We start from the raw sequence: 45283 nt of genomic DNA, 5'->3' as shown, positions 1-45283 counted from the left end.
CTCGAATTTATCAAGCCGGGTAAACCAACACAGAATGCTTTTATCGAACGGTTCAACCGGACATACCGGACAGAAATCCTGGATTTTTATCTGTTCAGGACACTAAATGAAGCACGGGAAATTACTGAGCGCTGGCTGATGGAATATAACAGCGAGCGACCACATGAGTCCCTGAATAACCTGACACCGGAAGAGTACCGGCTGATGGCTGAAAAACCGGAAATCTCAAAAAGTGCGTGGAACTAAAACAGGTGTGCTTACAATATCACTCCAGTACCACCCCATCCTTCATCCAGTGGTCAGAGACAATTGTGGATGTAACCGAAACCCGCCTTGTGCGGGTTTCTTGTTTTTTAGGGCGTTAATAACAGCTTATGCGATAGAAGAATTTTACTGCTGCGACACTTTTGCGACACGTGGTGGATAGGTAACAAAAAAGCCACTCGCGAGAGTGGCCTAACTGCATGTATCTACTGATAAAGTTTGGTGGCCCCTGCTGGACTTGAACCAGCGACCAAGCGATTATGAGTCGCCTGCTCTAACCACTGAGCTAAGGGGCCGTGGCGGTGAATTATAAAGTAACTCCCCGCAGCAATCCAGCCATTCACACCCGCTTGCTGTTTTTATAAACAATGCATAATCAATCCTTTATACTTCTCCGACGATGTATCGATCGGGAGTAAACATGATCAACGATATTCTTGTCCCTGGGCTGCGGGTGGTGTTCTGTGGCATCAACCCTGGCAAGTCCTCGGCGCATACCGGTTTTCACTTCGCCCATCCGGGAAACCGCTTCTGGAAGGTTATCCATCAGGCGGGGTTTACCGACAGGTTACTGAAGCCGGAAGAGGAACAGCATCTGCTGGATACGCGCTGCGGGATCACCATGCTGGTCGAGCGGCCAACGGTGCAGGCGAGTGAGGTGAACCTGCATGAGTTGCGCAGCGGTGGGCGGGAGCTGATTAAGAAAATGGAAGATTACCAGCCAGCAGCGCTGGCGATTCTGGGGAAGCAGGCGTACGAACAAGCATTTGGTCAGCGCGGGACGAAGTGGGGCAAACAGAGTACCTCCATTGGCGTGACGCAGGTATGGGTGCTGCCGAACCCGAGCGGGCTGAACAGGGCAACGCTGGATAATCTGGTCGAGGCGTATCGCGAACTGGATGAGACGCTGGCGGTGCGGGGGCTTTAGGGTCCTCTGTGGCCTGATGCCCTCACCCTCTCCCACAGGGAGAGGGAATAAACAAAAAAAAGCTCCCGATTGGGAGCTTTTTCAGTACCGGAGCGATTAATCGTCCAGGAAGCTACGCAGCACTTCAGAGCGGCTTGGATGGCGCAGTTTACGCAGCGCCTTCGCTTCGATCTGACGGATACGTTCGCGGGTAACGTCGAACTGTTTACCCACTTCTTCCAGCGTGTGGTCGGTGTTCATGTCGATACCGAAACGCATACGCAGAACTTTTGCTTCACGAGCGGTCAGGCCAGCCAGAACGTCGTGCGTTGCAGCACGCAGGCTCTCGGTGGTCGCAGAGTCCAGCGGCAGCTCGAGGGTGGTATCCTCGATGAAATCACCCAGATGCGAATCTTCATCATCACCGATTGGTGTTTCCATGGAGATTGGCTCTTTGGCGATCTTCAGCACTTTACGGATCTTGTCTTCCGGCATCAGCATGCGTTCAGCCAGCTCTTCCGGCGTCGGCTCGCGACCCATCTCTTGCAGCATCTGGCGGGAGATACGGTTGAGCTTGTTAATGGTCTCAATCATATGCACCGGAATACGGATGGTGCGCGCCTGGTCTGCGATAGAACGGGTGATCGCCTGACGGATCCACCAGGTTGCGTAGGTGGAGAACTTGTAACCACGACGGTATTCAAACTTATCTACCGCTTTCATCAGACCGATGTTGCCTTCCTGAATCAGATCCAGGAACTGCAGACCACGGTTGGTGTATTTTTTGGCGATAGAGATAACCAGACGCAAGTTCGCTTCAACCATCTCTTTCTTCGCACGGCGGGCTTTCGCTTCACCGATGGACATACGACGGTTGATGTCTTTTACCTGCTCGATGGTCAGGCCCGTTTCTTCTTCAATTTGCTGCAGTTTCTGCAGGCCGCGCTGAACATCTTCTGTCACGTCGTGCAGTTTTTCAGACCACGGCTTGTTCATCGCGATAGCTGCGTTGAACCAGGTTTCGCTGGTTTCGTTGCCGGTGAAGAGGGTGATGAAGTTCTTCTTCGGCATTTTGCACTGTTCAACGCACAGCTTCATGATGATGCGTTCCTGGGTACGTACGCGATCCATCATGACGCGCATGCTGTTCACCAGGTAATCGAACTGTTTTGGCACCAGGCGGAACTGTTTGAACACTTCAGACAGTTTCAGGATCTCTTCCTGAGCGGCTGCGTGGCTGCGGCCTTTCGCTTTGATGGTGTCACGGGTCACTTCGTACTGGGTACGCAGCTCACCAAACTTCTCACGTGCCAGTTCAGGGTCGATGCTGTTGTCGTCGTCGCTGCTGTCGTCGTCGCCGTCTTCTTCATCTTCGTCTTCGTCGTCATCCATCTCTTCCTGAGACAGTTCAGAGCCGACGTGAGTGGCGGTCGGAGCCATATCTTCTTCAGCATTCGGGTCGACAAAACCGGTGATCAGATCGGACAGACGCGCTTCTTCAGCTTCAACGCGATCGTACTGCTCCAGCAGATAGGTGATCGCTTCCGGGTATTCGGCAACAGAGCACTGAACCTGGTTGATCCCGTCTTCAATGCGTTTTGCAATGTCGATTTCGCCTTCGCGGGTCAACAGTTCAACGGTACCCATTTCGCGCATGTACATGCGAACCGGGTCAGTAGTACGCCCGATTTCAGATTCCACGCTGGACAGTACCTGTGCAGCAGCTTCTTCTGCATCTTCATCAGTGTTGTTGGAGGTTTCAGCCAGCAACAGATCATCGGCATCCGGTGCTTCTTCCATCACCTGAATGCCCATGTCATTGATCATTTGGATGATGTCTTCGATCTGATCTGAGTCGACGATATCTTCCGGCAGATGGTCATTGACCTCGGCATAGGTCAGATAGCCTTGCTCCTTACCGCGTTGGACAAGAAGTTTCAGCTGTGACTGCGGGTTTTGCTCCATAAGACGGTATCCACACTTAATTCGTTTGATTGGTGTCAGCGATGGTTTGCCAACCTTTAAAGCGAGGGCGTACTTATATTTGTGCCGCTGCCTCTCAGTGCGGCTGCCGGGGGCTTCCCGATCGATATTCGGCACTTAAGCCGTTGAATACTTTTGTCTTTAACTTATTTCTTCGCCAGTTCCTGGTTTAACATCCAGAGCTCCCGGCGTTCTTCGCTGCTTAAACCGTGTGTGCGCTCGCGAGCAATCAACTCTTCCTGGCGCAGTTCAAGCATCGAATCAAACATATGATTGAGTGAGTCGGTGAACGTTTTTTCCGCAATATCTTTATCTGCTATATCGTCCCACATCGACAATTTTTCAAGGGTTGCGGCCTCTTTTGTGCCGCGATAATGCTCTAAAAGTTGTCCGGTGGTCAGACCTGGCTGTGACAGACAAGTGTTGACCAATTCTGAAAATAAACCAAGTCCAGGCAACTTTTCGTGGTTCAAACCCGCCAGCGATGGCACTTGCGGAGCAAGTTCGGGGTTTTGTACCAGTAACCCTATCAGTATACGCATGGTTGTGCGTTTTAGCTGAGGTACGGGGCGAACCGCGCCGTTTTCAGCCTGTTTTGGCATTAAACGTTCAAGCTGGCTGTCATCGAGGATACCGAGCTTGTTGCCTAACTCCTGACGCAGATAGATGCGCAGCGTTTCACCGGGCACCTGACTGATTAACGGCAGTGCCAGCGTACTCAGCTGCGCGCGCCCGTCAGGGGTACTCAAATCCACCTGCGGCATCAGGCTGTTAAACAAAAACGTGGAGAGCGGCTGTGCCTGCTCCATCCGCGCTTCAAATGCCGCCTTGCCCTCTTTACGCACCAGCGTATCCGGGTCTTCACCGTCGGGCAGGAACATAAAGCGTAACTGACGCCCGTCGGTCATATAAGGGAGTGCCGTCTCCAGCGCACGCCAGGCGGCATCACGTCCTGCACGGTCACCGTCGTAACAGCAGATGACGTTGTTGGTCACCCTGAACAGCAACTGAATATGATCGGCGGTAGTGGACGTGCCTAAAGACGCAACGGCATAGTTAATGTCGTACTGCGCCAGGGCGACGACGTCCATATAGCCTTCGACGACCAGAAGACGCGGAGGTTCCGCATTATCTTGCTGCGCCTCATAAAGACCGTAAAGCTGGCGGCCTTTATGGAAAATATCGGTTTCCGGGGAGTTCAGGTACTTCGGCAGGGCATCACCCAGCACGCGACCACCAAAACCTATTACCCGGCCACGCTTGTCGCGGATCGGGAACATGACCCGTTCACGGAAGCGGTCGTAGCTTCGTCCCTGGTCGTTGGTGACCAGCATGCCTGCGTCGATCAGCGATTTACGATCTTCGCTATTGCCGCCAAAACGCTTTAACACGTTGTCCCAGCCGGGCGGGGCGTAACCAATAGCGAAACGCGCAATGACATCGTCGCTCAGTCCGCGCTTGTTCAGATACTGACGCGCAGGCTCAGCAGCAGCGTGCTTTAGAGACTGTTGGTAAAACGAATTCAGGCCATCCAGCAGTTGATAAAGCGTTTGCCGTTGATGGCGCTCTATCTGGCTTGGCCCACTGCCTGCTTCATACGGCACTTCAAGGTTGTGCATCGCCGCCAGTTCTTCGACGGTTTCAACAAACTCGAGCTTGTCGTAGTTCATTAAAAAATCGACGGCATTACCGTGTGCGCCACAGCCGAAGCAATGGTAGAACTGCTTCTCACCGTTTACGGTGAAAGAGGGGGTTTTTTCATTATGGAACGGACAGCACGCATGGTAGTTCTTGCCCTGCTTTTTTAGCTTTACCCGCGCGTCGATGAGATCGACGATGTCGGTTCTGGCAAGCAGATCATTGATAAATACGCGTGGGATTCTTCCGGCCATATGCCCCAAAAATTACACTTCATCCTTCAAACTGTCTCTGCGTTGGCTACGTTCGCTCATCCCTGTCACTTACCTAAGTAAGCTCCGGGGATTCACTCACTTGCCGCCTTGATACAGTGTGAATGATTTTGTATAAATGCTGATTTATAAACGAAAACAAGCCGCGCATTCCTTCCGGAAGCACGGCCTTACGACTATTACTCTGTCTGCTCACTGAGGGCTCTGGCCCTCAATGGATTAGTACAGACGAGTACGGCGTGCGTTTTCGCGAGCCAGTTTCTTCGCGTGACGTTTCACTGCAGAAGCTTTAGCGCGCTTACGTTCGGTCGTTGGTTTTTCATAGAACTCACGACGACGAACTTCAGCCAGAACACCTGCTTTCTCGCATGAACGTTTGAAGCGACGCAGTGCTACGTCGAACGGCTCGTTTTCACGTACTTTAATTACCGGCATGTAACTCTCACCTTTAATAAATTCGGTTTGCCGCTGGCATCAGCGCCAGCTTATTTCAAAATGGTGCGGAATTTTACTGCAAATGCTGCTGCTTTGTAAAGCACCGATGCGATTTTGAAATGGGACTTTTATAAGGAGGAGGAGTATACACGAGCCGATGTCCTGGGGCGAACAAAGTTTTACATCAACCCGCATTGGCCCTACACTGCGCGGTATTGAAACGAGGTAAAACAAGTCATGCGTGTACTGGGTATTGAAACGTCCTGCGATGAAACCGGCATCGCCATTTACGACGACGAAAAAGGGCTTATTGCCAACCAGCTGTATAGTCAGGTGAAATTGCATGCTGACTACGGTGGCGTTGTGCCTGAACTGGCTTCCCGTGACCATGTGCGTAAAACGGTTCCCCTGATTCAGGCGGCGCTGAAAGAAGCCGGGTTGTGTTCAGATGATATTGATGCGGTGGCGTATACCGCGGGCCCGGGCCTGGTCGGTGCGCTGCTGGTTGGTGCAACGGTTGGTCGTTCGCTGGCGTTTGCGTGGGATGTTCCGGCTATTCCGGTTCACCATATGGAAGGGCATCTTCTGGCACCGATGCTGGAAGAGAATCCGCCTGAGTTCCCGTTTGTGGCGCTGCTGGTTTCCGGCGGTCATACCCAGCTGATTAGCGTGACGGGCATTGGTAAATATGAACTGCTGGGTGAGTCAATCGACGACGCAGCCGGTGAAGCGTTCGACAAAACTGCCAAGCTGCTGGGGCTGGACTACCCAGGTGGCCCGATGCTGTCAAAAATGGCCGCGCAGGGCACGGAAGGGCGCTTTGTTTTCCCGCGCCCGATGACCGACCGCCCAGGGCTGGATTTTAGCTTCTCTGGCCTGAAAACCTTCGCGGCGAATACGATCCGCAATAACGACGATAGCGAGCAGACGCGTGCTGATATCGCCCGTGCGTTTGAAGATGCGGTGGTGGATACGCTGATGATCAAGTGCAAGCGTGCGCTGGATCAGACGGGCTTTAAGCGTCTGGTGATGGCCGGTGGCGTGAGTGCTAACCGCACGCTGCGTGCGAAACTGGCGGAGATGATGCAGAAGCGTCGCGGAGAAGTGTTCTATGCCCGCCCGGAATTTTGTACCGATAACGGGGCGATGATCGCCTACGCCGGGATGGTGCGCCTGAACGCCGGTGCAACCTCCGATCTGAGTGTGTCCGTGCGTCCGCGCTGGCCACTGGCGGAGCTGCCGGAGGCGTAACCCCCTCACTCTAACCCTCTCCCCACAGGGGAGAGGGACATTTACGACTACACCCGCAGCATTCCTCTTTCTTCCAGAAACGCAATAATCGTCGCCAGACCATCGCCCGCCTTCAGGTTGGTAAATGTCCACGGACGCTCACCGCGCATGCGGTTGGTGTCGCGTTCCATCACCTCCAGCGAAGCACCGACGTACGGCGCGAGGTCGGTTTTGTTGATCACCAGAAAATCCGATTTGGTGATCCCCGGCCCGCCTTTACGTGGGATTTTTTCTCCCTCAGCCACGTCAATCACGTAAATGGTCAGATCCGCCAGCTCCGGGCTGAAAGTCGCACTCAGGTTGTCGCCGCCGCTTTCAACGAAGATCAGATCCAGATTGCCAAACTTCTCGCTGAGCGCTTCGACTGCCGCGAGGTTCATCGATGCATCTTCACGGATGGCGGTATGCGGACAACCACCGGTCTCCACACCCACGATGCGCTCTGGTTCCAGCGCGCCCGCTTCGGTCAGGATCCGCTGATCCTCTTTGGTGTAGATATCATTGGTTACTACTGCGAGATGGTACGTGTCGCGCATTGCCTTGCAGAGTGCTTCCAGCAGGGCGGTTTTGCCCGACCCCACCGGGCCACCCACGCCAACGCGCAGGGGATGTTTGTCATCAGCCATGTTGACTCCTCAGGAACGGAATAATCGTGAATATTGTGTTTCGTGTCGCGCAGAGGCGATGGCCGAAAGTGGCGTGGCTGCGCCCAGCTCGTCATCGCTGCGTGACAGCGCCGCATCAAGCCCTTCAGCGAAATGGTCGCTCAGGGTAATAATCAGCTGTTGTGCGGCCTGTTGTCCGAACGGCACCAGCTTGACGCCTGCCATCACTGCGCTTTCAATCCAGCTATAGCCCAGGCTCAGTGCCAGCTCGCGAGCGCCAATGCCCCAGCGTACGCCGAGCCACGCCATGCCGCAGAGCTGGCTTTGCATAAACAACGGCTGCCACGCTGCCGGATAGTCCGGCTCCCAGCTTTTGACCAGGCGGGTAAATGCAGCACCGCGATTACGTTCTTCTTCGCGCAGTTCACGCGTTTCCCGGCAGGCGAGAAGGTATGCCGCCCAGCGTTTTGCTGCCGTCAGATCCTGCTGCTCGCAGGCCCGGTACAGACGCATAAACAGCGGCAGATCGACGCAGAAAAAGCTCTGCTCCATCTGCTGAATTTGCCAGTGTCTGAATGCCTCGACACTGGCTACCCAACCCGCTTCAACAGCCCACTCCAGCCCCTGCGACCAGGTAAACGACCCGACCGGCAGGCTGCTGCTGGAAAGCTGCATCAGGCGTAACCACTGGCGGCTGTGCTCCATTAGCTCATCAGCACCAGCAGGGCGGAGACAATCAGCCCGCCGCCGAAGGTTTTACGCAGACCGTCGTGACGGCGCAGCAGTAACCCTGCGGCGAAACTGGCGCATAGTACCGTGGCGCTGGCAAACATAAACCCGGTGGTGAAGAGCCAGAAGTTGTGACCAGACATCTCCACGCCGTGTGCCCAGCCGTGGAACATCGCCAGCGCAGGCACGACCAGCAGCAGACGGTTTTCGGTTTTAAACATCATCACGCCACACACCGCCAGCGAAGCGATAATCAGCATCTCCATGCCGCTAAAACCGCCGAAAAGGCTGCCCGCAATGGCACCTGCCAGCATCATGCCGAGGGTGGTAAAAGGCAGTAACAGCTTGCGTCCGCTCAGGGCGGAAAGCACGCCTGCACCGGTCAGCATCAGCAGGTGATCAAGGCCGGTCAGCGGGTGGAAAAAACCGGCCTGAAAGCTGTCGGCTCCATGTCCTGGGTGGGCGAGCGCCGGAAGGGAGAAGGCCAGCAATAACAGAGGTAAATATTTGCGCATGATGGGATCCTTAGTGTGAATGAGCGTGCGAATGGCTGTGGCTGTGGGCATCGCTGGTGTATGCACCCGCTTCCGGTTCAAACGGCAGCGTGGCGTATGTGACCTCCAGCCCGAACTGACGCAGCATGTCGTCGAGGACGTGATCGTGGTGATAGCGCAACTCACCGGGCATGATCTGCAGCGGGACGTGGCGGTTACCCAGGTGATAGCAGGCGCGGGCGAGCAGGAAGGGATCTGAGCATTGCACGACTGATACCGACTCTGGTGCGGCGATCACTTCAATGACCTCGCTACCATCTTCGGTGGTGAGCAGGTCTCCGCCGCGCAGCAGCAAACCGCGTGGCAGCATCAGCCCGGCATCGCGGCCATCGTTCAGCGCGACACGGGCACGGCTTTTCACCCGCACATCAATGGGGAGTGTGACGCTGGCGGTGATGCGGTGGGCGTGGTCAAGGCGTTGGGTCAGGTAGATCATCGTTCCTCCTCAAAACAGGAAATAGCGCTGGGCCATCGGCAGGATCTCTGCCGGCTCGCTGGTAATCAATTCACCGTCGACACGGACCTCATAGGTTTGCGAATCAACGGTGATGTTGGGCTGCAAACTGTTGTGGATCATGTCGGCCTTTTTCACCGTCCGGCAGCCTTTCACCACTGCGGTCGCGCTTTGCAGATTGAGCTGCTGCGGGATGCCATGGGTTGCGGCTGCCTGCGAGACAAACGTCAGGCGGGTGGCATGCCGTGTCGCACCCAGTGCGCCAAACATCGGGCGGTAATGCACCGGCTGCGGCGTGGGGATAGATGCGTTGATATCGCCCATCGGCGCACAGGCGATCATTCCGCCTTTCACAATGGTGGCGGGTTTTACGCCAAAGAATACGGGTGACCAGACCACCAGATCCGCCAGTTTTCCGGCTTCAATGGAACCGACTTCATGGGCGATACCGTGGGTCAGGGCCGGGTTGATGGTGTATTTTGCGACGTAGCGCTTCACGCGGAAGTTATCGTTATCGCCAGTTTCTTCCGGCAGCGCGCCACGCTGGACTTTCATGCGGTGTGCCACCTGCCAGGTGCGGATTATCACTTCGCCTACGCGTCCCATTGCCTGGGAGTCGGACGAGGTGAGCGAGAACGCGCCAATATCGTGCAGTACATCTTCGGCGGCGATGGTTTCCCGACGAATACGGGATTCGGCAAAAGCCACGTCTTCGGCGATATCCGGGTCGAGGTGGTGGCAAACCATCAGCATGTCGAGATGCTCGTCGATGGTGTTCACCGTGTAGGGCAGCGTCGGGTTGGTGGAGGAGGGCAGAATATTGGGATGCGCACAGGCGGTGATGATGTCCGGCGCATGTCCGCCACCCGCCCCTTCAGTGTGGAACGTGTGGATGGTGCGCCCGCCAATGGCCGCCAGCGTGTCTTCAACAAAACCGGACTCGTTCAGCGTGTCGCTGTGCAGCGCCACCTGAATATCCATCTCTTCCGCCACCTCCAGCGAACAGTTGATCGCCGCAGGCGTTGCGCCCCAGTCCTCGTGGATCTTCAGCCCGATTGCGCCAGCTGTAATTTGCTCGCGCAGGGCATCAGGGTTTGAGCCGTTACCTTTGCCGAGCAAACCGATATTCACCGGCAGCGTGTCGGCGGCCTGCAGCATGCGGGCGATATACCACGGCCCCGGCGTGCAGGTGGTGGCGTGAGTGCCTGCCGCAGGCCCGGTACCGCCGCCGATCATGGTGGTGACGCCGGAGACGAGCGCCTCTTCCGCCTGCTGCGGGCAGATCCAGTGGATGTGGGTGTCGATCCCGCCCGCGGTAACGATCTTCCCTTCGGCGGCGATCACCTCCGTCGCGGCACCAATCGGGATCGTCACGCCGGGCTGAATGTCCGGGTTACCGGCTTTGCCGACGGCGAAGATCCTGCCGTTCTTCACGCCGATATCGGCTTTTACGATCCCCCAGTGATCGACAATCAGCGCGTTGGTGAGCACCAGATCCACACAGTCATCAGCTGTCATCTGCCCCTGGCCCATACCGTCACGGATCACTTTCCCACCGCCGAATTTGACCTCTTCGCCGTAGACCGTGAGATCGTTTTCGACTTCGATCCACAGTTCACTGTCGGCCAGGCGCACTTTATCCCCGGTGGTTGGGCCGAACATGTCGGCGTAGGCCTGGCGTGAAATATCAGCCATTTTTCACCTCCCCCATGACTTCAGCGCGAAAACCGAAAATGCATTGCGCACCCGCAACCCGAACCAGTGTGACCTCGCGCTTCTGGCCGGGCTCGAAACGTACGGCAGTCCCCGCCGGGATGTTCAGCCGGTAGCCTTTGGTGGCTTCTCTGTCGAATTTCAGCGCCGGATTGACCTCATAAAAGTGGTAGTGCGATCCCACCTGGATCGGCCTGTCACCGTGGTTTTCGACGATCGCGCTCCGGGTTTCCCGTCCGACATTAAGCGCAATATTTCCGGGCTGGATCTGGTATTCACCAGGGATCATCGTCAGCTCCTTATACGATCGGGTTGTGAACGGTGACGAGCTTTGATCCGTCCGGGAAGGTGGCTTCCACCTGAATGTCGGGGATCATCTCCGGTACGCCCTCCATCACCTGTGTGCGCGTCAGGACGTGGCGACCCGCTTCCATTAACGAGGCGACGGTTTCACCATCGCGTGCGCCTTCCATAATAAAGGCGCTGATCAGCGCGACGGATTCCGGGTAATTGAGCTTTACCCCGCGCGCAAGGCGGCGTTCGGCAACCAGCGCAGCGGTAAATAACAACAGCTTGTCTTTTTCTCTGGGGGTCAGTTCCATAACGTTTCTCTTATGTCTGCCAGATACGGGGCGAACAGGCGGTTTTGGGGGTTAAGAGCGGGCGAAGCGACTGCCAGATATCGCGCATCACCCGCTGACAAATCAGGTTATCGTGGGAGAGAAACCGCACCGACAGCAGACCTTCGGTGAGTGTCGCGCCGGCAAAGGTATGCAGCGGCGCAAGCCGTTCGCGTACCACCTCAAGGTGATTTTCCGTGGCGGGATAGAACAACAGTGTGCCCACCCACGGCTGCCCGGCAACGGGGGCGAGATTGCCGTCGCTGAGATGTTGACGTTCAATTAAGCGCGGCTCACCGTCGACCCACACCTCAAGGCGGCTTTCGAGCGTACCGTGGCTGAAGGTTTCGTTAATCACCGGGCGACCCAGACAGTACAATTCCCAGGCCAACAGCGTGCTGGACGCCTCCAGGTGAAAAACGGAGCGTAAGGCTGCGTTCGCGCCGGGAAAGAGAATAGTGTCCTGCGGCAGCCACTCCAGCGTTGCCTCTTTGCCGAGGTAAAAGTGCTGGTTCAGACATGCCTGTGGGCCATTGCTGCGGTAAAACTTACTGGCACCGGGCATGGTGATAAGCGTATGGCTTTTGGCTTCCAGGTGAACGGAGATATCCAGCGTATCACCGCCGACAATCCCGCCGGGTGGGTGCAGGAGATAAAGATGGCAGGTATCACCTTCGGGATAAAACGGACGCTGGACGGTAAGAGGCCCGACGTGGTGAGCGGAGTGCAGGAGGGTTTTCTCAGGGGTATGACAAAATTGCAGGGTAAGCGATGCCTGCCAGCCTTTGTAAGAGTTATCAGTGACCTGAGTTGCTAACATGCTGCATCCATCTGCGCGCGTACGGGTTACGTTTCAGTATGCCCTGGCAGAAATGAAGGCTGTCATATGAGTCGCTTATGGATAAAATGCGAGGGAAAGACCGGCCCGCGCAAGGTCAGCGCAGCCGGGCATTGTGAGGGCGTGTGGTTATTCAGGCTCTTTTTTCTTTCTCTTGAGCTTCGTCCAGATTTTGGTTTCCTGACGACGCCACAGGCGCTGAATATTATCGTGGTGACGCAGCAGGATCAGGCAGGAGAGCATCGACACCGGGAAGGTAAACTGGGGTTTGAACCACCAGACGTAAAACGGCGCAATCAGCGCGCTGACAATCGCGCCCAGCGAAGAATAGCCGCTCAGTAAAATGGTTAACAGCCAGGTGCCTGCCATAACGCCGGTGAGATCCCAGCCGATAGGTGCAATGGCACCAAATGCGGTGGCGACGCCTTTGCCGCCTTTAAAGCCGAAGAATACGGGCCAGATATGGCCAACACAGGCGGCGATAGCAATCAGCCCCAGCCAGAACGGCGTGACGCCCAGCGCATATGCGCCCCAGACGGGTAGCATCCCTTTCAGTACATCAAAAACCAAAACCGCTACGGCTGCTCCCTTGCCGCCAATTCGTAGTACATTGGTCGCTCCGGGGTTCCCGGAACCGTTTTCGCGTGGATCAGGTAACCCGGCGATACGGCAGACCAGAATGGCGCTGGAGATTGAGCCGCAAAGGTAAGCGAGGAAGATCATTCCAGGCGCGATTGCACTCATAACGCTGTTCCGTTTTGAAAATGTATCTGTATTTTCAGCATCTGTGGATAATACGCATAATTCGCCGGAAGTGGTATCCGGTTTAGCCAAAAAGCAGGCAGGTCGTGATGGATATAGTATTTATAGAGCAACTTTCGGTAATCACCACTATTGGTGTTTACGACTGGGAACAGACCATTGAACAGAAGCTCGTGTTCGATATCGAAATGGGCTGGGATAACCGCACGTCAGCGAAAAGCGATGACGTGAATGATTGTCTGAGCTATGCCGATATCAGCGAAACGGTGGTTAACCACGTTGAAGGACAGCGTTTTGCCCTGGTGGAGCGCGTGGCTGAGGAGGTGGCAGAGCTGCTGCTGAGCCGGTTCAACTCACCGTGGGTGCGTATCAAGCTGAGCAAACCGGGGGCCGTGGCGCGTGCGACTAACGTCGGCGTTATCATTGAGCGTGGCAAAAATCTGAAAGGGAATATCCAACGTCATAATAGCTAAACCATTTTCGGCTATATTGGTCTTAAGGCTTGTATCTTTCACGGTTGCCTTAGTGGTACACCGTTTTTTTTATATCTTTTTAGGGGTTTATAGATGAGCGATATACACTCGCTGCTGGTGGCGGCAATACTGGGTGTGGTCGAAGGATTGACGGAGTTTTTACCTGTCTCCAGCACGGGCCATATGATTATCGTTGGCCATCTTCTGGGCTTTGAAGGTGATACGGCAAAGACGTTTGAAGTCGTTATTCAGTTGGGGTCTATTCTGGCCGTGGTTGTGATGTTCTGGCGTCGTCTGTTTGGCCTGATTGGTATCCACTTTGGTCGTCCGCCAGAGCATGAAGGTTTGGGTAAAGGTCGCTTGTCGCTGATCCATATCCTGCTGGGGATGATCCCGGCGGTGGTGCTGGGGCTGGTTTTCCACGACACCATCAAATCGCTGTTTAACCCGATTAACGTGATGTATGCGCTGGTTGTCGGCGGCTTCCTGCTGATTGCGGCAGAAGTGCTGAAACCTAAAGTCCCTCGCGCAGAAGGCCTGGACGATATGACCTACCGTCAGGCATTCATCATTGGTTGCTTCCAGTGTCTGGCCCTGTGGCCGGGCTTCTCGCGCTCAGGAGCTACGATTTCTGGCGGGATGTTGATGGGCGTGAGCCGCTATGCCGCGTCGGAGTTTTCCTTCCTGCTGGCCGTGCCGATGATGATGGGCGCAACCGCACTCGACGTCTATAAAAGCATTGGCTTCCTGACGACGGGTGATATTCCGATGTTCGCCGTGGGCTTCATCACCGCGTTTATTGTGGCGCTGATTGCCATTAAAACCTTCCTGCAGTTGATCAAGCGTATCTCGTTTATTCCGTTTGCGATCTATCGCTTTATCGTGGCGGCTGCCGTTTACGTGGTCTTCTTCTGACCGGTTGCCCTCAGTCTTTTGGCTGAGGGCAACGCTGTTCTTTCCAGTCCGCTACTGCCTGAATCCGCCGTTTTGTCAGCTCTTCCCGAATCTCCGGCCCTTTGAACCCGGCTTCCACGACGTCTTTGGTTGGCACCGCTTTGGCGACGTTCCACGCCTCGCGCAGCAAACGACCTTGCGGATAATCACAGGCTTCAAACCCGGTTCGCCCACGAACGTCAGCCTCGCTGGTGAGCGCGATCTGCTCCACGCGCTGCGGTTTACGCCAGGCGTCGATGTTGTCGAACAATTTCACGATGGTGGCCGGTTTCAGGATCGGGAAGGTGTGGATCAGGTCATGGAATTCTGCCACCAGTTTTGCCAGGTCGCGGATCTCGTTAGGTACGCGCAGACGCTGGCAAAGACCTTCTACCAGCTTCACGCCAGCCGGGCCGTGACCGTGATGGCGCGGCCAGAATGCTTTTGGCGTTAACCCTTTGCCGAGATCGTGGCACAGGGTGGCAAAACGAACATCAACCTCCGGGCTGAGCATCGCGGCCATACTCAACGTCATCAGGGTATGAACGCCAGTATCAATTTCCGGGTGCCACTTTGCCGGAGCCGGGACGCCAAACAGATTATCGATTTCCGGGAAAAGAACCTTCAGTGCGCCACAGTCGCGAAGCACCTGGAAAAAGACCTGCGGGTTGCGGGTGGTCAGGGCATTTTCCGTCTCTTTCCAGACGCGTTCTGGCGTCAGGTGTTCCAGCTCGCCCGCATTGGTCATCGCAGTCATTAGCGCCATTGTTTCATCGGCGATGCGGAAGCTCAGATGGGCATAGCGTGCAGCAAAACGCGCCACGCGCAGCACGCGTAGCGGATCTTCAGAAAACGCCGGGGAGACGTGACGTAAAATGCGGTTACGCAAATCGTCCTGGCCGCCATAAGCGTCGATAATATGGCCCTGATTGTCCTGCGCCAGCGCGTTAATGGTGAGATCGCGGCGCAGGAGATCTTGCTCCAGCGTGACGTCCGGTGCGGCATAACAGGTGAAGCCGGTATAGCCTGAGCCGGATTTCCGTTCGGTACGCGCCAGGGCGTACTCTTCACGGCTTTGCGGGTGCAGAAACACGGGAAAATCGCGACCTACCTGCTGGTAACCCGCGTCGAGCATCTCTGCGGGCGTGGCTCCAACCACAACCCAGTCCTTATCTTTGACCGGCAGACCTAACAACGCATCACGTACCGCACCACCGACCAGATAACTCTTCACGCCCGACACTCCTGTTTTCTCTTTTCCAGGATAATACGTAAGTCTGGCAAAGAAGACGAATTAGTTCATCCAGCGGTCTTTACGCTTACGGCTTGGGATCAGGTGTGGCAGAACCAGGCCCAGCACCAGGCCGACGCCCAGCACGCCGCCGCCATACATAAACCACTGCATGATGATGGTGCGCTGTTTGTCATCGAGCTGCAGGTTGGCAGCATTCACTTTCTTCTGCGCGACGATCAGCTCGTTCTTCAGTTTCTGGTTTTCGTCTTTCAGGTTGCTAATCACGCTGTCGCTCTGTGACACTTTTTGCTGCATTTCTGCGGTGCGCTGGTTCCAGGTGCCGTCAATGTTATTGAGCTTGTCGGTCAGGGTTTTCACCTGATTTTCCAAATCCGGCACGCGGGTACGCAGGCTTGGCACATTGCTCAGCTCTTTCAGTGGGATCCAGGACGTACGACCACTGCTGTCGCGAACCTGCCCGTAATTGGTGTCCGCATTGGTCTGTAATAGCACCACTTCCTCGCCGGCATTAACCGTACCCACGAGGCGATAATTATCTCCAGGGCCGCTGCGTACCCAGGTGTTCAGTTCATCAGAAACGTAACGTTTCTCTTCAGCGTGTACCGCAGTTGCGGCGCTAAAAGCGAGTAAAGTAAGTCCAATCAGGCGTAATTTAAGCATCATTAGTCGTTATTTTCATGAATAGTGGAACGATAGTAGTGGCAACAGTGTCTCTACGCAAAGCATTCGTCAGCAATCAGAATCATCTGTGTCACGGTGTCAAACATTTACGCCCGTCAAATTGCTCATTGCGTGGCAATTTGGCGCAAAATACTATGTACTGACAAACAAATGGCGAGGAAGTTCGCCCTCATTGACGCGTCTGTGACGCCTGCATAAGTACAAGGCTATGGCTCAAGAAATCGAATTAAAGTTTATCGTCGAAAAAGACAGCGTTGACGCGCTTCGTCAACATTTGCACACGCTTTCCGGCGAGCACCATGAACCGGTACAACTGCTGAACATCTATTATGAAACACCAGACAACTGGCTGCGCCGTCATGATATGGGGCTGCGCATCCGTGGCGCGAACGGGCGCTACGAGATGACGATGAAAATTGCCGGTCGCGTGGTGGGCGGTTTACATCAGCGCCCGGAATACAATATCGACATCAGTAAGCCAGAACTTGAACTGGACCGTTTCCCGGCAGAAGTTTGGCCTGAGGGCCAACTGCCGGAAGCGTTATCCGGGCAGGTGCAGCCGCTGTTCAGCACCGATTTCTGGCGCGAGAAATGGCTGGTCAATGAAGGCAAAAGTCGCATTGAGATTGCCCTGGATCTGGGTGACGTGAAGGCAGGTGAATACCAGGAACCCCTTTGCGAGCTGGAGCTTGAGCTGGTGGACGGTGATGTGAACGACGTGCTGAAGCTGGCACACAAGCTGGTGAACCAGTCCGGTTTGCGTCAGGGTAGCCTGAGCAAAGCCGCGCGTGGCTACCACCTGGCGGCCGGAGATGCGCCACGTTTACTGAAAGAGACGACCATTTTACACGTCGCTCCGAAAGCCAGTGTTGAACAGGGTATGGAAGCGGCGCTGGAGCTGGCGCTCACTCAGTGGCAATACCATGAAGAACTGTGGGCGCGAAATGTGAAAAATGCAAAGTCTCACGTGCTGGCGGCTATCGGGCTGGTGCGTCATACCCTGGCGCTTTTCGGCGGCATTGTCCCGCGTAAAGCGAGCGCTCACTTACGTGATCTGCTGACGCAAACCGAGACGTTGATGCTTTCTGACGTGTCGGCGCAAACGGCTATCTACAGCCCGCAAACCGCTGCGGCAAAACTGTCGCTGACTGAGTTTCTGGTGACGCGCGGCTGGCGCAGTTTCCTGGATGCAAAAGCGCAGACCAAAATTGCGGAAAACTTCAAACGTTTTGCGGATACCCATCTTTCACGCCATGCCGCCGAGTTGAAGACCACTTTTGCGTATCCACTGGGCGACCAGTATGGCGATCAGCTTCCCCGTCTGGCGCGTAATATCGACAGCATGTTGCTGCTTTCCGGGGCTTATGACAGAGCAAAAACGCAGGCCTGGCTGGAAAACTGGCAGGGGCTGAAACATGCCATCGAAACCCGTCAGCATATTGAGATTGAGCATTTCCGCAACGTGGCTATTTCGCAGGAGCCGTTCTGGCTGCACAGCGGAAAACGTTAACTCTGGCAAGGAACCCCTATAATGCCGCTTTCTTCGCAGTTACAGCAGCAGTGGCAGACCGTTTGCGAACGTCTGCCTGAGTCATTACCGGCGTCATCGTTAAGCGAGCAGGCCAGAAGCATGCTCACTTTTAGTGATTTTGTGCAGGAAAGTCTCACCGCCAACCCTGACTGGCTGGCGGAGCTTGAGAACTCACCGCCGCAGGCGGAAGAGTGGCGGCATTATGCCAGCTGGTTGCAAACCGCGCTTGCAGATGTGGCGGAGGAAGCTGCGCTGATGCGCGTTTTGCGCCAGTTCCGTCGTCGGGTGATGGTGCGTATTGCCTGGGCTCAGGCGCTGGAGCGGGTCAGCGAAGAAAGCACGCTTCTGCAGTTGAGCGAGCTGGCGCAGACGTTGATCGTCGCCGCGCGGGACTGGCTTTACGCGGCCTGTTGTAAAGAGTGGGGGACGCCGTGCAACGAAGAGGGGGTTCCTCAGCCGCTGTTGATCCTGGGGATGGGCAAGCTGGGCGGCTGCGAGCTGAATTTCTCCTCTGATATCGACCTGATTTTTGCCTGGCCGGAGAACGGCTCCACGCGTGGTGGTCGTCGTGAACTGGACAATGCCCAGTTCTTTACCCGTCTCGGCCAGCGTCTTATTAAGGCGCTGGATCAGCCGACACAGGACGGTTTTGTCTATCGTGTGGACATGCGTTTACGTCCGTTTGGCGATAGCGGCCCGCTGGTGCTGAGCTTTGCCGCGCTGGAAGATTATTACCAGGAGCAGGGACGCGACTGGGAGCGCTATGCGATGGTCAAAGCGCGGATCATGGGTGACGGTGACGATGCTTACGCCAACGAGCTGCGCGCCATGCTGCGTCCGTTCGTGTTCCGTCGCTACATCGATTTCAGTGTGATCCAGTCCCTGCGTAACATGAAGGGGATGATTGCCCGTGAGGTGCGCCGTCGTGGTCTGAAAGATAACATCAAGCTTGGTGCGGGCGGCATCCGTGAAATTGAATTTATCGTGCAGGTCTTCCAGCTGATCCGTGGAGGACGTGAACCGTCTTTGCAGTCCCGTTCCTTGCTCCCGACGCTCTCTGCCATTGAGCAACTGCACCTGCTACCGGCAGGCGACGCGCAAACCCTGCGCGAGGCTTATCTCTTCCTGCGTCGTCTGGAAAACCTGCTGCAAAGCATCAACGATGAACAAACCCAGACTCTGCCGGGCGATGACCTGAATCGGGCGCGTCTGGCCTGGGGGATGCGTGTGGGTGACTGGACGGCATTGACCGAACGGCTGGATGCCCACATGGCGGGCGTGCGCCGTATCTTTAACGAGCTGATTGGCGACGACGAAAGTGAATCGCAGGATGATACGCTGTCTGAACACTGGCGCGAGCTGTGGCAGGACGCACTTCAGGAAGATGACACCACGCCAGTGCTGGCGCACCTGAGCGATGACGACCGCCACCGGGTGTTGTCGCTGATCGCCGATTTCCGTCTCGAACTGAACAAGCGCGCCATTGGCCCGCGTGGCCGCCAGGTGCTGGATCACCTGATGCCGTATCTGCTGAGCGAGGTCTGCTCGCGGGCGGATGCGCCGGTACCGCTGTCGCGCATGATGCCGCTGTTGAGCGGCATCATCACGCGTACGACCTATCTTGAGCTACTGAGCGAGTTTCCCGGCGCACTGAAGCACCTGATTACTCTCTGCGCCGCCTCGCCGATGGTCGCCAACAAGCTGGCGCGTTATCCGCTGCTGCTGGACGAACTGCTTGATCCGAATACGCTTTATCAGCCGACGGCGACGGATGCCTACCGTGACGAATTGCGTCAGTATCTGCTGCGCGTGCCGGAAGAGGACGAAGAACAACAGCTGGAAGCGCTGCGTCAGTTTAAACAGGCGCAAATGCTGCGCGTGGCGGCGGCAGATATCGCTGGTACGTTGCCGGTGATGAAAGTGAGCGATCACTTAACATGGCTTGCCGAAGCGATCATCGACGCGGTGGTGCATCAGGCGTGGGTGCAGATGGTGGCGCGTTACGGCCAGCCGAAACACCTGGCCGATCGCGAAGGCCGTGGCTTTGCGGTTGTCGGTTACGGCAAGCTCGGCGGCTGGGAGCTGGGGTATAGCTCTGATCTTGACCTTATTTTCCTGCACGATTGCCCGGTGGACGTGATGACCGATGGCGAACGTGAAATAGACGGGCGTCAGTTCTACCTGCGTCTGGCCCAGCGCATTATGCACCTGTTCAGCACCCGCACGTCATCGGGCATTTTGTACGAAGTGGATGCGCGTTTGCGTCCGTCCGGCGCGGCAGGAATGTTGGTTACTTCAACGGACTCGTTTGCGGATTACCAGAAAAATGAGGCCTGGACGTGGGAGCATCAGGCGCTGGTGCGCGCCCGCGTGGTGTATGGCGACCCGCTGCTGAAAACCCAGTTTGATGCGATCCGCCGGGACGTGATGACCATCGTACGTGACGGCAGTACGCTGCAAACCGAAGTGCGTGAGATGCGTGAGAAGATGCGTGCGCATTTGGGGAATAAGCATCGCGATCGCTTTGATATTAAAGCCGATGAGGGTGGTATTACGGATATTGAGTTCATCACCCAGTATCTGGTGCTGCGTCATGCACACGAGAAGCCGAAGCTCATTCGCTGGTCTGATAACGTGCGCATTCTGGAGCTGCTCGCACAAAACGACATTATGGATGAGCAGGAAGCGCAGTCCTTAACGCGCGCCTACACCACGCTGCGTGATGAGTTGCATCATCTGGCCTTACAGGAACAGCCGGGCCATGTGGCGCTTGACTGCTTTGCCGATGAGCGCGCTCAGGTGACGACAAGCTGGCAGAAGTGGCTGGTGGAACCGTGCGTAACAAAACAAGTGTGATATTATCGCGCGCAAATTGTGAATCTTTCTGGAGTCAGGAATGAAAGTAACACTGCCAGAGTTTGAACGTGCTGGAGTTATGGTTGTCGGTGATGTGATGCTGGATCGCTACTGGTATGGGCCGACCAGCCGCATCTCCCCGGAAGCACCGGTACCGGTGGTTAAGGTCGACACCATTGAAGAGCGTCCTGGCGGCGCGGCAAACGTGGCGATGAACATTGCCTCTCTGGGCGCACATTCGCGTCTGGTGGGCCTGACCGGCATCGATGATGCGGCGCGTGCGCTGAGCAAGTCGCTGGCGGACGTGAACGTGAAGTGCGACTTCGTTTCTGTTCCGACACACCCGACGATCACCAAGCTGCGCGTGCTGTCGCGTAACCAGCAACTGATCCGCCTCGACTTTGAAGAAGGGTTTGAAGGCGTTGATCCTGAGCCGCTGCACGAGCGTATCAATCAGGCTCTGGGCGGTATCGGTGCGCTGGTGCTGTCCGACTATGCCAAAGGCGCGCTGGCGAGCGTGCAGACGATGATCCAGCTGGCGCGTAAAGCCAATGTACCGGTGCTGATCGACCCGAAAGGCACGGACTTTGAGCGCTATCGTGGTGCAACGCTGCTGACGCCAAACCTCTCTGAGTTTGAAGCGGTGGCGGGTAAGTGTAAAACCGAGCAAGAGCTGGTTGAACGCGGCATGAAAATCATCGCTGATTTCGAACTTTCTGCACTGCTGGTGACCCGTTCCGAGCAGGGGATGACGCTGTTGCAGCCGGGCAAAGCCCCACTGCATATGCCAACCCAGGCGCAGGAAGTCTACGACGTGACCGGTGCCGGTGATACGGTGATTGGCGTGCTGGCGGCAACGCTGGCGGCAGGCAACTCTCTTGAAGAAGCGTGTTACTTCGCCAACGCCGCTGCAGGTGTGGTGGTCGGTAAACTTGGTACTTCAACCGTTTCGCCTATCGAGCTGGAAAACGCGGTGCGCGGTCGTGCGGATACCGGGTTTGGCGTGATGAGCGAAGACGAGCTGAAAGCGGCCGTTGCTGCTGCGCGCAAGCGTGGTGAGAAAGTGGTGATGACCAACGGTGTGTTCGACATTTTGCACGCGGGCCACGTCTCTTATCTGGCGAATGCGCGCAAGCTGGGCGATCGCCTGATTGTGGCGGTGAACAGCGATGCGTCAACGAAACGCCTGAAAGGCGAAACGCGCCCGGTGAACCCGCTGGAGCAGCGTATGATTGTGCTCGGTGCGCTGGAAGCCGTGGACTGGGTCGTGTCGTTTGAAGAAGATACTCCACAGCGTTTGATAGCCGGTATCTTGCCAGACCTGCTGGTGAAAGGTGGCGATTACAAACCAGAGCAAATTGCCGGTAGCGAAGAGGTCTGGGCTAACGGCGGTGAAGTGATGGTGCTCAACTTTGAGGACGGGTGTTCTACCACCAACATCATTAAGAAGATCCAGAAAGACAGTCAGTAATCTGTGCGGGCTGATGCCCTCACCCCAACCCTCTCCCAGTGGGAGAGGGAGCAAACACTAAAAACGGCAACCTCGGTTACCGTTTTGCATTTACCTTACTCCTGGTCATCCACCGGCGGGATCGCTGGTGCCGGTTTCACGTCTTCCGGTGCATTGCGGTTTTCCAGCTCGGTCAGACGCTGTTCCAGCAGCGCCAGTTTTTCGCGGGTGCGCAGCAGAACCTGCGTTTGCACATCAAATTCTTCACGGCTGACTAAATCAAGGCGAACCAGCTGTGCCTGCAGCGTCTGGCGGATTTTCTTCTCAACGTCATCACCAAATTCACGAATGCCTTTCGGCATGGATTCATGAACCTGACGCGCAATTTGCTCAATTTTTTTTGGGTCAATCATTGTGGCTTCCCTTGATCAAAAGGTGTTAGTGCCCATTGTAGCGCGTCATGGCGTGGGTTAAACAAAATTGTTTGATGCTTATGCATTGCCCAGGGTAATCAATAGCGTTATAGTTATCTCGCTTATTCTCAGGGCGGGGCGAAATTCCCCACCGGCGGTAAATCAGCGTCTTGCTGAAAGCCCGCGAGCGCTTTGGGTGAAAACTCAAAGGTCAGCAGATCCGGTGTAATTCCGGGGCCGACGGTTAGAGTCCGGATGGGAGAGAGTAACGATCCAGTCGGGCATGGGCCCGCTCACGTTATTTTTTTGCCGCTTATACGGCGCTCCTAAGACTGCCCTGATTCTGGTAACCATAAATTTAATGAGGTTTTTTTTACCATGAATCAGACGCTACTTTCCTCTTTTGGCACGTCAACTCAACGTATTGAACATGCACTGGATGCACTGCGCGAAGGCCGCGGTGTAATGGTGCTTGACGATGAAAACCGTGAAAACGAAGGCGACATGATTTTCGCCGCCGAAAACATGACCGTTGAGCAGATGGCGCTGACCATTCGTCATGGCAGCGGCATCGTATGCCTGTGTATTAACGAAGACCGTCGCAAGCAGCTCGACCTGCCAATGATGGTTGAAAACAACACCAGCGCCTTTGGTACAGGTTTTACCGTGACCATCGAAGCTGCGCATGGCGTGACGACCGGTGTGTCTGCGGCTGACCGTCTGACCACCGTGCGTGCAGCGATTGCCGATGGTGCGAAACCATCCGACCTGCACCGCCCTGGCCATGTCTTCCCGCTGCGCGCGCAAGCGGGTGGTGTACTGACTCGCGGCGGCCACACCGAAGCGACCATCGACCTGGTCACGCTGGCAGGCTTCAAACCAGCAGGTGTGCTGTGTGAGCTGACCAACGATGACGGTACGATGGCACGTGCGCCAGAGTGCATCACTTTTGCCCGCCTGCACAATATGCCGGTGGTGACAATTGAAGATCTGGTGGAGTACCGCCAGGCGCACGAGCGCAAAGCCAGCTGACAGTAAAACGCCGGGATATCCCGGCGTTCTTTTATCCGATGCCCGCTGCCTGTAGCAATACCAGACTCAACCCCATCACCGACATCCCGCACAGAACGCCGTAGCTCGGGTTGTTATTCGGATCGATCTCTTTTGCCAGCGGCATTAACTCATCCACGGACAGTGCGACCATGATACCTGCCACCGCGGCCATAATAGCGGCCATCACGACAGGCGAAACCAGACTACCGAGGATCAGCCAGGCCAGGACACCACCAAGAATTTCGGCCAGTCCTGAGATCCCCGCCCAGAATACGGCAGTGCGTTTCGACCCTGTGGCTGCATATACCGGTCCGGCAACGGCCAGTCCTTCAGGAATATTGTGTAAGGCTACTGCCAGCGCGATACCAAAACCCAGCTCAAGGTTATTACTGGCGGTCACGTAGGTGGCAACGCCCTCCGGGAAATTATGCAGGCTGATGCCAAGCGTCAGCAGAATAGCGGTTCGCTTAATACTGCCCGGTAACGGCGTGATGTTTTTCTGCATCAAATCCTGTGGGTGTGCGTGGGGCAGCATTCGGTCGAGAGCAAAGTAGCCCAGCAGTCCAAACACAAACATGCCGTAACCCAGAACAGGCGACATCCCTTCTGTGCCCAATGCGGCAGGCAGCATTTCCATCAAAGAGATAAGCAGCATGATCCCGGCGGCAAAGCCGAGCGAGAAAGCCAGCACACGGTTAGACGGCTTCTGGCCGAGTACACCGAGGAATGCACCAAGGAAGGTCGCGGCACCTGCAAATAGGGTCAGGATCAAGGGGACTGACATGCATTTTTCCTTATGATAATAATTCTCATTTATATTAATGATTCATTGCGGCCAAAGCGAGTGAGGTTGTTATGCTTTACACATTCCTTACATTCAAATTTCCTGATGATGATCATCACGGTTATCTGCGTTCATCCTCGCCAGATTACGCGTAATGTAGCACCATTAAATTGACACCTTCTGTAAGGATATCGCCATGACTTCTTCACGTATGCCTGCACTGTTTTTAGGCCACGGCAGCCCAATGAACGTTCTGGAAGATAACGTTTATACCCGCGCCTGGCGTCATCTGGGTGAGACGTTGCCGCGCCCGAAAGCGATTGTGGTGGTTTCTGCACACTGGTTCACGCGTGGTACTGGCGTCACCGCGATGGAAGCCCCGAAAACCATTCATGATTTCGGTGGTTTCCCGCAGGCACTGTACGACACGCATTACCCTGCTCCTGGCTCTCCGGAGCTGGCGCAACAGCTGGTGGATCTGCTGGCACCTGTTCCGGTCACACTGGATAAAGAAGCGTGGGGTTTTGACCACGGCTCGTGGGGTGTGCTGATTAAAATGTACCCGGATGCTGATATCCCGATGGTGCAGCTGAGCATCGACAGCACCAAACCGGCAGCCTGGCACATGGAGATGGGGCGTAAACTGGCCAGCCTTCGTGATGAAGGTATTATGCTGGTCGCAAGCGGTAACGTGGTGCATAACCTGCGCACGGCACGCTGGCACGGCGAAAACACACCGTACCCGTGGGCGACATCCTTTAACGACTATGTAAAAGCCAATCTGACCTGGCAAGGCCCGGTTGAACAGCACCCGCTGGTGAACTACATGGAAAGTGAAGGGGGGTCGCTCTCCAACCCAACGCCGGATCACTTCCTGCCTCTGCTGTATGTCTTAGGCGCGTGGGACGGCCAGGAACCGATTACCCTTCCGGTTGATGGCATTGAAATGGGCAGTTTGAGTATGCTGTCGGTGCAGATAGGGTAATCAAAGCAAAACGGCAACCAGAGGTTACCGTTTGTCGTGCTTGCTCCCTCTTCCTGTGGAAGAGGGGCGGGGTGAGAGCATCGGGCTGCACTCTACTCTACGAAAATATGTGGATAGAATCGTGACAGATCCTGGGTGATCAGCGCTCTGTCTTCACGAATACCAATCCCGGCGGGTTGATCGTTGATAAGCCAGCTACCAATCAGCGTGTAGCTGTCGCCAAACTTCGGCAGTTGATAAAATTCCTGGACGATCATCCCTTCTTCGCCGTAAGGCCCTTCGGCCGCTTCCAGCGTTTTGCCGTTTTCGATAATCGACACGTTCGCCCCTTCACGGGAGAAAATCGGCTTAATAACGTATTTCTCCATTTGCGGATGGTCGTCTTCCGCAAAGTATGCAGGCAGCAGATTCGGGTGGTTCGGGAACATCTCCCACAGCATCGGCAGCAGAGCTTTGTTGGAGATAATGCTCTTCCAGGCAGGTTCCAGCCAGCGCACGCCCGCATCTTCCAGCTTGGTGGAGAACATTTCGCGCAGCATGTATTCCCACGGGTAGAGTTTGAACAGGTTGCTGATCACCTGATCCTGCAGATCGGTGAACTGGCCTTTCTCACCCAGACCGATATCTTCGATATAAAGGAACTCGGTCGCCACTTCCGCTTCGGCTGCGCAGTCCTGCAAATACTGAACCGTTCCACGGTCTTCTTCCGTGTCGCGGCAGCAGGCAAGATGCAGCAGGTTAAAACCGTGCTGTTCACGCAGCTCAGCGAAACGCTCAATCAGCTTTTCCTGCAGGCTGTTGAACTGGTCGCTGCCTTCCGGCAGGTTCCCGGCATTGACCTGGTCTTCCAGCCAGATCCACTGGAAGAACGCCGCTTCGTACAACGAGGTTGGCGTATCGGCGTTGTTTTCTAAGAGCTTAGGTTCACCCACGCCGTCCCACGCCAGATCCAGACGCGAGTAAAGCGATGGCTGGCTGGTTTTCCACGACTGGCGCACAAAGCTCCAGGTGTGTTTTGGAATGCGGAACTTCGCCATCAGTGCGTCGCTGTCGATGACTTTTTCCACCACCTTCAGGCACATCTGGTGCAGTTCTGCCGTTACCTCTTCCAGTTTCTCAACCTGAGCAATCGTGAGCTTGTAGTAAGCATCTTCACACCAGTACGGTTCGCCGTACATGGTGTGGAAGTTAAAACCGTATTCGGTGGCTTTTTCACGCCAGTCCGGGCGCTCGGTGATACTGACTCGTTCCATGATCAACCACCCATTGAGCGGGTAGAGGAACCCGTCGCGCTACGTTGCATGGTGGTTTGTTTCGCGACAGATTCACCGAACCCGCCACGGGTTATGGTGCTGGTGGTCGCCGGTTTTGGTGCCATTGCCGTTTTAGGGACGGTCATGGTACGGCCTGGCGTTGCTGCGCCGTAGCCTTTGCCGCTGGCATCGGTGTATTGACCGTAAGCCGGGCTGGCCGGGTTTTTCGAGCTGAACAGCGGCTGCTGCTGGAAGCCTGCACCGCCACCCATCAGGCGACCCATCATGTAGCCTGCCATCAGCGGCATCCAGAAACTGCCGCTGGACTGTGCCTGCGCCTGGTTTTCCGGCGCGGTACCCGCTTTAGCCGGTGCTTGCTGGCACTGGCCTTCACCGAATTCCGCTACGCAGTCTTCGCGTGAGGCATATTTCGGTGCGGTACGTTCTGCTTCTTTCAGGGCATTGTTATAAGCCGTAGTACATTCTGCGGTTTTACCGGTAGCGGTAGAGCAGTCGTCCGCGTTTTGATACAGCGATACATTTTCGTCGCTTTTTTCACAGCCCGCCAGCATAAAGACGGCAGTGATCGCCAGTGCGACAGGTGTAAGGTGACGCGCATTCCAGCTTTTGCGGAACGAAGCGTGATTAATGGATTTTGTCCGTTTCATCTTTGTCTTCCTGGACCCAGTGGTAATAACGCTCAGGATAGAGGATGAGTGGTTGAAAATGAAGCGAAGAGGGGCTGAATCAGGGGGATCTTTACGTTGGCTTACGTTTGAGTGTGATTTTACATCAGGTGGCGCTGCGCTTACCCGGCCTGCGGTGAATCAGGCATGATAAGCGCAACGCCATCAGGCAATGCTTAGTGACGGAACGGATTATTACCGTTGCTGGCAGGCGTCGTGGAACGCGTTGCCGCTGGCTGTGCAGCAGGGGTGTTGCTGTTACCGTTGAAGTTATCAACGGCGGCAACCTGCTGCGGGTTCTCCGGTGCAACGTTTTCAGGCGAAGTCGAAATCGGCTTGCCCAGTGCGCTGTTCAGCGACTGCAGATCCTGCTCGTTCAGCGTACCCAGCGCTTGTTTGATATTCAGCTGGTTAATCAGGTACTGGTAACGTGCGCTGGAGAGTTGCTGCTTGGCGTTGTACAGCGTGGTGGTCGCATCCAGAACGTCAACGATGGTACGCGTACCGACCGAGTAGCCTGCTTCCATCGCATCCAGAGAGCTTTGGGCAGAGACAACGGCCTGTTTATAAGCGTTGATGCTACTGATAGAGGCGTTCACGTTGTTAAAGGACGAGCGTACGGTCTGCACCACGTTGCGGTGTGCGCTTTCCAGCTGCTCGCTCGCGCCAACAAAGTTGTACTGCGCCTGTTTTACCTGGGAGTTCACCATACCGCCCTGGTACAGCGGCAGGGAGAAGTTCAGACCCACTTTGTTCTGACCGATGTTGCTGTCGTCATACTGGGCCGTATTGGTTTTTGAACCGCTGTAGGTGGTATCAGAAACGCCGGTAGAGGCGCTCAGGCTCAGGGTTGGCAGGTGGCCATCCTGCGCCTGACGGATCTGCTCGCGAGCCAGATCCTGGCTCAGACGCGCCTGTAACAGCGTCAGGTTACGGTTTTCCGCTTCTTTCAGCAGGGCGTTTACCGCCTGCGGCTTATCGGTTTTGAAGCTGTCGACGTTCAGAGAAGCCAGCTCAGGGTAGTAGTTACCGGTGACCTGACGCAGTGATTCCAGCGCGTTGTCGAGGTTGTTACGCGCGGTCACTTCGTTGGCCAGTACGCTGTCGTACTGTGAACGGGCGTTCTGGACGTCAGTAATCGCCACCAGGCCGACGTTGAAACGCTGAGTGGTTTGATCTAACTGGCGGTAAATGGCCTGTTTCTGCGCTTCGGTATAGGAGAGCGAGTCAATCGCGCTCAGCACGTTGAAGTAGGCGGTCGCGGTGTTCAGGATCAGCGTTTGCTGGTTGGTCTGATAGGTCACATCCTGGATACCTGCGCTCTTTTCCTGCAGCGTCAGTGCGCGCCATTTAGACATATCAAACAGCGTCTGCGTCAGTTGCAGTGATGCACTGGTGGCATTGGAGTTAATGCCGTTGCTATCGCGGAAACCGTTGCTGTAGGTATAATCTGCACCTAAGCCTAACTGCGGCAGCAATGGGCTACGCGCTTCGTTAATCTTTTCAAACGCAGCATCACGATCGGCCGCCGATTTACGTAAATCAGGGTTGCCCAGACGTGCCTGCTGGTAGACCTGTAACAGGTTATCTGCCTGGCTCATTGCACTGAAGCCCGTCAGGCCCAGGCCGATAAGGATGGGGAGCAATTTCTTCATTTGCATTCCTTGTTGTGAAGCAGTATTAGCGCTGATCTAATTAAAAATAATTGCCGATTCTAACAGAATCTTCCACACCAAAAGGTTGGCGTTACGTGCCATCTGGCGGTAATTTGCACCAATCTACCATATAGCCTTACAAACGGCAGCCAAACAGCCTTGAAATTCATAATTTCATCACCATTGCTACCAGGACTCGACTCATGCAAAAAACAGACAAGTTGCCAGTGACATTCGCCAAAAACGATGTAGAAATTATTGCACGAGAAACGCTTTATCGCGGTTTTTTTTCGATGGATCTTTACCGTTTCAGGCATCGCCTGTTCAACGGTGGGATGAGCGGCGAAATTCGGCGCGAAATTTTTGAGCGCGGGCATGCGGCAGTCTTGCTACCCTTTGACCCAGTGCGCGATGAAGTTGTCCTTATTGAGCAAATTCGAATTGCCGCTTATGACGTAAGCGAAAGTCCGTGGCTGCTGGAGATGGTGGCTGGGATGATCGAAGAGGGGGAATCGGTCGAAGACGTTGCCCGCCGCGAGGCGCTGGAAGAGGCGGGGCTGGTTGTCGGTCGTACGAAACCGGTGCTGAGCTATCTGGCAAGCCCGGGCGGTACCAGTGAGCGCTTGTCCATTATGGTGGGCGAAGTGGACGCCACGACGGCGGATGGGATCCACGGTCTGGCTGAAGAACACGAAGATATTCGGGTTCATGTGGTGAGCCGGGAGCAGGCTTACCAGTGGGTTGAAGAGGGGAAAATCGACAACGCAGCCTCTGTCATCGCTCTGCAATGGCTGCAACTGCATTATCAGACATTACGAAACGAGTGGAAAAAATGAAGCGCTATACACCTGACTTCCCAGAAATGATGCGCCTGTGCGAAACCAATTTCGCACAATTGCGCCGCCTGTTGCCGAAAAACGACGCACCCGGCGAAACGGTGAGCTATCAGGTGAGCAACGCGCAGTATCGGTTAACGATAACAGAATCAACGCGCTACACTACGCTGGTGGAGATTGAGCAAACGGCTCCCAGCATTAGCTACTGGAGTCTGCCGTCGATGACGGTACGTCTCTATCACGACGCGATGGTCGCTGAAGTGTGTTCAAGCCAGCAGATCTTTCGCTTCAAAGCGCGATATGATTACCCGAATAAAAAGTTGCATCAACGCGACGAAAAGCATCAAATTAACCAGTTTTTAGCCGACTGGCTAAGATATTGTTTAGCACATGGAGCAATGGCGATTCCGGTTTGTTAGCGTCATAAACCTACCTAAGGACACCATTTGGAAAGCCTGTTGAACCTGACTGTTGCTGGTGGGGCACCAGTCAGGATATTACAAATCACCGATACTCACCTTTTTGCCGAAAAGCATGAGACTCTGCTGGGCGTGAACACCTGGGAGAGTTATCAGGCTGTACTTAGCGCGATTCATGCCGAAAACCGCGCATGCGATTTGATTGTCGCAACGGGCGATCTGGCGCAGGATCAATCCTCCGCGGCCTATCAGCATTTTGCTGAGGGGATCGCGAGCTTCAGCGTGCCTTGCGTCTGGCTGCCGGGCAACCATGATTTCCAGCCTGCTATGTACAATTCACTCCATGAGGCGGGAATTTCTCCGGCGAAGTGTGTGTTTGCGGGTGACCAGTGGCAGATATTACTGCTCGACAGCCAGGTATTTGGTGTCCCACATGGTGAGTTAAGCGAGTTTCAGCTCGACTGGCTGGAAAACAAACTGGCCGCTGAGCCGTCGCGTCATACGCTGCTGTTGCTTCATCATCACCCACTGCCAGCGGGCTGTAGCTGGCTTGATCAACACAGTCTGCGCAACTCTGCGGCACTGGACAGCGTTCTGGTGAAGTTCCCGCGGGTGAAAAACCTGCTGTGCGGACATATTCACCAGGAGCAGGATCTCGACTGGAACGGTCGCCGCCTGCTTGCAACCCCGTCGACCTGCGTTCAGTTTAAGCCACACTGCGCCAACTTTACCCTGGATACTATCGCACCGGGCTGGCGCTGGCTGGAACTGCACGCCGATGGTTCGCTGACCACGGAAGTGTGCCGTTTGTCAGGTGCAAAATTCCGCCCGGATACCGCTTCAGAAGGCTATTGATGTCTACGCTTCTCTATCTTCATGGGTTCAACAGCTCACCGCGTTCCGCAAAAGCGACACAGCTTCGCCAGTGGCTGAGCGAGCATCATCCGCACGTTGAGATGATCGTTCCGCAGCTGCCGCCCTACCCGGCAGATGTGGCGGAGATGCTTGAATCTATTGTTCTGGAACACGGCGGTGAATCCTTCGGCGTGGTTGGCTCATCGCTGGGCGGCTATTACGCCACCTGGCTGTCGCAATGCTTTATGCTGCCCGCTGTCGTGGTTAACCCGGCGGTACGGCCATTTGAGCTGCTGAGGGACTTTCTTGGACAGAACGAGAACCCCTACACCGGCCAACAATATGTGCTAGAGTCTCGCCATATTTACGATCTCAAAGTTATGCAGGTAGACCCGCTTGAAGCGCCCGATCTCATCTGGCTGCTGCAACAGACGGGTGATGAAGTGCTGGATTACCGCCAGGCAGTGGCGTATTACGCATCCTGCCGCCAGACTATAGAAGAGGGCGGAAACCATGCTTTCACGGGCTTTGAGGATCATTTCACCCAGATTGTCGATTTTCTTGGACTGCACAGCCTCTGACAATCAATGCGAATTGCTAGTTTAAATCATGACGCAAACCTATAACGCTGATGCCATTGAGGTACTCACCGGGCTTGAGCCGGTTCGCCGCCGCCCGGGGATGTACACCGATACGACGCGCCCAAACCACCTGGGCCAGGAAGTTATTGATAACAGTGTGGACGAAGCGCTGGCAGGCCATGCCAAACGCGTTGACGTTATCCTGCATGCCGATCAGTCGCTGGAAGTCATTGACGACGGTCGCGGTATGCCGGTGGATATCCACCCGGAAGAGGGGGTTCCGGCCGTTGAGCTGATCCTCTGTCGTCTGCATGCGGGCGGTAAGTTCTCCAATAAGAACTACCAGTTCTCCGGTGGCTTGCATGGCGTGGGGATTTCCGTCGTAAACGCCCTGTCTAAACGCGTGGAAGTGAACGTTCGCCGTGACGGCCAGGTTTACAACATCGCGTTTGAAAACGGCGACAAGGTGCAGGAGCTTCAGGTCGTCGGTACATGCGGAAAACGTAACACCGGTACCAGCGTTCACTTCTGGCCTGACGAAAGCTTCTTCGACAGCCCACGTTTTTCTGTTTCTCGCCTGACGCACCTGCTGAAAGCTAAAGCGGTACTTTGCCCGGGCGTGGAAATTACCTTTAAAGATAACGTCAACAACACCGAGCAGAGCTGGCGCTACGAAGATGGTCTTAACGACTATTTGTGCGAAGCGGTAAACGGCCTGCCGACGTTGCCGGAAAAACCGTTTGTCGGTAATTTTTCGGGTGATACCGAAGCGGTGGACTGGGCGCTACTGTGGCTGCCGGAAGGCGGTGAGTTGCTGACGGAAAGCTACGTCAACCTGATCCCGACCATGCTTGGCGGTACGCACGTCAACGGTCTGCGTCAGGGGCTGCTGGATGCGATGCGCGAATTCTGCGAATACCGCAACATTCTGCCGCGTGGTGTGAAGCTGTCGGCGGAAGACATCTGGGATCGTTGTGCCTACGTGCTGTCCGTGAAGATGCAGGATCCGCAGTTTGCCGGGCAGACCAAAGAACGCCTGTCATCACGTCAGTGTGCGGCGTTCGTTTCCGGCGTGGTGAAAGATGCCTTCACCCTGTGGCTGAACCAGAACGTTCAGGCTGCGGAAATGCTGGCCGAAATGGCGATTTCCAGCGCCCAGCGTCGTCTGCGTGCGGCGAAAAAGGTCGTACGTAAAAAGCTGACCAGCGGCCCTGCGCTGCCGGGCAAGCTGGCGGACTGTACTGCACAGGATCTTAATCGCACCGAGCTGTTCCTCGTGGAAGGGGACTCGGCAGGGGGATCGGCCAAGCAGGCGCGCGATCGTGAATATCAGGCGATCATGCCGCTCAAGGGTAAGATCCTGAATACCTGGGAAGTCTCTTCGGATGAAGTGCTGGCCTCGCAGGAAGTACACGACATCTCCGTGGCGATCGGCATCGATCCGGACAGCGACGATCTGAGCCAGCTGCGCTATGGCAAGATCTGTATCCTCGCGGATGCGGACTCCGATGGTCTGCACATCGCCACGCTGCTGTGCGCGCTGTTTGTGAAGCATTTCCGTACGCTGGTGAAAAACGGTCACGTCCACGTGGCGCTGCCACCGCTGTACCGTATCGACCTCGGCAAAGAGGTTTACTACGCGCTGACGGAAGAAGAGAAAGCCGGTGTGCTGGAGCAGCTCAAGCGTAAGAAGGGCAAACCGAACGTTCAGCGCTTTAAAGGGCTGGGTGAGATGAACCCGATGCAGCTGCGCGAAACCACGCTGGATCCGAATACCCGCCGTCTGGTGCAGTTGACTATCAGCGACGAAGACGAACAGCAAACCAACGCCATGATGGATATGCTGCTTGCCAAGAAACGTTCAGAAGACCGACGTAACTGGCTGCAGGAGAAAGGCGATATGGCGGATATTGAGGCCTGATATCCTCATCCTAACCCTCTTCCACAGGGAGAGGGGAGGGATCGTAGGCCCGGTAAGCGTGAGCGCCACCGGGCTTTTTTACATCAAAACTCCATCTTCACCGTAAACTGCACTTCGCGTGGGTCACCAATCTGGTTGCCCAGGTTATTGGTCGCGATAGATGAGGTGTAGTATGTCTTGTCAAACAGGTTCTTCACGTTGACCTGCAACGTCACCGGATACTGCAGTTTCATCTTATACGCCGCGAACGCATCCGCCACGACGTAACCTGGCAGGTAGTAATCCGCACCGTTGGTGGCTGAGCGACGGCTTACGCCGTGTCCACCGCCGCCGATCGTCAGGGTATTTCCGCCGATCACGTTATGAATATCGTAAGTCAGGAACAGTGACCCGGTATGGCGTGGCACGTTTGGCAGTGGTTTGCCCGCATAGTCCGGATCTTCCAGCACTTTTGCGTCGGTATAACCATAGCTGGCGATAATATTGGTGTTCTCGGTCAGCGAACCCGCCAGATCCACTTCTACGCCTTGTGAACGTACGCGGCCTGCGGTTTTGGCGACGGTTTCATCCCCCACGCTTTCGGTGTAGAGCACGTTACGCTTGTGAATATCAAACAGCGCAATATTGGCGGTAATGCCACTGAACAGGTCAAACTTGGCACCCACTTCGTAGGCATTGGACGTTTCTGGTGGCAGGTCGCCAATGTAACTCGCAATGGACGACTGCGGCATAAACGTCTGGGAATAGTTGGCAAACAGCGAGACGAACGGTGTGAGCTTATAGACTACCCCCAGCTTCGGCGTCCATTGATCGTCGCGACTGTCGGTGTTGACGTTGAACGGACGGCCTTTCCCCGCATACTGGGTGTAATACTGATAGCGCATCCCGGTGACAGCGATCCATTTATCCGTCAGGTACAGCGCATCCTGGGCGTAGGCGGAGTAGCTCTCCTGCTTAATTGTCTGGTCACTGTCGGATGCCGAGACGGTGGTGCATTTGCTCAGGTTGCCGTAAGTCGGGTGATAGATATTGAAATCTTTAACGTTCTTACAGCGGATCATATCCGTGCGCAGTAGATCGTAATTCTCATACGACACGCCAGTGAGGATCTCGTTATAGAACCCTGCGATATCTACGTTCCCCTGCAGATCCGCACGGGTGGTATGCATCCGCTGGGTTGAACCCTGCGTGGCGTCCACGCGGCGCGTCAGGTTGCCGGTTTTAGCATCGTAGGCCATCACGCGTGCCTGGTTGTCGCTGTACTTATCCTGGCTGAAGCTATAGTCGAACTTCGCGGTCCACTGGCTGTTGAGACGATATTCCGCATTGAGTTGCGCCAGATCGGACTGACCATCGGTGATGTTGAACGGCTCATCAAAGCGCGTTTTACGGTCAACCTTCACTGGCTGTTTGGTGTTGAGATCGAAGATCGTTCCGCGATCGAACGGTGTCTTATAGTCGCGATGCGAGTAGAGCACGGTCACGGTGGCGTCATCGCCGAACCAGGTCAGCGATGGGGCGATAAAGGTACTGCGATTGGTACCGTAATTACGCCAGTAATCTTCGTCCTGATACTCACCCGTCAGGCGATATGCCAGACGCGTGCCCTCAACCGGGCCTGTGACGTCAAATTGTCCTGTTCCGCCGCCAAAGCTGGTGGAGGTGGCAGAGATGGAGCCACCGAAGGTTTTTTCCGGGCGTTTGGTGACCACGTTAATCAGACCACCCGGGTCGAGAATGCCATACAGCGTGGAGGCCGGGCCTTTCAGCACTTCCACACGTTCGGTTGCGGCGTTAAAGCTGCGCGGCAACACGGTGCGCAGGCCGTTAGTCATGATCGAACCGTCACGGTTAGCGCCAAAACCACGACGCACGAACGCATCCTGCGTACCACCCAGCGTGTTGGTTTGCACCACATTACTGACGTTATACAGTGCCTCGTCGAGCGTGGTGGCATGTTGATCTTCCAGCACTTTATCGCTGACGGTATTCACCACCTGCGGGATGTCCAGCATCGGCATAGTGGTCAGTGTAGCGGTGGAGGTATTCAGCGGCTGATAGCCGTTGGTGGCATCGGCTGTGGCATTGGGATCGGCAGTGACGGTGAGCGTTTCACCCTCCTGAGCCGTTGCGGTTTCTGTTGCGTGTACCAGAGGTACCATGAACAAAAGTGAAAAGAGCGCGCGCCCTTTTACCCCAGAGAGTGAAGGTGTGAACTTAGCCATTACATCTGTTTTCCCGAAATATCCTGCGATGAAAAGCTCGCGGAAGAATGTGTGAGTCATTGCCCTTACGGTCTGTTCGTTATCCATCGCTGGCGTCGAACATGTAATTGAGAATCATTCAATCATGCATGGATGTAGTAGTAAATGGAAAAAAGCAAAAATCGGCTACAGCTGAAAAACGTGCAGAGTGGGCAGGTTGGTAAATGGGTAACAATATGAAAATAAATAAATTAAAAACAATTTTGTTTTTGTAGTGCCGCGTAATTATCCCTGGTGTTGCAAGGGTGTTTCTTCTCTTGACTACTACATGGCGCAGCGGCAAACTCTCAAAAGAGAATGAGTTTTATTTTTATTTGTTGGTTTTCTTATTAAGTTGGCGTTCACGTGGCTCACAACACGAAAAAACCGGGACTGGTTCTGGAGAACCTCTCTGCGGGCTATCAGAAAAAAATCATCGTCGATGATATCTCCCTTGCGATCCCTCAGCAGAAAATAACCGTGCTGGTAGGGGCAAACGGCTGTGGAAAATCCACGCTGCTGAGCACTATCGCTCGTCTGCTGCAACCGCTTGGCGGTACCGCGCTGCTGGATGGTAAAGCGATTCATGGACAACCGACCAAAGACGTTGCCCGCCAGCTTGGCATCCTGCCTCAGTCTCCGCTGTTGCCGGAGGGCTTAACCGTTTTTGAGCTGGTATCACGCGGGCGCTTTCCCTGGCAGAATTTTATGCGCCAGTGGAGCGATGAAGATGAGCTGGCCGTTGAAGAGGCGCTGCGCCTGACCGGTACAGCGGCGTTTGCTCATTTGCCTGTTGAAAGCCTGTCGGGCGGCCAGCGTCAACGCTGCTGGATAGCGATGGCGCTGGCGCAGCAAACGCCGTACATCCTGCTGGATGAGCCAACGACGTTTCTCGATCTCCGCTATCAGGTAGAAATTCTCGAGCTGCTGCACACCCTGACCCGCCAGCATGGGCGCACCGTCGTGGTGGTACTGCACGATCTCAACTTCGCCGTGAACTACGGTGATTCACTGGTCTTTTTACGCCAGGGAAAAGTGCAGGGCGTGCTTCACGAGGGGGATGTTTGCACACCGGAGCTAATCAAAACCGTATTCGACGTCGACGTACATATGTCGCTTAATCCGTTGACCGGCAAACCGTTCTTTATGCCGTTTCGCCAGGTTGCCGACAAACCATGATGCGCATCTCTCTGGCTTTTGTACTTTTCGCTCTGTTGCTGCTGATGGGGACGATTGCGCATCTGGGTATTGGCGTGCGCTTTATTACTCCACAGACAGTGGTACAGGCATTTCTCGATTTCGACCCGCGTAATTTCGACCATAACGTCATCATCAGGCTGCGTCTGATACGGCTTTGGGCCGCCCTGACGACGGGGGCAGCGCTTGGCGTGGCGGGTGTATTACTGCAATCCGTGATCCGCAACCCGCTGGGTGAGCCGCATATTCTGGGGCTGAATGCGGGCGCGGCGCTGGCAGTGGTGCTGACCAGCGCGCTCGGGCTGGCGTTACCGTCTGGTCGCCCGTTGATTGCCGCTGCCGGGGCCGCCACGCTGTTTCTGTTGGTACTGGTGTTCTCCTCCGCCGGGCGTACCGGGCTCACGCCGATGAAAGTCACGCTGTGCGGCGTGGCGATGTCGGCATTTGCCTCGTCGATTACCGCCACGGTTCTGATTCTGGATGAACAGACGCTGCTTGCCATGCGTACCTGGCTGGCGGGCGATGTTGCCGGAATAAAGGCAGAGACGATCCTCAGTGCAACCTGGGCTGCCACCGCCGGTTTTGGGTTGGCTCTCTGGTTGTCACCATCACTCAACATGCTGGCGTTAGGCGACAGGATGGCGCAGGGGCTTGGCGTATCGTTGTTGAAGACCCGCCTTTTCGCTCTGCTGGCAATTGCACTGCTCTGCGGGGCTGCCGTCTCCATTGCCGGGCCGATTGGCTTTATCGGCCTTGTAGTACCGCAGTTGATCCGCCGTCTGGTGTCGGTGGATTTACGCGTAATGGTGCCCCTGTCGGCCCTGTGTGGAGCGCTGGTTTTGCTGCTGGCAGATATCGCTGCCCGCACTTTGTTCACGCCGTATGAGCTGGCAACCGGCGTCATGACCGCTCTGGTCGGTGCTCCCGTCTTTATCTTTATGGCTTCGAGGATGTTCAAATGAACCGGGCAGGATTACGTGCGTGGCGCATCGGCCCTTTTTCAACGCTGATTCGCCCGAAGGCGCTACGGTGTCTGGCGCTGTTCACGCTGGTAAGCGTGTTGTTGCTGAGTTTTGGCCTGACGCACGGTTCGCTTGCCATTCCCGCTTCTGCCATCGGGCGCGCGCTGTTTTCTCCGCAAAGCCTGGAAGCGGATGCGCGCTACATCGTGATGGATATCCGACTGCCGCGTCTGCTGATGGCGGTGTTATGTGGGGCAATGCTGGGTATGGCGGGGGCGGCCATGCAGTCTATCACCCGCAATGGCCTGGCTGACCCAGGTCTTATCGGCGTGAAAGAGGGCTGTAGTGCGGCGGTACTGCTGCTGATTTTTCAGTTTCCGGCGTTGAGCCTGTTCTGGCGTCCGCTGGTTGGTATGGCCGGTGGTCTGCTGACTGCGCTGCTGGTGGTGGCACTGGCGCGCGACATCTCGCGCCCGCGATTTATCCTGATCGGTATCGGCGTTTCATGGGCATTTGCTGCGGCAATGGGGGTCTTTATGACCACCGCTGACGTGCGCGACGTGCAGACGGCGATGCTGTGGCTGGCGGGGAGTCTGCATGCAGCAAACTGGACGCTGGTCAGTATTACGGTGGTTTGGGCATTACCCGCGTGTGCTCTGCTGCTGTTTACCGCCCGCGCTGCTGATGTGGCGTTGCTTGGCAATCAGACCGCAACCGGGCTTGGCGTGCGTACTTCACGGTTAGCGCTGCTGCGCGTGTTTGCCCCAGTGATACTGACGGCGGCCTGCGTCTCCTGTGTGGGTAGCATTGGTTTTGTCGGGCTTATTGCGCCGCATATGGCGCGCCTGCTGCTACGTGGTGGACAAACCGCGCTACTGGCGGGAAGTGCAGTGCTGGGTGCGCTGCTGGTGCTGCTGGCCGATAACATCGGGCGTCTGGCATTTTTACCGCTGCAACTGCCCGCGGGGATTGTGATTTCATTGACTGGCGGACCATTTTTCCTGCTGCTGCTCTGGCAGCGTCGGGACAGATTTTAGGGGAATATGATGCGTGTACTTTTTTCGATACTGTTGCTGGCGGGGTTTGCGGTAAATGCGGCGGAGCCGACGCAGACGTTTACCGACGATCTGGGGCGCAAGGTCGTTGTGCCGGTTCATCCGAAACGGATCGTCTCGCTACATGACCTGGATATCACCATTCCCCTGATTGAGCTTGGGGTACCCCCCGTCGCCAGCCACGGACGTACCCGACCGGACGGCAGCCATTTTCTGCGTTCCAGCGGAATGCTGACGGGCGTTGATTTCGATAATTCCGACATTAAATTTATTGGTACTGCGGATATCGATATTGAAGCCATTGCGGCCGCGAAGCCGGATCTGATCATTACCGAGCCGACCCGTAATACCCCCGTCGGGCAACTGGAGAAAATCGCCCCGACGGTGAGTATTGATCACCTTGACGGTGGCGCGCCGGAGATCTACCGCAAGCTGGCACAGCTCACCGGTACACAGGCGCGGCTGGCGATCCTGGAGCGGGGCTATCAGGAACAAATCAAGGCGCTCAGGGCGACTATCGACACCCGAAAAATATCCGTGTCGGTGATTCAGGCGAATCAGGGCAAAATCACCGCCATGCACAGCTACCACTCGCTGGGACGCGTGCTGCGCGACGCGGGGTTCACCTTCCCACCGCTGATTGAAAACATCCCCGACGGCGGACGTATCGACGTCAGCGCCGAGCGTCTGCCGGAGCTGGATGCCGATGTTGTCTTTGCCACCTGGCGCGGGGATACCGGTGGCAAACCGCAGGACGAGCTGGCGGCGATGGATTCGGTGATGCCGGGCTGGTGTCAGTTCCTCAAAGCCTGCCGAACCGGGCATTACGTGCTGATCTCCCGTGAAGAGGCCATTTCGAACTCGTTCGCCTCCTTAGGACTGATGGCCGCGCAGGTGCAGTCGCACATTGCCGGGCGTCCGCTGCCGGAGGTGTCACAGTGATCCGTAAAGACAAAGCGCGGGTGGATGTCTACGGCGACCGCTTCCGCTCGCGAGGGCACCAGCTGACGCCGCGTCTGCTGCAGGTGGCGCGTTATATCAATGAGAACCGGGAAGCGGTGATGGAGCAGACGGCAATGGAGATTGCCGCCCTGCTGAAAACCTCCGATGCCACGGTTGTGCGCGCGATTCAGGCGCTGGGCTTTGCCGGGCTACGCGATCTGAAACAGACGCTGGAGCAGTGGTTCGGCCCGGTCGTTACCTCCAGCGAAAAGATGTCCACCACGGTGAATACGCTCGCCAGCGACGTCAATGCGAGCATTGATTTCGTGCTGGAGGGGCATCAGCACACCTGCGAGGTGTTGTCCGAACCGCACAACCGCTATGCGATGGCCCAGGCGGTGTCGCTGCTGGCACAGGCGAAGCAGGTCGCCATTTTTGGTATTGGCGCATCCGGTATTCTGGCCGAGTATACTGCCCGGCTGTTCAGACGCATTGGTTTGCCCGCGACGCCGCTCAACCGCACCGGGATTGGTCTTGCCGAACAGCTGATTGCCCTCCAGCGTGGTGATGTGCTGGTAATGATGGCGCAAAAATCTGCCCATCGGGAAGGGCAGACGACCCTGCGCGAAGCAAAGCGGCTGGGCATTCCCGCCATTTTACTGACCAACGCTCTCGATTCTCGTTTCAGCAAAGAGGCCAGCGTGGTGATCCACGTCCCGCGAGGGGGGGAGAAGGGTAAGATCCCGTTACACGGCACGGTGTTGCTGTGTCTGGAGATGATGATTTTGTCCGTCGCCTCTACGGAGCCGCAGCGCACCATTAAGTCGATGAAGCGCATCAACGAATTTCATCGTGGGTTAAATCCGGGGAAAAAGCGCGCTTGATGAGATGCCGGGCGGTGCTGGCGCTTACCCGGCAGTGACCACAAAACTAAACCCCTTGCTCCAGGATGCGGATATGGGTGTCCAGCACGTCACCTTTCACTGCTTCGCTCCACGCTTTCATGTGCGCGGTCTGCAGATGCGCCTCAAGATGCGCCACGGTTTCCCAGTGTTCAATCATCATGATCGAGTCCGGCGCGGTGGCCTGGAAGCTTGCATTGGTGGTGGCGTCGACCATCGGCGCATAGCCGTGGCAGCCTTCTTCTTTCAGTACGGTCGGGATGATCTTCACGAACTGATCCAGCACCGCCTGGCGGTGATGTTGACCTGGACGAGTACGAATTTCTGCGATAACAGTAAGCATGGTTAACTACTCCTTTAATTCCAGGCTACCAGTTAAGCAAAAATTTCCGCAAGATGCTTGCGATATTCTGCTATATAGCGCGGGACATCCGGCATTTTAATTACGTCGTTGACGATAAAGGTTGGCAGCGAGTCCATCCCCAGGAACTGGTTGGCCTTGTGGAATGGCAGATACGCGCCGTCTACGCCCACGCCTTCAAAGAACTGCTCTTTCTCCGTGAACGCTTCCATTGGGGCATTCCAGGTCAGAGACAGCATGTATTTTTTGCCCTGGATCAGGCCACCAGAACCGTATTTTTTGGTGACGTCAGATCGTGTGCGGCCGTCGCTGGCATACAGCGAGCCGTGGCCCTCGGTGAACACATCGTCCATGTATTTTTTCACCGTCCACGGTGCGCCCATCCACCAGCCTGGCATCTGCCAGATAACCACGTCAGCCCACAGGAAGTTCTGCACTTCCGCGTTAATGTCGTAATCGCTGTCGGCGCGCACAACCTTAACATCATGCCCGGCGTCGCGCAGGAAGCCGTCCGCGACCTCGGTCAGGGTGTCATTCAGTTGGCCTTTCGAGTGCGCGAATTCTTTCGCGCCATTGATAATCAGAATGTTGCTCATTTTTCGTCCTCAGTGTACAGCGTTTGACGATAAGTCTACGCGCGATGGTAACGCGGCAGAATGAGCAAAATGTGTAAAGTCTTTTGCTTTAAACGCAATAATGGATTACCAGCTAATTTTCACGTTGAATCCACCGCCATCGGCATTCTCCAGTGAGACGCGCATACCGTGCAGGGCAGCAATACGCCTGACAATAGAGAGCCCCAGCCCGCTGCCGGTCGCCTCCTGTCCTGGCGGGCGATAAAAGCGCTCGCCGAGACGTGCCAGTACCGTGGGAGAAATCCCCGGGCCGTTGTCACACACGGTAAAGCTGTGGGTGTCCAGCGTCACATTGACCACGCTACCGCGCGGGCTGTAACGCACGGCGTTATCCAGCAGGTTACGGACCAGTAGGCTCAATAGCAGCTGTTGACCCGTATGTTTAACCTGCAGGGCGTTGATATTCAGGCGGATATCAATGCCTGCCTGCTGCGCCGGGTACCAGATATCCATCACCGCCGACTGCAGTAAATCGGCCATCACAATCGGTTCGACGTCGTCCAGATTATCCAGCGAGTCCAGGCGTGAGAGCGTCAGGAGCTGATCCACCAGCCGGGATGCCCGGTCGATACCGGCGTGCAGTTGGGTCAGCGCTTTTTCCTGCGCCTGCGGATCATCCCGCGACAGTTGCGCCACGTCGGTTTGCACCTTCAACGCAGCCAGCGGGCTGCGCAGTTCGTGGGCGGCATCCGAGGTGAATTGCCGTTCACGAGTCATCATCTCCTGGGTGCGCGTAAACAGATGGTTCAGCGAGTCAAGCAGGGGGTGTACTTCTGCGGGAACACCTTGCGTTGAGAGCGTGTCGGTGGCATCCGGTGAGCGCGAGCGCAGGGTCTTCGCCAGCTTTTTCAGCGGCTGCAGCTCCCGGTTGAGCAGGACGATAAGCAACAGCAACATCACGGGCAGTGCCACCAGCCACGGCGTGAGCTGTGAGCTGACGATATCCAGCGCCATCTCCTGGCGGTATTCCCACTCCTGGCCGACCACCACGCGATATTTCCCGTCAGGTGAGGTAAGCCATAAAAAACGCCATTCATCCTTGTCGTCTTTAAGCTGCCCGTTGTCAAAACCGTCACGGCGATAGTGATACAGAATGTCGCGCCCGTTTTCACCGTCGTTCAACACCATTTTTCCGTCGGGGGTGTAGATGGCGAAGGCCAGCGCGTCATCGTCCAGACGACCATGTTTCACTTTTTTGGGGATGTCGGACATCCGTTTGGGAGCCTGGATCTCGTTCAGATCCATCGCCAGCAGCCGTTTGGCAAACAACATCTGCTGGGTATCAAACAGCTTATCGAGCTTGCGGGTGGTCTGGTGCCAGGCAACGATGCTTGCGGCGAACCACGCGGCCAGGGACAACACCAAAAAAAGCAGCGTCAGGCGCAGCTTCAGGCTCAGGCGTTGGGTCAGTTTCATGCGTCACCCAGGGTATAACCGATGCCGTGAACGGTGCGGATAAATTCACTGCCAAGCTTACGGCGCAGATGATGCACATGGACTTCCACGGTATTACTGGAGACGTCATCATCCCAGGTGTAGAGTTTTTCCTCGATCAGCTTGCGCGGCAGCACGCGGCCTGCATTGCGCATCAGCAACTCCAGCAGGGCAAACTCTTTGGGTTTGAGAGCCAGCGTTTCACCTTCAAGTTTCGCAACGAGGCTTGCCGGATCGAGCGTCACCTTGCCGTGACGAAGTTCATTGCGCGTCTGGCCGTGGCTACGGCGCACCAGTGCTTCAAGGCGAGCCGCCACTTCAATCAGGGCGAATGGCTTACACAGGTAATCATCCGCCCCCAGACGCAAACCTTCGACGCGCTGGTTAAGCGCATCCCGTGCGGTCAGCACCAGTATTGGCTCGCTGCGTCCGCTTTCGCGCCAGGCGCGCAGGATCTCCAGACCGTCAATTTCCGGCAGCGTCAGGTCAAGCACCACGGCATCATAGGGGGCGGTATACAGCGCGGTTTGCCCGGTTTTCCCGTCGGTAAACCAGTCCACGCTAAACCCCATTTTGCTTAGGCCCGCTTTGATGCCATCGCCAATTAACTTGTCGTCTTCTACCAGTAAAATGCGCATAACGCCCTCCTTGATAACGTCAGTAAACCCTCTGCAGTAGCTTGCTGTACAGCAATAATAAATAAATTTTTCCCTTAAGAAGTTGTTAAGTATTACCCGGTTTAATGCACTGCGAAACGATATTAAAGGGAGAGATTAAGATGAAAAAATTCGCTGCGATTACCGCCATCATGATGATGACCACAGCCCCCGTTTTTGCCGCTCAGGGTGGATTTAACGGCCCGTCAGCCACACCTGCCCAGACGCAAACCCAAACCCAACAGGGCGGGTTTGTCGATAATAACGCCAATCTCACTACAGCCGTAAAAGTGAAAGAGATGCAGGACGACAGCTGGGTGAAACTGCGCGGGAACATCACCGAGCGCCTGTCCGATGACCGCTATATGTTCCGCGATGAGACCGGTACGGTAAATGTGGAGATTGACCACAAGCGCTGGAACGGCGTGACCGTTACCCCGCAGGATAAAGTTGAAATCCAGGGTAAGGTTGATAAAGGGTGGAACGAGTTTGAAATCGACGTGAAGCAGGTTATCAGGCTTAACCAGTAACGCCTGACTGACTTGAAATAATGCCGCCCGGTCAACGTGCGGCATTTTTTTGTCTGTTAATCCCAGTTCCCGTAGGGGTAGGTTCTGCCTTTGCTGATCTCTTCAATGGACTGAATGTAATCTTCGACAGGGGTATTGAAGGCTTTGCAGAGGGTGAGATCTTTGCCGGATCGGGTAACCAGTTTTCTGGGTTTAATCGGAATACTGGGGCGTCCGGCAACATCTGAAAACCAGATTTTGACTTTGCCACCGGGGGACAGGCCAAAGACCATTCTGTTGTACCAGACAGGAGCACCGGAGGGACGAGTATGGTCGGCAGGCGTTTTCATTCTTTGCCAGGTTTCCGGCCCGAATATGGCACTGGTTTCATAGGTTTTTTGATCGGCATAGGAATCCCAGCAGAAGACGATGTACTGCGGCGGTTTTTTGACTTTGTTGAAATGGGCTCTGCCGCCAAAGGTAACATCTGTCCATTTATCAACGGAACCAGGATCGGGAGACGTCTGATCAAGCGTGTTAAAAGTATAGAGATAGCCATCCGTATCGATGACCCGCGCGTGATTGACATCAGCCAGCAAATCCTTGGGGGTGATAAAGGAAAAATCCCATTCCCCATAGGGAAGCGTCCAGTCGCCGCTGGCGGCCTGCTTTGACTGCAAAGGGTATGATTTTTGCGTCGTGC

46 protein-coding genes, 1 tRNA gene and 1 riboswitch are annotated in these 45283 nt (G+C 55.6%); of the genes, 21 read left to right on the top strand and 26 right to left on the bottom strand.

From position 1 onward, the window contains the following. Positions 1 to 246 (top strand): integrase core domain-containing protein (locus ACJ9N4_RS06010; RefSeq protein ID WP_411500323.1); only part of this gene is annotated, 246 nt, incomplete at its 5' end. 238 nt (positions 247 to 484) lie between these two features. Here the strand turns inward: ACJ9N4_RS06010 and ACJ9N4_RS06005 are convergent. After that, positions 485 to 560: transfer RNA gene (locus ACJ9N4_RS06005), tRNA-Ile, on the bottom strand. A gap of 125 nt (positions 561 to 685) precedes the next feature. Between ACJ9N4_RS06005 and mug the strand changes: the two genes are divergently transcribed. Further along, entirely contained in the window at positions 686 to 1192 is a 507-nt protein-coding gene (gene mug / locus ACJ9N4_RS06000) for a G/U mismatch-specific DNA glycosylase (protein WP_182918973.1), read from the top strand. Positions 1193 to 1288: 96 nt separating this feature from the next. Here mug and rpoD read toward each other — a convergent pair whose 3' ends face one another. The 3 genes from rpoD to rpsU all read right to left on the bottom strand — a co-directional run bounded on the left by rpoD (position 1289) and on the right by rpsU (position 5499). Beyond that, the gene (gene rpoD / locus ACJ9N4_RS05995) at positions 1289 to 3136 is read right to left on the bottom strand and encodes an RNA polymerase sigma factor RpoD (RefSeq protein ID WP_182272681.1); all 1848 of its coding nucleotides are present in this window, start codon (positions 3134 to 3136) and stop codon (positions 1289 to 1291) included. A gap of 164 nt (positions 3137 to 3300) precedes the next feature. Then, complete coding sequence (dnaG, locus tag ACJ9N4_RS05990) at positions 3301 to 5046, bottom strand: DNA primase (RefSeq protein WP_182272680.1); 1746 nt, start codon at positions 5044 to 5046, stop codon at positions 3301 to 3303. Positions 5047 to 5283: 237 nt separating this feature from the next. After that, positions 5284 to 5499 carry a 30S ribosomal protein S21 gene (gene rpsU, locus ACJ9N4_RS05985; RefSeq protein ID WP_001144069.1) on the bottom strand — a complete coding sequence of 72 codons (216 nt, stop codon included), beginning with the start codon at positions 5497 to 5499 and terminating at the stop codon, positions 5284 to 5286. Between the two features lie 237 nt (positions 5500 to 5736). On the opposite strand from rpsU, the gene tsaD reads away from it, so the two are divergent. Beyond that, positions 5737 to 6750, top strand: a complete 1014-nt coding sequence (tsaD, locus tag ACJ9N4_RS05980; protein WP_182272679.1) for a tRNA (adenosine(37)-N6)-threonylcarbamoyltransferase complex transferase subunit TsaD — start codon at positions 5737 to 5739, stop codon at positions 6748 to 6750. A gap of 47 nt (positions 6751 to 6797) precedes the next feature. On the opposite strand, the gene ureG is transcribed toward tsaD, so the two are convergent. The 9 genes from ureG to plsY all read right to left on the bottom strand — a co-directional run bounded on the left by ureG (position 6798) and on the right by plsY (position 13046). Further along, positions 6798 to 7415 (bottom strand): urease accessory protein UreG, encoded by a 618-nt coding sequence (gene ureG, locus ACJ9N4_RS05975; protein ID WP_182918972.1) that lies wholly within the window; start codon positions 7413 to 7415, stop codon positions 6798 to 6800. A gap of 9 nt (positions 7416 to 7424) precedes the next feature. Further along, on the bottom strand, positions 7425 to 8099 hold the full coding sequence (locus tag ACJ9N4_RS05970; protein WP_182918971.1) for an urease accessory protein UreF: 675 nt from the start codon (positions 8097 to 8099) through the stop codon (positions 7425 to 7427). Further along, entirely contained in the window at positions 8099 to 8638 is a 540-nt protein-coding gene (locus ACJ9N4_RS05965) for a HupE/UreJ family protein (protein WP_182918970.1), read from the bottom strand. The genes ACJ9N4_RS05970 and ACJ9N4_RS05965 overlap by 1 nt, the downstream gene beginning before the upstream one ends. A gap of 10 nt (positions 8639 to 8648) precedes the next feature. Beyond that, positions 8649 to 9113 carry an urease accessory protein UreE gene (gene ureE, locus ACJ9N4_RS05960; RefSeq protein ID WP_182272675.1) on the bottom strand — a complete coding sequence of 155 codons (465 nt, stop codon included), beginning with the start codon at positions 9111 to 9113 and terminating at the stop codon, positions 8649 to 8651. Positions 9114 to 9122: 9 nt separating this feature from the next. Further along, on the bottom strand, positions 9123 to 10826 hold the full coding sequence (ureC, locus tag ACJ9N4_RS05955; RefSeq protein WP_182918969.1) for an urease subunit alpha: 1704 nt from the start codon (positions 10824 to 10826) through the stop codon (positions 9123 to 9125). Beyond that, positions 10819 to 11133, bottom strand: a complete 315-nt coding sequence (locus tag ACJ9N4_RS05950; protein ID WP_182272673.1) for an urease subunit beta — start codon at positions 11131 to 11133, stop codon at positions 10819 to 10821. The genes ureC and ACJ9N4_RS05950 overlap by 8 nt, the downstream gene beginning before the upstream one ends. 10 nt (positions 11134 to 11143) lie before the next feature. Beyond that, positions 11144 to 11446, bottom strand: coding sequence for an urease subunit gamma (locus ACJ9N4_RS05945; protein WP_182272672.1), 303 nt, complete (start codon positions 11444 to 11446; stop codon positions 11144 to 11146). 10 nt (positions 11447 to 11456) lie between these two features. Next, positions 11457 to 12284 carry an urease accessory protein UreD gene (locus ACJ9N4_RS05940; protein ID WP_182918968.1) on the bottom strand — a complete coding sequence of 276 codons (828 nt, stop codon included), beginning with the start codon at positions 12282 to 12284 and terminating at the stop codon, positions 11457 to 11459. Positions 12285 to 12431: 147 nt separating this feature from the next. After that, complete coding sequence (gene plsY, locus ACJ9N4_RS05935; protein ID WP_182272670.1) at positions 12432 to 13046, bottom strand: glycerol-3-phosphate 1-O-acyltransferase PlsY; 615 nt, start codon at positions 13044 to 13046, stop codon at positions 12432 to 12434. A 107-nt stretch (positions 13047 to 13153) separates the two neighbouring features. On the opposite strand from plsY, the gene folB reads away from it, so the two are divergent. Then, a complete protein-coding gene (gene folB, locus ACJ9N4_RS05930; protein ID WP_182272669.1) occupies positions 13154 to 13537 on the top strand; it encodes a bifunctional dihydroneopterin aldolase/7,8-dihydroneopterin epimerase in 384 nt (127 codons plus the stop codon). 93 nt (positions 13538 to 13630) lie between these two features. Then, positions 13631 to 14452, top strand: a complete 822-nt coding sequence (gene bacA / locus ACJ9N4_RS05925; protein WP_182272668.1) for an undecaprenyl-diphosphate phosphatase — start codon at positions 13631 to 13633, stop codon at positions 14450 to 14452. Positions 14453 to 14462: 10 nt separating this feature from the next. On the opposite strand, the gene ACJ9N4_RS05920 is transcribed toward bacA, so the two are convergent. Further along, a complete protein-coding gene (locus ACJ9N4_RS05920; protein ID WP_182272667.1) occupies positions 14463 to 15704 on the bottom strand; it encodes a multifunctional CCA addition/repair protein in 1242 nt (413 codons plus the stop codon). Between the two features lie 60 nt (positions 15705 to 15764). After that, positions 15765 to 16385, bottom strand: coding sequence for a TIGR04211 family SH3 domain-containing protein (locus tag ACJ9N4_RS05915; protein ID WP_182274574.1), 621 nt, complete (start codon positions 16383 to 16385; stop codon positions 15765 to 15767). 229 nt (positions 16386 to 16614) lie between these two features. Between ACJ9N4_RS05915 and ACJ9N4_RS05910 the strand changes: the two genes are divergently transcribed. The 3 genes from ACJ9N4_RS05910 to hldE are packed head-to-tail and all read left to right on the top strand — an operon-like array spanning position 16615 to position 22264. Continuing rightward, entirely contained in the window at positions 16615 to 17916 is a 1302-nt protein-coding gene (locus ACJ9N4_RS05910; RefSeq protein ID WP_411500322.1) for an inorganic triphosphatase, read from the top strand. 21 nt (positions 17917 to 17937) lie between these two features. Continuing rightward, positions 17938 to 20793: a bifunctional [glutamate--ammonia ligase]-adenylyl-L-tyrosine phosphorylase/[glutamate--ammonia-ligase] adenylyltransferase gene (glnE, locus tag ACJ9N4_RS05905; protein ID WP_182272665.1), complete on the top strand. Its 2856-nt coding sequence runs from the start codon at positions 17938 to 17940 to the stop codon at positions 20791 to 20793. A 40-nt stretch (positions 20794 to 20833) separates the two neighbouring features. Beyond that, complete coding sequence (gene hldE, locus ACJ9N4_RS05900) at positions 20834 to 22264, top strand: bifunctional D-glycero-beta-D-manno-heptose-7-phosphate kinase/D-glycero-beta-D-manno-heptose 1-phosphate adenylyltransferase HldE (protein ID WP_182272664.1); 1431 nt, start codon at positions 20834 to 20836, stop codon at positions 22262 to 22264. 95 nt (positions 22265 to 22359) lie between these two features. On the opposite strand, the gene ubiK is transcribed toward hldE, so the two are convergent. Further along, on the bottom strand, positions 22360 to 22656 hold the full coding sequence (ubiK, locus tag ACJ9N4_RS05895) for a ubiquinone biosynthesis accessory factor UbiK (RefSeq protein WP_182272663.1): 297 nt from the start codon (positions 22654 to 22656) through the stop codon (positions 22360 to 22362). A gap of 120 nt (positions 22657 to 22776) precedes the next feature. Continuing rightward, positions 22777 to 22927: riboswitch (FMN riboswitch) on the top strand. 107 nt (positions 22928 to 23034) lie between these two features. Between ubiK and ribB the strand changes: the two genes are divergently transcribed. Continuing rightward, a complete protein-coding gene (gene ribB, locus ACJ9N4_RS05890; RefSeq protein ID WP_182918965.1) occupies positions 23035 to 23688 on the top strand; it encodes a 3,4-dihydroxy-2-butanone-4-phosphate synthase in 654 nt (217 codons plus the stop codon). 31 nt (positions 23689 to 23719) lie between these two features. Here the strand turns inward: ribB and zupT are convergent, their stop codons facing one another. Then, a complete protein-coding gene (zupT, locus tag ACJ9N4_RS05885; RefSeq protein WP_182918964.1) occupies positions 23720 to 24493 on the bottom strand; it encodes a zinc transporter ZupT in 774 nt (257 codons plus the stop codon). 196 nt (positions 24494 to 24689) lie between these two features. Between zupT and ygiD the strand changes: the two genes are divergently transcribed. Continuing rightward, on the top strand, positions 24690 to 25478 hold the full coding sequence (gene ygiD / locus ACJ9N4_RS05880) for a 4,5-DOPA dioxygenase extradiol (protein WP_182918963.1): 789 nt from the start codon (positions 24690 to 24692) through the stop codon (positions 25476 to 25478). 92 nt (positions 25479 to 25570) lie between these two features. Here the strand turns inward: ygiD and ACJ9N4_RS05875 are convergent, their stop codons facing one another. The 3 genes from ACJ9N4_RS05875 to tolC form a co-directional block, all read right to left on the bottom strand. Continuing rightward, the gene (locus ACJ9N4_RS05875; RefSeq protein WP_182272659.1) at positions 25571 to 26731 is read right to left on the bottom strand and encodes a glutathionylspermidine synthase family protein; all 1161 of its coding nucleotides are present in this window, start codon (positions 26729 to 26731) and stop codon (positions 25571 to 25573) included. 2 nt (positions 26732 to 26733) lie between these two features. Then, positions 26734 to 27399 carry a DUF1190 family protein gene (locus ACJ9N4_RS05870; protein WP_182918962.1) on the bottom strand — a complete coding sequence of 222 codons (666 nt, stop codon included), beginning with the start codon at positions 27397 to 27399 and terminating at the stop codon, positions 26734 to 26736. 194 nt (positions 27400 to 27593) lie between these two features. Beyond that, positions 27594 to 29072, bottom strand: coding sequence for an outer membrane channel protein TolC (gene tolC / locus ACJ9N4_RS05865; protein WP_182272657.1), 1479 nt, complete (start codon positions 29070 to 29072; stop codon positions 27594 to 27596). 203 nt (positions 29073 to 29275) lie between these two features. Here tolC and nudF point away from each other — a divergent pair, with 203 nt between their 5' ends. The 5 genes from nudF to parE are packed head-to-tail and all read left to right on the top strand — an operon-like array spanning position 29276 to position 33684. Further along, positions 29276 to 29908, top strand: a complete 633-nt coding sequence (nudF, locus tag ACJ9N4_RS05860; protein ID WP_182272656.1) for an ADP-ribose diphosphatase — start codon at positions 29276 to 29278, stop codon at positions 29906 to 29908. Then, positions 29905 to 30327: a DUF1249 family protein gene (locus ACJ9N4_RS05855; RefSeq protein WP_014833293.1), complete on the top strand. Its 423-nt coding sequence runs from the start codon at positions 29905 to 29907 to the stop codon at positions 30325 to 30327. The genes nudF and ACJ9N4_RS05855 overlap by 4 nt, the downstream gene beginning before the upstream one ends. A gap of 27 nt (positions 30328 to 30354) precedes the next feature. Further along, the gene (gene cpdA / locus ACJ9N4_RS05850) at positions 30355 to 31182 is read left to right on the top strand and encodes a 3',5'-cyclic-AMP phosphodiesterase (RefSeq protein WP_182272655.1); all 828 of its coding nucleotides are present in this window, start codon (positions 30355 to 30357) and stop codon (positions 31180 to 31182) included. Beyond that, a complete protein-coding gene (gene yqiA, locus ACJ9N4_RS05845) occupies positions 31182 to 31763 on the top strand; it encodes an esterase YqiA (protein WP_182272654.1) in 582 nt (193 codons plus the stop codon). The genes cpdA and yqiA overlap by 1 nt, the downstream gene beginning before the upstream one ends. Before the next feature lie 28 nt (positions 31764 to 31791). After that, the gene (parE, locus tag ACJ9N4_RS05840) at positions 31792 to 33684 is read left to right on the top strand and encodes a DNA topoisomerase IV subunit B (RefSeq protein ID WP_182272653.1); all 1893 of its coding nucleotides are present in this window, start codon (positions 31792 to 31794) and stop codon (positions 33682 to 33684) included. An 83-nt stretch (positions 33685 to 33767) separates the two neighbouring features. On the opposite strand, the gene ACJ9N4_RS05835 is transcribed toward parE, so the two are convergent. Next, a complete protein-coding gene (locus ACJ9N4_RS05835) occupies positions 33768 to 35909 on the bottom strand; it encodes a TonB-dependent siderophore receptor (protein ID WP_182918961.1) in 2142 nt (713 codons plus the stop codon). A 384-nt stretch (positions 35910 to 36293) separates the two neighbouring features. Between ACJ9N4_RS05835 and ACJ9N4_RS05830 the strand changes: the two genes are divergently transcribed. Genes ACJ9N4_RS05830 through ACJ9N4_RS05810 form a run of 5 tightly spaced genes read left to right on the top strand, consistent with a single transcriptional unit; the run spans position 36294 to position 40967 of the window. Next, on the top strand, positions 36294 to 37106 hold the full coding sequence (locus ACJ9N4_RS05830) for an ABC transporter ATP-binding protein (protein WP_182918960.1): 813 nt from the start codon (positions 36294 to 36296) through the stop codon (positions 37104 to 37106). After that, on the top strand, positions 37103 to 38086 hold the full coding sequence (locus ACJ9N4_RS05825) for a FecCD family ABC transporter permease (RefSeq protein WP_182918959.1): 984 nt from the start codon (positions 37103 to 37105) through the stop codon (positions 38084 to 38086). The genes ACJ9N4_RS05830 and ACJ9N4_RS05825 overlap by 4 nt, the downstream gene beginning before the upstream one ends. Next, on the top strand, positions 38083 to 39123 hold the full coding sequence (locus tag ACJ9N4_RS05820; RefSeq protein WP_182918958.1) for a FecCD family ABC transporter permease: 1041 nt from the start codon (positions 38083 to 38085) through the stop codon (positions 39121 to 39123). The genes ACJ9N4_RS05825 and ACJ9N4_RS05820 overlap by 4 nt, the downstream gene beginning before the upstream one ends. 9 nt (positions 39124 to 39132) lie before the next feature. Then, positions 39133 to 40083 carry an iron-siderophore ABC transporter substrate-binding protein gene (locus tag ACJ9N4_RS05815; RefSeq protein ID WP_182920070.1) on the top strand — a complete coding sequence of 317 codons (951 nt, stop codon included), beginning with the start codon at positions 39133 to 39135 and terminating at the stop codon, positions 40081 to 40083. Further along, positions 40080 to 40967: a MurR/RpiR family transcriptional regulator gene (locus tag ACJ9N4_RS05810; RefSeq protein WP_182918957.1), complete on the top strand. Its 888-nt coding sequence runs from the start codon at positions 40080 to 40082 to the stop codon at positions 40965 to 40967. The genes ACJ9N4_RS05815 and ACJ9N4_RS05810 overlap by 4 nt, the downstream gene beginning before the upstream one ends. Positions 40968 to 41013: 46 nt before the next feature. Here ACJ9N4_RS05810 and ACJ9N4_RS05805 read toward each other — a convergent pair whose 3' ends face one another. The 4 genes from ACJ9N4_RS05805 to qseB all read right to left on the bottom strand — a co-directional run bounded on the left by ACJ9N4_RS05805 (position 41014) and on the right by qseB (position 44053). Next, positions 41014 to 41328: a putative quinol monooxygenase gene (locus tag ACJ9N4_RS05805; RefSeq protein WP_182272647.1), complete on the bottom strand. Its 315-nt coding sequence runs from the start codon at positions 41326 to 41328 to the stop codon at positions 41014 to 41016. A gap of 32 nt (positions 41329 to 41360) precedes the next feature. Beyond that, on the bottom strand, positions 41361 to 41942 hold the full coding sequence (locus tag ACJ9N4_RS05800; protein WP_182272646.1) for an NAD(P)H-dependent oxidoreductase: 582 nt from the start codon (positions 41940 to 41942) through the stop codon (positions 41361 to 41363). Between the two features lie 105 nt (positions 41943 to 42047). Further along, positions 42048 to 43397, bottom strand: a complete 1350-nt coding sequence (qseC, locus tag ACJ9N4_RS05795) for a quorum sensing histidine kinase QseC (protein WP_182918956.1) — start codon at positions 43395 to 43397, stop codon at positions 42048 to 42050. Beyond that, positions 43394 to 44053 carry a quorum sensing response regulator transcription factor QseB gene (qseB, locus tag ACJ9N4_RS05790; protein ID WP_182272644.1) on the bottom strand — a complete coding sequence of 220 codons (660 nt, stop codon included), beginning with the start codon at positions 44051 to 44053 and terminating at the stop codon, positions 43394 to 43396. The genes qseC and qseB overlap by 4 nt, the downstream gene beginning before the upstream one ends. A gap of 140 nt (positions 44054 to 44193) precedes the next feature. Here qseB and ACJ9N4_RS05785 point away from each other — a divergent pair, with 140 nt between their 5' ends. Continuing rightward, the gene (locus ACJ9N4_RS05785; RefSeq protein WP_182272643.1) at positions 44194 to 44601 is read left to right on the top strand and encodes a YgiW/YdeI family stress tolerance OB fold protein; all 408 of its coding nucleotides are present in this window, start codon (positions 44194 to 44196) and stop codon (positions 44599 to 44601) included. Positions 44602 to 44657: 56 nt separating this feature from the next. On the opposite strand, the gene ACJ9N4_RS05780 is transcribed toward ACJ9N4_RS05785, so the two are convergent. Continuing rightward, positions 44658 to 45283, bottom strand: a 626-nt coding sequence (locus tag ACJ9N4_RS05780) for a DUF2931 family protein (protein WP_411500321.1), incomplete at its 5' end; no start/stop codon positions are given.

Source organism: Enterobacter sp. LM3 (genome assembly GCF_046622475.1).
GTDB lineage: Bacteria > Pseudomonadota > Gammaproteobacteria > Enterobacterales > Enterobacteriaceae > Enterobacter > Enterobacter cloacae_P.
Note: the sequence above shows the minus strand (reverse complement) of the source record. Positions and strands in the feature narration are given on the sequence as shown.

What these genes read in the sequence shown, in the direction of transcription:
- mug (WP_182918973.1), top strand. Translation starts at nt 686, where the DNA reads ATGATCAACGATATTCTTGTCCCTGGGCTGCGGGTGGTGTTCTGTGGC.
- rpoD (WP_182272681.1), bottom strand. Translation starts at nt 3,136, where the DNA reads ATGGAGCAAAACCCGCAGTCACAGCTGAAACTTCTTGTCCAACGCGGT.
- dnaG (WP_182272680.1), bottom strand. Translation starts at nt 5,046, where the DNA reads ATGGCCGGAAGAATCCCACGCGTATTTATCAATGATCTGCTTGCCAGA.
- rpsU (WP_001144069.1), bottom strand. Translation starts at nt 5,499, where the DNA reads ATGCCGGTAATTAAAGTACGTGAAAACGAGCCGTTCGACGTAGCACTG.
- tsaD (WP_182272679.1), top strand. Translation starts at nt 5,737, where the DNA reads ATGCGTGTACTGGGTATTGAAACGTCCTGCGATGAAACCGGCATCGCC.
- ureG (WP_182918972.1), bottom strand. Translation starts at nt 7,415, where the DNA reads ATGGCTGATGACAAACATCCCCTGCGCGTTGGCGTGGGTGGCCCGGTG.
- ACJ9N4_RS05970 (WP_182918971.1), bottom strand. Translation starts at nt 8,099, where the DNA reads ATGGAGCACAGCCGCCAGTGGTTACGCCTGATGCAGCTTTCCAGCAGC.
- ACJ9N4_RS05965 (WP_182918970.1), bottom strand. Translation starts at nt 8,638, where the DNA reads ATGCGCAAATATTTACCTCTGTTATTGCTGGCCTTCTCCCTTCCGGCG.
- ureE (WP_182272675.1), bottom strand. Translation starts at nt 9,113, where the DNA reads ATGATCTACCTGACCCAACGCCTTGACCACGCCCACCGCATCACCGCC.
- ureC (WP_182918969.1), bottom strand. Translation starts at nt 10,826, where the DNA reads ATGGCTGATATTTCACGCCAGGCCTACGCCGACATGTTCGGCCCAACC.
- ACJ9N4_RS05950 (WP_182272673.1), bottom strand. Translation starts at nt 11,133, where the DNA reads ATGATCCCTGGTGAATACCAGATCCAGCCCGGAAATATTGCGCTTAAT.
- ACJ9N4_RS05945 (WP_182272672.1), bottom strand. Translation starts at nt 11,446, where the DNA reads ATGGAACTGACCCCCAGAGAAAAAGACAAGCTGTTGTTATTTACCGCT.
- ACJ9N4_RS05940 (WP_182918968.1), bottom strand. Translation starts at nt 12,284, where the DNA reads ATGTTAGCAACTCAGGTCACTGATAACTCTTACAAAGGCTGGCAGGCA.
- plsY (WP_182272670.1), bottom strand. Translation starts at nt 13,046, where the DNA reads ATGAGTGCAATCGCGCCTGGAATGATCTTCCTCGCTTACCTTTGCGGC.
- folB (WP_182272669.1), top strand. Translation starts at nt 13,154, where the DNA reads ATGGATATAGTATTTATAGAGCAACTTTCGGTAATCACCACTATTGGT.
- bacA (WP_182272668.1), top strand. Translation starts at nt 13,631, where the DNA reads ATGAGCGATATACACTCGCTGCTGGTGGCGGCAATACTGGGTGTGGTC.
- ACJ9N4_RS05915 (WP_182274574.1), bottom strand. Translation starts at nt 16,385, where the DNA reads ATGCTTAAATTACGCCTGATTGGACTTACTTTACTCGCTTTTAGCGCC.
- ACJ9N4_RS05910 (WP_411500322.1), top strand. Translation starts at nt 16,615, where the DNA reads ATGGCTCAAGAAATCGAATTAAAGTTTATCGTCGAAAAAGACAGCGTT.
- glnE (WP_182272665.1), top strand. Translation starts at nt 17,938, where the DNA reads ATGCCGCTTTCTTCGCAGTTACAGCAGCAGTGGCAGACCGTTTGCGAA.
- hldE (WP_182272664.1), top strand. Translation starts at nt 20,834, where the DNA reads ATGAAAGTAACACTGCCAGAGTTTGAACGTGCTGGAGTTATGGTTGTC.
- ubiK (WP_182272663.1), bottom strand. Translation starts at nt 22,656, where the DNA reads ATGATTGACCCAAAAAAAATTGAGCAAATTGCGCGTCAGGTTCATGAA.
- ribB (WP_182918965.1), top strand. Translation starts at nt 23,035, where the DNA reads ATGAATCAGACGCTACTTTCCTCTTTTGGCACGTCAACTCAACGTATT.
- zupT (WP_182918964.1), bottom strand. Translation starts at nt 24,493, where the DNA reads ATGTCAGTCCCCTTGATCCTGACCCTATTTGCAGGTGCCGCGACCTTC.
- ygiD (WP_182918963.1), top strand. Translation starts at nt 24,690, where the DNA reads ATGACTTCTTCACGTATGCCTGCACTGTTTTTAGGCCACGGCAGCCCA.
- ACJ9N4_RS05875 (WP_182272659.1), bottom strand. Translation starts at nt 26,731, where the DNA reads ATGGAACGAGTCAGTATCACCGAGCGCCCGGACTGGCGTGAAAAAGCC.
- ACJ9N4_RS05870 (WP_182918962.1), bottom strand. Translation starts at nt 27,399, where the DNA reads ATGAAACGGACAAAATCCATTAATCACGCTTCGTTCCGCAAAAGCTGG.
- tolC (WP_182272657.1), bottom strand. Translation starts at nt 29,072, where the DNA reads ATGAAGAAATTGCTCCCCATCCTTATCGGCCTGGGCCTGACGGGCTTC.
- nudF (WP_182272656.1), top strand. Translation starts at nt 29,276, where the DNA reads ATGCAAAAAACAGACAAGTTGCCAGTGACATTCGCCAAAAACGATGTA.
- ACJ9N4_RS05855 (WP_014833293.1), top strand. Translation starts at nt 29,905, where the DNA reads ATGAAGCGCTATACACCTGACTTCCCAGAAATGATGCGCCTGTGCGAA.
- yqiA (WP_182272654.1), top strand. Translation starts at nt 31,182, where the DNA reads ATGTCTACGCTTCTCTATCTTCATGGGTTCAACAGCTCACCGCGTTCC.
- parE (WP_182272653.1), top strand. Translation starts at nt 31,792, where the DNA reads ATGACGCAAACCTATAACGCTGATGCCATTGAGGTACTCACCGGGCTT.
- ACJ9N4_RS05835 (WP_182918961.1), bottom strand. Translation starts at nt 35,909, where the DNA reads ATGGCTAAGTTCACACCTTCACTCTCTGGGGTAAAAGGGCGCGCGCTC.
- ACJ9N4_RS05825 (WP_182918959.1), top strand. Translation starts at nt 37,103, where the DNA reads ATGATGCGCATCTCTCTGGCTTTTGTACTTTTCGCTCTGTTGCTGCTG.
- ACJ9N4_RS05820 (WP_182918958.1), top strand. Translation starts at nt 38,083, where the DNA reads ATGAACCGGGCAGGATTACGTGCGTGGCGCATCGGCCCTTTTTCAACG.
- ACJ9N4_RS05815 (WP_182920070.1), top strand. Translation starts at nt 39,133, where the DNA reads ATGCGTGTACTTTTTTCGATACTGTTGCTGGCGGGGTTTGCGGTAAAT.
- ACJ9N4_RS05805 (WP_182272647.1), bottom strand. Translation starts at nt 41,328, where the DNA reads ATGCTTACTGTTATCGCAGAAATTCGTACTCGTCCAGGTCAACATCAC.
- ACJ9N4_RS05800 (WP_182272646.1), bottom strand. Translation starts at nt 41,942, where the DNA reads ATGAGCAACATTCTGATTATCAATGGCGCGAAAGAATTCGCGCACTCG.
- qseC (WP_182918956.1), bottom strand. Translation starts at nt 43,397, where the DNA reads ATGAAACTGACCCAACGCCTGAGCCTGAAGCTGCGCCTGACGCTGCTT.
- qseB (WP_182272644.1), bottom strand. Translation starts at nt 44,053, where the DNA reads ATGCGCATTTTACTGGTAGAAGACGACAAGTTAATTGGCGATGGCATC.
- ACJ9N4_RS05785 (WP_182272643.1), top strand. Translation starts at nt 44,194, where the DNA reads ATGAAAAAATTCGCTGCGATTACCGCCATCATGATGATGACCACAGCC.